This window comes from Sphingomonas sp. NFR04, assembly GCF_900114095.1.
Taxonomy (GTDB): Bacteria; Pseudomonadota; Alphaproteobacteria; order Sphingomonadales; family Sphingomonadaceae; genus Sphingomonas.
Genome location: NZ_FORV01000001.1, coordinates 964,499 through 1,020,249, shown reverse-complemented (window position 1 = coordinate 1,020,249; position 55,751 = coordinate 964,499). Strand labels below are relative to the sequence as shown.

At 67.3% G+C, this 55,751-nt stretch carries 55 protein-coding genes and 1 riboswitch (2 of these 56 running past the window's edge); of the genes, 27 read left to right on the top strand and 28 right to left on the bottom strand.

Features of this window, described 5'->3' with window-relative positions; all coding sequences use genetic code 11:
* The 3 genes in view from accC to aroQ are tightly spaced (at most 44 nt apart) and all read right to left on the bottom strand, a layout consistent with a single transcriptional unit that may run on beyond the window.
* Positions 1-888: the 5' portion of an acetyl-CoA carboxylase biotin carboxylase subunit gene (accC, locus tag BM009_RS04640; RefSeq protein ID WP_093294185.1), read on the bottom strand. Its footprint begins 477 nt before the window's first position; only the first 888 of its 1,365 coding nucleotides appear in the window; its start codon is at positions 886-888; the stop codon falls past the left edge of the window.
* Positions 889-898: 10 nt separating this feature from the next.
* A complete protein-coding gene (accB, locus tag BM009_RS04635) occupies positions 899-1,384 on the bottom strand; it encodes an acetyl-CoA carboxylase biotin carboxyl carrier protein (RefSeq protein WP_093294183.1) in 486 nt (161 codons plus the stop codon).
* Between the two features lie 44 nt (positions 1,385-1,428).
* The gene (aroQ, locus tag BM009_RS04630) at positions 1,429-1,863 is read right to left on the bottom strand and encodes a type II 3-dehydroquinate dehydratase (protein WP_093294182.1); all 435 of its coding nucleotides are present in this window, start codon (positions 1,861-1,863) and stop codon (positions 1,429-1,431) included.
* A gap of 80 nt (positions 1,864-1,943) precedes the next feature.
* Between aroQ and thiS the strand changes: the two genes are divergently transcribed.
* The 3 genes from thiS to BM009_RS04615 all read left to right on the top strand — a co-directional run bounded on the left by thiS (position 1,944) and on the right by BM009_RS04615 (position 3,976).
* On the top strand, positions 1,944-2,948 hold the full coding sequence (thiS, locus tag BM009_RS04625; RefSeq protein ID WP_093294180.1) for a sulfur carrier protein ThiS: 1,005 nt from the start codon (positions 1,944-1,946) through the stop codon (positions 2,946-2,948).
* Entirely contained in the window at positions 2,948-3,715 is a 768-nt protein-coding gene (locus BM009_RS04620) for an alpha/beta hydrolase (RefSeq protein WP_093294179.1), read from the top strand. The genes thiS and BM009_RS04620 overlap by 1 nt, the downstream gene beginning before the upstream one ends.
* 90 nt (positions 3,716-3,805) lie before the next feature.
* Positions 3,806-3,976, top strand: a complete 171-nt coding sequence (locus BM009_RS04615; RefSeq protein WP_093294177.1) for a CsbD family protein — start codon at positions 3,806-3,808, stop codon at positions 3,974-3,976.
* A gap of 189 nt (positions 3,977-4,165) precedes the next feature.
* Here BM009_RS04615 and BM009_RS04610 read toward each other — a convergent pair whose 3' ends face one another.
* The 3 genes from BM009_RS04610 to BM009_RS04600 all read right to left on the bottom strand — a co-directional run bounded on the left by BM009_RS04610 (position 4,166) and on the right by BM009_RS04600 (position 6,934).
* Positions 4,166-4,423, bottom strand: a complete 258-nt coding sequence (locus BM009_RS04610; RefSeq protein ID WP_093294175.1) for a hypothetical protein — start codon at positions 4,421-4,423, stop codon at positions 4,166-4,168.
* A 44-nt stretch (positions 4,424-4,467) separates the two neighbouring features.
* Positions 4,468-6,123, bottom strand: a complete 1,656-nt coding sequence (locus BM009_RS04605) for a thiamine pyrophosphate-binding protein (protein ID WP_093294174.1) — start codon at positions 6,121-6,123, stop codon at positions 4,468-4,470.
* A gap of 280 nt (positions 6,124-6,403) precedes the next feature.
* Positions 6,404-6,934: an outer membrane protein gene (locus tag BM009_RS04600; protein ID WP_093294172.1), complete on the bottom strand. Its 531-nt coding sequence runs from the start codon at positions 6,932-6,934 to the stop codon at positions 6,404-6,406.
* 241 nt (positions 6,935-7,175) lie between these two features.
* On the opposite strand from BM009_RS04600, the gene BM009_RS04595 reads away from it, so the two are divergent.
* From BM009_RS04595 to BM009_RS04585, 3 genes are read left to right on the top strand one after another with little or no spacing between them, the layout of a single operon-like run.
* Positions 7,176-7,883 (top strand): CoA transferase subunit A, encoded by a 708-nt coding sequence (locus BM009_RS04595; RefSeq protein ID WP_093294171.1) that lies wholly within the window; start codon positions 7,176-7,178, stop codon positions 7,881-7,883.
* On the top strand, positions 7,880-8,773 hold the full coding sequence (locus BM009_RS04590; protein ID WP_093294169.1) for a 5'-nucleotidase, lipoprotein e(P4) family: 894 nt from the start codon (positions 7,880-7,882) through the stop codon (positions 8,771-8,773). Before BM009_RS04595 ends, BM009_RS04590 begins: the two co-directional genes overlap by 4 nt.
* Positions 8,773-9,423, top strand: a complete 651-nt coding sequence (locus BM009_RS04585; protein ID WP_093294168.1) for a CoA transferase subunit B — start codon at positions 8,773-8,775, stop codon at positions 9,421-9,423. Before BM009_RS04590 ends, BM009_RS04585 begins: the two co-directional genes overlap by 1 nt.
* A gap of 49 nt (positions 9,424-9,472) precedes the next feature.
* On the opposite strand, the gene BM009_RS04580 is transcribed toward BM009_RS04585, so the two are convergent.
* Positions 9,473-10,099, bottom strand: a complete 627-nt coding sequence (locus BM009_RS04580; RefSeq protein ID WP_093294166.1) for an MSMEG_1061 family FMN-dependent PPOX-type flavoprotein — start codon at positions 10,097-10,099, stop codon at positions 9,473-9,475.
* An 81-nt stretch (positions 10,100-10,180) separates the two neighbouring features.
* On the opposite strand from BM009_RS04580, the gene BM009_RS04575 reads away from it, so the two are divergent.
* On the top strand, positions 10,181-10,954 hold the full coding sequence (locus tag BM009_RS04575) for an AraC family transcriptional regulator (protein WP_093294165.1): 774 nt from the start codon (positions 10,181-10,183) through the stop codon (positions 10,952-10,954).
* A 49-nt stretch (positions 10,955-11,003) separates the two neighbouring features.
* On the opposite strand, the gene BM009_RS04570 is transcribed toward BM009_RS04575, so the two are convergent.
* Positions 11,004-11,468 carry a VOC family protein gene (locus BM009_RS04570; protein WP_093294163.1) on the bottom strand — a complete coding sequence of 155 codons (465 nt, stop codon included), beginning with the start codon at positions 11,466-11,468 and terminating at the stop codon, positions 11,004-11,006.
* A gap of 169 nt (positions 11,469-11,637) precedes the next feature.
* Here BM009_RS04570 and BM009_RS04565 point away from each other — a divergent pair, with 169 nt between their 5' ends.
* Positions 11,638-11,850 (top strand): hypothetical protein, encoded by a 213-nt coding sequence (locus tag BM009_RS04565; protein WP_093294162.1) that lies wholly within the window; start codon positions 11,638-11,640, stop codon positions 11,848-11,850.
* A 45-nt stretch (positions 11,851-11,895) separates the two neighbouring features.
* Here BM009_RS04565 and rnhA read toward each other — a convergent pair whose 3' ends face one another.
* The 3 genes from rnhA to ispH are packed head-to-tail and all read right to left on the bottom strand — an operon-like array spanning position 11,896 to position 14,248.
* A complete protein-coding gene (rnhA, locus tag BM009_RS04560; protein WP_093294160.1) occupies positions 11,896-12,342 on the bottom strand; it encodes a ribonuclease HI in 447 nt (148 codons plus the stop codon).
* Positions 12,339-13,295: a homoserine kinase gene (thrB, locus tag BM009_RS04555; RefSeq protein WP_093294159.1), complete on the bottom strand. Its 957-nt coding sequence runs from the start codon at positions 13,293-13,295 to the stop codon at positions 12,339-12,341. Before thrB ends, rnhA begins: the two co-directional genes overlap by 4 nt.
* Positions 13,295-14,248 carry a 4-hydroxy-3-methylbut-2-enyl diphosphate reductase gene (gene ispH, locus BM009_RS04550; RefSeq protein WP_093294157.1) on the bottom strand — a complete coding sequence of 318 codons (954 nt, stop codon included), beginning with the start codon at positions 14,246-14,248 and terminating at the stop codon, positions 13,295-13,297. The genes thrB and ispH overlap by 1 nt, the downstream gene beginning before the upstream one ends.
* A 121-nt stretch (positions 14,249-14,369) precedes the next feature.
* Here ispH and BM009_RS04545 point away from each other — a divergent pair, with 121 nt between their 5' ends.
* From BM009_RS04545 to BM009_RS04510, 8 genes are all read left to right on the top strand, one after another.
* Positions 14,370-15,008, top strand: a complete 639-nt coding sequence (locus BM009_RS04545; protein WP_093294156.1) for a hypothetical protein — start codon at positions 14,370-14,372, stop codon at positions 15,006-15,008.
* Positions 15,009-15,261: 253 nt separating this feature from the next.
* A riboswitch (glycine riboswitch) is annotated at positions 15,262-15,352 on the top strand.
* 166 nt (positions 15,353-15,518) lie between these two features.
* The gene (gcvT, locus tag BM009_RS04540) at positions 15,519-16,679 is read left to right on the top strand and encodes a glycine cleavage system aminomethyltransferase GcvT (RefSeq protein ID WP_093294154.1); all 1,161 of its coding nucleotides are present in this window, start codon (positions 15,519-15,521) and stop codon (positions 16,677-16,679) included.
* 1 nt (position 16,680) lies between these two features.
* Complete coding sequence (gene gcvH / locus BM009_RS04535) at positions 16,681-17,052, top strand: glycine cleavage system protein GcvH (protein ID WP_093294153.1); 372 nt, start codon at positions 16,681-16,683, stop codon at positions 17,050-17,052.
* A gap of 264 nt (positions 17,053-17,316) precedes the next feature.
* The gene (gene gcvPA, locus BM009_RS04530) at positions 17,317-18,675 is read left to right on the top strand and encodes an aminomethyl-transferring glycine dehydrogenase subunit GcvPA (protein WP_093294151.1); all 1,359 of its coding nucleotides are present in this window, start codon (positions 17,317-17,319) and stop codon (positions 18,673-18,675) included.
* Entirely contained in the window at positions 18,672-20,243 is a 1,572-nt protein-coding gene (gene gcvPB, locus BM009_RS04525; protein ID WP_093294150.1) for an aminomethyl-transferring glycine dehydrogenase subunit GcvPB, read from the top strand. Before gcvPA ends, gcvPB begins: the two co-directional genes overlap by 4 nt.
* A gap of 237 nt (positions 20,244-20,480) precedes the next feature.
* A complete protein-coding gene (locus tag BM009_RS04520; RefSeq protein WP_093294148.1) occupies positions 20,481-22,820 on the top strand; it encodes a S9 family peptidase in 2,340 nt (779 codons plus the stop codon).
* Between the two features lie 117 nt (positions 22,821-22,937).
* Positions 22,938-23,441 carry a CcdC protein domain-containing protein gene (locus BM009_RS04515; protein WP_093294147.1) on the top strand — a complete coding sequence of 168 codons (504 nt, stop codon included), beginning with the start codon at positions 22,938-22,940 and terminating at the stop codon, positions 23,439-23,441.
* Complete coding sequence (locus BM009_RS04510) at positions 23,438-24,067, top strand: DUF938 domain-containing protein (protein WP_093294145.1); 630 nt, start codon at positions 23,438-23,440, stop codon at positions 24,065-24,067. Before BM009_RS04515 ends, BM009_RS04510 begins: the two co-directional genes overlap by 4 nt.
* On the opposite strand, the gene BM009_RS04505 is transcribed toward BM009_RS04510, so the two are convergent.
* The 7 genes from BM009_RS04505 to BM009_RS04475 all read right to left on the bottom strand — a co-directional run bounded on the left by BM009_RS04505 (position 24,042) and on the right by BM009_RS04475 (position 30,563).
* Positions 24,042-24,950 carry a DMT family transporter gene (locus BM009_RS04505; RefSeq protein ID WP_093294144.1) on the bottom strand — a complete coding sequence of 303 codons (909 nt, stop codon included), beginning with the start codon at positions 24,948-24,950 and terminating at the stop codon, positions 24,042-24,044. The genes BM009_RS04510 and BM009_RS04505 overlap by 26 nt on opposite strands.
* 57 nt (positions 24,951-25,007) lie before the next feature.
* Positions 25,008-25,574, bottom strand: a complete 567-nt coding sequence (locus BM009_RS04500) for a hypothetical protein (protein ID WP_093294142.1) — start codon at positions 25,572-25,574, stop codon at positions 25,008-25,010.
* Positions 25,575-25,644: 70 nt separating this feature from the next.
* Entirely contained in the window at positions 25,645-26,526 is an 882-nt protein-coding gene (gene rfbD, locus BM009_RS04495) for a dTDP-4-dehydrorhamnose reductase (RefSeq protein WP_093294141.1), read from the bottom strand.
* A complete protein-coding gene (rfbB, locus tag BM009_RS04490; protein WP_093294139.1) occupies positions 26,526-27,590 on the bottom strand; it encodes a dTDP-glucose 4,6-dehydratase in 1,065 nt (354 codons plus the stop codon). The genes rfbD and rfbB overlap by 1 nt, the downstream gene beginning before the upstream one ends.
* 3 nt (positions 27,591-27,593) lie before the next feature.
* On the bottom strand, positions 27,594-28,160 hold the full coding sequence (gene rfbC / locus BM009_RS04485) for a dTDP-4-dehydrorhamnose 3,5-epimerase (RefSeq protein WP_093294138.1): 567 nt from the start codon (positions 28,158-28,160) through the stop codon (positions 27,594-27,596).
* A complete protein-coding gene (gene rfbA, locus BM009_RS04480; RefSeq protein ID WP_093294136.1) occupies positions 28,157-29,035 on the bottom strand; it encodes a glucose-1-phosphate thymidylyltransferase RfbA in 879 nt (292 codons plus the stop codon). Before rfbA ends, rfbC begins: the two co-directional genes overlap by 4 nt.
* Before the next feature lie 115 nt (positions 29,036-29,150).
* A complete protein-coding gene (locus tag BM009_RS04475; RefSeq protein WP_093294135.1) occupies positions 29,151-30,563 on the bottom strand; it encodes an exopolysaccharide biosynthesis polyprenyl glycosylphosphotransferase in 1,413 nt (470 codons plus the stop codon).
* A gap of 576 nt (positions 30,564-31,139) precedes the next feature.
* Between BM009_RS04475 and BM009_RS04470 the strand changes: the two genes are divergently transcribed.
* The gene (locus BM009_RS04470) at positions 31,140-33,326 is read left to right on the top strand and encodes a type I secretion system permease/ATPase (RefSeq protein WP_093294133.1); all 2,187 of its coding nucleotides are present in this window, start codon (positions 31,140-31,142) and stop codon (positions 33,324-33,326) included.
* Positions 33,323-34,717: an HlyD family type I secretion periplasmic adaptor subunit gene (locus tag BM009_RS04465; protein WP_093294132.1), complete on the top strand. Its 1,395-nt coding sequence runs from the start codon at positions 33,323-33,325 to the stop codon at positions 34,715-34,717. The genes BM009_RS04470 and BM009_RS04465 overlap by 4 nt, the downstream gene beginning before the upstream one ends.
* 29 nt (positions 34,718-34,746) lie before the next feature.
* On the opposite strand, the gene BM009_RS04460 is transcribed toward BM009_RS04465, so the two are convergent.
* Positions 34,747-35,421 carry a TetR/AcrR family transcriptional regulator gene (locus BM009_RS04460; protein ID WP_093294130.1) on the bottom strand — a complete coding sequence of 225 codons (675 nt, stop codon included), beginning with the start codon at positions 35,419-35,421 and terminating at the stop codon, positions 34,747-34,749.
* A gap of 71 nt (positions 35,422-35,492) precedes the next feature.
* Here BM009_RS04460 and BM009_RS04455 point away from each other — a divergent pair, with 71 nt between their 5' ends.
* Positions 35,493-36,383, top strand: coding sequence for an NmrA family NAD(P)-binding protein (locus tag BM009_RS04455; RefSeq protein WP_254772143.1), 891 nt, complete (start codon positions 35,493-35,495; stop codon positions 36,381-36,383).
* Between the two features lie 17 nt (positions 36,384-36,400).
* Entirely contained in the window at positions 36,401-37,555 is a 1,155-nt protein-coding gene (locus BM009_RS04450) for an epoxide hydrolase family protein (protein ID WP_093294127.1), read from the top strand.
* A 64-nt stretch (positions 37,556-37,619) separates the two neighbouring features.
* Here the strand turns inward: BM009_RS04450 and epsI are convergent, their stop codons facing one another.
* Genes epsI through BM009_RS04420 form a run of 6 tightly spaced genes read right to left on the bottom strand, consistent with a single transcriptional unit; the run spans position 37,620 to position 43,488 of the window.
* Positions 37,620-38,330 carry an exosortase-associated protein EpsI, V-type gene (epsI, locus tag BM009_RS04445; RefSeq protein ID WP_093294125.1) on the bottom strand — a complete coding sequence of 237 codons (711 nt, stop codon included), beginning with the start codon at positions 38,328-38,330 and terminating at the stop codon, positions 37,620-37,622.
* Entirely contained in the window at positions 38,314-39,198 is an 885-nt protein-coding gene (gene xrtV / locus BM009_RS04440; RefSeq protein ID WP_093294124.1) for an exosortase V, read from the bottom strand. The genes epsI and xrtV overlap by 17 nt, the downstream gene beginning before the upstream one ends.
* Before the next feature lie 10 nt (positions 39,199-39,208).
* Positions 39,209-39,919, bottom strand: coding sequence for a CpsD/CapB family tyrosine-protein kinase (locus BM009_RS04435; protein WP_093294122.1), 711 nt, complete (start codon positions 39,917-39,919; stop codon positions 39,209-39,211).
* A complete protein-coding gene (locus BM009_RS04430; RefSeq protein WP_093294121.1) occupies positions 39,919-41,259 on the bottom strand; it encodes a Wzz/FepE/Etk N-terminal domain-containing protein in 1,341 nt (446 codons plus the stop codon). The genes BM009_RS04435 and BM009_RS04430 overlap by 1 nt, the downstream gene beginning before the upstream one ends.
* Before the next feature lie 34 nt (positions 41,260-41,293).
* Positions 41,294-42,175 (bottom strand): SLBB domain-containing protein, encoded by an 882-nt coding sequence (locus tag BM009_RS04425; RefSeq protein ID WP_254772142.1) that lies wholly within the window; start codon positions 42,173-42,175, stop codon positions 41,294-41,296.
* Between the two features lie 35 nt (positions 42,176-42,210).
* On the bottom strand, positions 42,211-43,488 hold the full coding sequence (locus BM009_RS04420; protein ID WP_254772141.1) for an outer membrane beta-barrel protein: 1,278 nt from the start codon (positions 43,486-43,488) through the stop codon (positions 42,211-42,213).
* A gap of 285 nt (positions 43,489-43,773) precedes the next feature.
* On the opposite strand from BM009_RS04420, the gene BM009_RS04415 reads away from it, so the two are divergent.
* Positions 43,774-44,025 carry an XrtV sorting system accessory protein gene (locus BM009_RS04415; RefSeq protein ID WP_093294116.1) on the top strand — a complete coding sequence of 84 codons (252 nt, stop codon included), beginning with the start codon at positions 43,774-43,776 and terminating at the stop codon, positions 44,023-44,025.
* 93 nt (positions 44,026-44,118) lie between these two features.
* A complete protein-coding gene (locus BM009_RS04410; RefSeq protein ID WP_093294115.1) occupies positions 44,119-45,510 on the top strand; it encodes an ATP-binding protein in 1,392 nt (463 codons plus the stop codon).
* A gap of 43 nt (positions 45,511-45,553) precedes the next feature.
* Here the strand turns inward: BM009_RS04410 and BM009_RS04405 are convergent, their stop codons facing one another.
* Entirely contained in the window at positions 45,554-46,420 is an 867-nt protein-coding gene (locus BM009_RS04405; protein WP_093294113.1) for a glycosyltransferase family 2 protein, read from the bottom strand.
* A complete protein-coding gene (welK, locus tag BM009_RS04400) occupies positions 46,417-47,466 on the bottom strand; it encodes a beta-1,4-glucuronosyltransferase WelK (protein ID WP_093294111.1) in 1,050 nt (349 codons plus the stop codon). Before welK ends, BM009_RS04405 begins: the two co-directional genes overlap by 4 nt.
* 137 nt (positions 47,467-47,603) lie before the next feature.
* Between welK and BM009_RS04395 the strand changes: the two genes are divergently transcribed.
* Entirely contained in the window at positions 47,604-48,488 is an 885-nt protein-coding gene (locus BM009_RS04395; RefSeq protein WP_175487888.1) for an EpsD family peptidyl-prolyl cis-trans isomerase, read from the top strand.
* Positions 48,489-48,543: 55 nt separating this feature from the next.
* Here the strand turns inward: BM009_RS04395 and BM009_RS04390 are convergent, their stop codons facing one another.
* Entirely contained in the window at positions 48,544-49,497 is a 954-nt protein-coding gene (locus BM009_RS04390) for a glycosyltransferase family 2 protein (RefSeq protein WP_093294647.1), read from the bottom strand.
* Positions 49,498-49,723: 226 nt separating this feature from the next.
* On the opposite strand from BM009_RS04390, the gene BM009_RS04385 reads away from it, so the two are divergent.
* The 4 genes from BM009_RS04385 to BM009_RS04370 all read left to right on the top strand — a co-directional run.
* On the top strand, positions 49,724-51,742 hold the full coding sequence (locus BM009_RS04385; protein ID WP_093294110.1) for a LamG-like jellyroll fold domain-containing protein: 2,019 nt from the start codon (positions 49,724-49,726) through the stop codon (positions 51,740-51,742).
* A 79-nt stretch (positions 51,743-51,821) separates the two neighbouring features.
* Entirely contained in the window at positions 51,822-53,102 is a 1,281-nt protein-coding gene (locus tag BM009_RS04380) for an oligosaccharide flippase family protein (protein ID WP_254772140.1), read from the top strand.
* A gap of 22 nt (positions 53,103-53,124) precedes the next feature.
* The gene (locus BM009_RS04375; protein WP_139216531.1) at positions 53,125-54,774 is read left to right on the top strand and encodes an O-antigen ligase family protein; all 1,650 of its coding nucleotides are present in this window, start codon (positions 53,125-53,127) and stop codon (positions 54,772-54,774) included.
* Positions 54,775-54,804: 30 nt separating this feature from the next.
* Positions 54,805-55,751, top strand: partial view of a hypothetical protein gene (locus BM009_RS04370; RefSeq protein ID WP_139216530.1) — the 5' portion only. Its footprint extends 1,396 nt past the window's final position; 947 of the gene's 2,343 nt are visible here — the first part of the coding sequence; its start codon is at positions 54,805-54,807; its stop codon lies beyond the right edge, outside the window.

The following is a 55,751-nucleotide window of genomic DNA, read 5'->3' as shown; positions in this document are numbered from 1 at the left end:
GACCTGGAGGCGCGTGTTCATCTCGATGAAGTAGAACTCGCCATTTTCCCAGAGGAACTCGATCGTGCCCGCGCCGCGATAGCCCATGTCGGACATCGCCTTGGCGACGATGCCGCCCATATGCGCCCGCTCTTCGGGCGTGATCACCGGCGAAAGCGCCTCTTCGAGCACCTTCTGGTGGCGGCGCTGGAGCGAGCAGTCGCGCTCGCCCAAGTGGATCGCGTTGCCGTTGCCGTCGCCGAACACCTGGAACTCGATGTGGCGCGGATTGCCGAGATACTTTTCGAGGTACACCGTGGCGTCGCCGAACGCGGCCTTCGCTTCCGAGCCCGCCTGCTGCATCAGCGTCTCGAGCTGGTCCTCGCTGGTGCACACCTTCATGCCGCGACCACCGCCGCCCGAGGCTGCCTTGATGATCACCGGATAGCCGGCCTTGGCAGCGATCGCCTTGGCTTCTTCCAAGTCGCTGATCGGGCCGTCCGAGCCCGGCACCAGCGGCAGGCCGAGCGCGCCGGCGGTGCGCTTCGCCTCGATCTTGTCGCCCATGGTGCGGATATGCTCGGGCTTGGGCCCGACGAAGATCAGCCCGTGCGCCTCGACGATCTCGGCGAACTGGGCGTTCTCCGAGAGGAAGCCATAGCCCGGGTGGATCGCATCCGCGCCCGAGATCTCGGCGGCCGAGATGATGTTCGGGATGTTGAGATAGCTCTCCGCCGCGGACGGCGGGCCGATGCAGATCGCCTCGTCCGCCAGGCGCACATGCATCGCGTCGGAATCGGCGGTGGAGTGCACCGCCACCGTCTTGATGCCCATTTCGTGGCACGCGCGGTGGATGCGCAGCGCGATCTCGCCGCGATTGGCGATCAGCAGCTTCTTGATCTCGGGCATGGCCGTTCCGTTACTCGACCACGACGAGCGGCTGGTCGAATTCGACCGGCTGGCCGTTCTCGACCAGGATCGCCTTGACCGTGCCGGCGCTTGGCGCGTGGATCGGGTTCATCACCTTCATCGCCTCGATGATCAGCAGCGTGTCGCCCGCGGCGACCTGCTGACCGACCGTGACGAAGGTCTTCGCCTCGGGGTTCGGCTTGAGGTAGGCGGTGCCGACCATCGGCGACTTGACCGCATTGGCGGCCGGCTGCGGCGCGGCGACGATCTCGGCCGGCGCAGCGGCTGCGGCGGCCGGGGCGGCGAGCATCGGCGCGGGCTGCGCATACTGCATCGGCGCGGCGGGCGCGGCGGTGAGCGTGCGGGCGACGCGGACGCGGCGTTCGCCGTCCTCCACTTCGATCTCGGTCAGCTGGGTGTCATCGAGCACGGTGGCGAGCTGGCGGACCAGCTCAATATCGACCTGCATTGCACCCGACTTGGTTTCTTCGGCCATACGACCCTTCTTTATGAATTCTACAAATGAAACGGCGCCCTCTGTCAGAGACGCGCGGCGGCTTCAAGCGCGAGTATATAGGATTGTGCCCCGAACCCGGCCACCGTGCCCTTCGCGGCACGGCCGACGAAGCTGACATGGCGGAAGGATTCGCGGGCATGGGGATTGGAGAGATGCACCTCGATCACCGGCGTTGTGATGCTCTTGATCGCATCGTGTAGCGCGACCGAGGTGTGCGTGTACCCTCCCGGATTTAGTAGGACGGCGCGCGCGCCATCGGCCTGCGCCTCGTGCAGCCAGTCGATCAGATGGCCCTCATGGTTGGACTGGCGCACCTCGACCTCGAGCCTCAGCTCGCGGGCGCGGTCCTCCAGCATGCCGGCAATGTCGTCCAGCGTGTCCGACCCATAGATTTCCGGCTCGCGCAGGCCCAGCAGGTTGAGGTTGGGGCCATTCAAGACGAAGATCGTATCGGCCAATGCAAAGCGCCTTTCGGTTGCGGGCAGGATGCGGTCCTCCCTATATGAGCCGGCGTCCCCGATCAAATCCAAGGCTCTTCATGCACAGCGACGGCACCGTCTCCATCCGCGTCAACGGCGAACACAAGCGCATCACCGCCGGGCTCAGCCTCGCGCAGCTTGCGACCGAACTGGGGCTGGTGCCCGAGAAGGTGGCGGTGGAACGCAACCTCGAAGTGGTGCCGCGCTCGACGCTGGGGGAGGTGATCGTCGAGGATGGCGACGAGCTGGAGATCGTCCACTTTGTGGGTGGTGGCGACCATGCAGCGCCGCTGGCGGACGACAGCTGGACGGTGGCGGGCAAGACCTTCCGCTCGCGGCTGATCGTCGGGACCGGCAAGTACAAGGATTTCGAGCAGAACGCCGCGGCCGTCGCCGCCTCGGGCGCCGAGATCGTCACCGTGGCGGTGCGCCGGGTGAACGTCAGCGACCCCAAGGCGCCGATGCTCACCGATTATATCGACCCGAAGAAGATCACCTATCTGCCCAACACCGCCGGCTGCTTCGATGCCGATTCGGCGATCCGCACGCTGCGGCTGGCGCGCGAGGCGGGCGGCTGGGAGCTGGTGAAGCTGGAAGTGCTGGGCGAGGCGCGGACGCTCTATCCGGACATGGTCGAGACACTGCGCGCCACCGAAGTGCTGGCCAAGGAAGGCTTTCTGCCGATGGTCTACTGCGTCGACGATCCCATCGCCGCCAAGCGTCTGGAGGATGCCGGCGCGGTCGCGATCATGCCGCTGGGGGCGCCGATCGGTTCGGGACTCGGCATCCAGAACCAGGTGACGATCCGGCTGATCGTCGAAGGCGCCAAGGTGCCGGTGCTGGTCGATGCCGGCGTCGGCTCGGCCTCGGACGCGGCGGTGGCGATGGAGCTGGGCTGCGACGGCGTGCTGATGAACACCGCGATCGCGGAGGCCAAGGATCCGATCCTGATGGCGGCGGCGATGAAGGCGGCGGTGGAGGCCGGGCGGCTTTCCTATCGCGCGGGCCGCATGGCGAAGCGCCGCTATGCCGATCCGTCGAGCCCACTGGCAGGCCTGATCTGATGCGGACGGCGCTGGCGGCGCTGGCGTTGCTCGGGGTCGCGGGCTGCCACCCGCGGCCGCAGGGCGACCCGATGGAGAATCAGGGCCCAATCTCGGCCGAGCCGGTGTCGCTGCGCGCCGCCGACGGGATCAGGATCGCCGGCGTCTATACCCGCGCGGCCAAGCCCAAGGCGCTGCTGCTGCTGTTCCACCAGGCCGAATCGGGCAAGGACGAGTATGCCTTGCTCGCGCCCCAGCTGGCGCAGGCGGGCTATTCGTCGCTCCGGATCGACCAGCGCGCCGGCGGAACGCTGTTCGGGGTGAACGAGACGGTGAAGATGCTTGGCCATTCGGCGAGCTATGCCGAGGCGAAGCAGGATCTGGATGCCGCCTTCGCTTGGGCGCGGCAGCAGAAGTTGCCGATTGTCTTGTGGGGCAGCAGCTATTCCGCCGCGCTGATCTTCCCGCTCGCGGCCGAGCATCCGGGCCAGGTGAAGGCGCTGCTCGCTTTCTCGCCGGGCGAATATCTCGACGACAAGGGCGCGGTGGCGCGCGCGGCCGCCAAGGTGACGGCGCCGATCTTCGTCACCTCGGCGCAGGACGGCAAGGAAGAGGATGCCGCCCGCGCGATCCTCGCCGCCTCGCCGTCGAAGCAGAAGACGCAGTTCGTGCCCAAGCTGGGCGCGGTGCATGGCAGCTCGACGTTGCTGCGGACCAAGAACCCGAACGGCGCGCAGGAAGCCTGGCGCGCGACCAGGGCATTTCTCGATGAGGTGACCCGCAGCTGATCGGGAACGGTCCGGCCGGACAATCGTTATTTCAGGCAAGTCGCAGGTGTCGTGTCGTGTGGCACCCGACCTTAGCCAGGAGTATCGATCATGGGCGAGCTGACCGACAAGATCAAAGGCAATCTCAACGAGCTGGCCGGCAAGGTAAAGCAGCAGAGCGACAATCCCGAGACGCGCGACGAAGGCGCGGCGCAGGAGCTGAAGGGCAAGGGCCAGCAGCTCGGCGGCAAGATCAAGGGCGCGCTCGGCGACGACATCTGAGTCGCTAGCGAAACTGGACAAGAAGCGGGCCGTACCGAAAGGTGCGGCCCGTTCGCTATGTAAGCCCCTCCCCTTTAGGGGAGGGGTTGGGGTGGGGCCTGAACTGAAAGCGAGTCCGTCGCTCGTCGGTCATCCCCCACCCCCACCCCCAACCCCTCCCCTAAAGGGGAGGGGCTTAGAAGCGTTGAATTAATCCGGAACGTAGAACGCCCACATCTCCGGCTCGACCTGCGCCGCGGCGAAGCGCACCGGCGCCGAGGCGGGCCCGACCTCGCAGATCATGAACGAGAAGAGCTGGTCCGTATGCAGCGGGTGCGGCAGGCGGACGGTGTTCTTGTTGATCCAGCGCCATTCGCACTGCCAGATCTGCCGTCCCCCCAGACGCACGCGATCCCCCCGCTTGCCGAGATGCGCCGTCTTCCACCGCTCTTTCGTCTGCTGTCCCATGCGGTGATTCTAGAACGAAGGCAGTTAACGGGTTCCTATCCCTGTCAGCGATTTCGCAGCTTCGAAATCGTCGTCGCGGGGCTGATCACTTCGACATCGGTCTTGCAATGCAACAGCTTGAGCCCCGGCTGTTCCAGCGCGAGCGCGAGCGCCGGTGCGAACGCCTCCGTGGTTTCCACGGTGGTCGCCCAGCCCCCGAACGCGCGGGCGAGCGCCGCGAAGTCCGGGTTGCGCAGCTGCGTGCCGGAAAGGCGAGTCGGGAACTCGCGCTCCTGGTGCATGCGAATCGTGCCATAGGCGCCGTTGTCGACCACGATCACCAGCAGGTCCGCGTCGTGCTGGACGGCGGTGGCGAGTTCCTGGCCGTTCATCAGGAAATCGCCGTCGCCCGCCACCGCCACGACTCGACGGTCGGGGAAGCGCAGCGCCGCGGCGACCGCGGCGGGGACCCCATATCCCATCGCGCCCGCCGTCGGGGCGAGCTGGCTCGGCTGCGCCGCATAGGCCCAGTAGCGGTGCCACCAGCCCGAGAAATTGCCCGCGCCGTTGCAGATGATGGTGTCGGCCGGCAGCGCCGCGCGCATCGCCGCGACGCAGGGGCCGAGATCGAGCGCCACGCCGGCGCGCGGCTTGGGCGTCGACCAGTCGAGCCACTCGGCATGGGCGGCGGCACCGTCGAAGCGGGGGAGGTTGGCCGCCTCCGCCGTCGCCGAGGCGGCCACCGCGAATTCGAACGGCCGTGCGCAGATCGGCAAATCGACTCGGTAGACGCGGTGGAACTCGCTCGGGTCCGGATGGACATGGACGAGCGTCTGCCCCGGATGCTCGGGGGTGATCAGGCTGTAGCCGTCGGTGGTCGCCTCGCCGAGCCGGGCGCCGACCACCAGCAGCAGGTCGGCGGCCTTGATCCGCGCCACCAGCTTGGGGTTGGGGCCATAGCCGAGATTGCCCGCCCAGACCGGCGAGCCATTGTCGATCGCGTCCTGCCGCCGGAAGGCGCAGGCGACCGGCAGGTCGATCGACTCGGCAAAACGGGCGAAATCCTCCGCCGTATCCGAATCCCAGCCGCCGCCACCGACGATCGCAATCGGGCGCTCGGCGGCGCGGAGCAGATCGTAGAGCTGGTCGAGATCGAAGGCGTCGGCGGCCTGGATCGGTTCGGCGATGGCCGGGCGGTCGACCGCCTCCACCACGTCGAGCAGCATGTCCTCGGGCAGCGCGATCACCACGGGGCCGGGGCGGCCCGAGGTGGCGACGTTCCAGGCGCGCGCGACATATTCGGGGATGCGCCGCGCGTCCTCGATCCGCGTCGCCCATTTGGCGAGCGGCGCGAACATCGCCGGCAGGTCGACTTCCTGGAAGCCCTCGCGATCGCGCATGCCGCGATCGACATCGCCGATGAACAGCAGCATCGGCTGCGAGTCCTGCATCGCGACATGCACGCCGATGCTGGCGTTGGTCGCGCCGGGGCCGCGGGTGACGAAACACACGCCCGGTCGCCCGGTCATCGCGCCGTCCGCGCACGCCATGAACGCCGCGCCGCCTTCCTGGCGGCAGGTGACGAGGTCGATGCTGGGCTCGTCATGGAGCGCGTCGAGCACGGCGAGGAAGCTCTCGCCCGGTACGTGGAAGATCCGGTCGCAGCCCTGCGCCACCAGATTGTCGACGAGGATCCTGCCCCCGGTGCGTTTCGTGGTCATGCGCCGATGCTAGGGGGAAAAGTTGTCGCGGCCAATCCTCGGGCACGGCGCTTGCCGGGTCACTCCCGTACCCCCTCGTCATTCCCGCGAATGCGGGGATCCATTCGCCTGTGCATTTGGGGAACGGACCGCGACATCAGCGCCAATGGATCCCCGCCTTCGCGGGGATGACGTGGGTGGCGAGAGGGGAGGGTGCACGAAAAAGCCCCGCATCGTCGCCGATGCGGGGCTTTTCGGGTTCAGCGAGGCGCGGGCGCGCGCCTCACTGCCATTGCTTCGCTCAGAAGCGGTAGCCGACGCCTGCCAGCACCTGGTGACGGATCACGTCCTGCGAGGCGTTGGTGTAGCGATACTCGACCTTGCCGTAATAGTGGCCGAAGCTGTGCTCGATGCCACCGCCGACGCGCACGCCGTCGAGGTTCTCGGCGTCGCGGAGCTGGCCCGAACGCGCGATCACGCGGCTGTTGTCATACCCGACCTTGCCGTACAGCAGGGTTGCCGGGGCGACGACGTAGCCGATGCGGGCGCCGGCGTAGAAGTCGCGGCCGCCCTTCACGGTGCCGAGGTCGAAGGTCTTCTTGGTGGTGGTGCCGGTGATTTCACCGTCAACGCCGACAACCAGGTTGCCGCGCTGCAGGTCATAGCCGGCTGCGCCGCCATAGACGAAGCCCGACGCGCTCACGCCATCCGACTTGACGTTGTCCCAACCGCCGACGGCTTCGATGCGCGGACCCTGGAAGGTCGCGTCCTGTGCCAGGGCGGGGGTTGCGGATGCCATGAGGGCGAGCGCCGTCGCTGCGAAAATACGCATGATTAGATACCTTTGGACTTGTTACTTGTTATAACCGGATGGCCATCCAGACGCCTCAAATAGGCACTGCGTTCGCGGGTGCAATATGACAGATGGATTACATTGGTATGTGTGGCGCACATGCAACAGTCGGCCCTGCCGTAAGGGAAGGTGTAGCCGAGTTGAAAGCCGGTTCAGGTTCGCTTGACCCCGCTGCCCCGGGCGGATTATCGCCGGGCCGAACATTCGGAGGGAATCGTCGATGGACAAGCTCTACCCCAACGCGAGCGCAGCGCTGGAAGGGCTGCTGTTCGACGGGATGATGATCTGCGCGGGCGGTTTCGGCCTGAGCGGCATTCCCGAGCGGCTGATCGACGCGATCCAGGCCGCGGGCGTCAAGGACCTCACCATCGCCTCGAACAATGCCGGCATCGATAACGAGGGCCTAGGCAAGCTGCTGCGCAGCCGCCAGGTCAAGAAGATGATCTCTTCGTATGTCGGCGAGAACAAGGAGTTCGAACGCCAGTACCTCTCCGGCGAGCTGGAGGTGGAATTCTGCCCGCAGGGCACGCTGGCCGAGCGCTGCCGGGCAGGCGGCGCGGGCATTCCCGGCTTCTACACCAAGACCGGCGTCGGCACGAAGGTTGCCGAGGGCAAGGAAGTGAAGGTGTTCGACGGCGAGGAATATATCCTCGAGCGCGGCCTCCGCGCCGACCTGTCGATCATCAAGGGCTGGAAGGCCGACGCGGCGGGCAACCTGATCTTCCGCAAGACCGCGCGCAACTTCAACCAGCCGATGGCGACCGCCAGCCATATGTGCGTGGCCGAGGTGGAGGAAGTGGTGCCGGTCGGCAGCCTCGATCCCGACCAGATCCATCTGCCCGGCATCTATGTGAAGCGGCTGGTACTCGGCGCGCCCTACGACAAGAAGATCGAGTTCCGCACCGTTCGTCCGCGCGAGGCGGCGTGATCCGGGCTGCGCTGCTGCTGGCGGCGTCGGGGCTGGCGCTGTCGGGCTGCGTCTCCACCACCACGGTGATGCAGGCGCCGCCGCCGGCACCCGCGCCGGGCGCCGTGCCGGCGGGGATGCAGTATCTCTATGGCTCGGGCGAGGCGGCGGCGCTGAGCGTGCAGGCCTATACTGCGCTGGTCGACCAGGTCCGCGCGCGCATGGCCAAGGACGATCCCAAGGGCCCGCACCCGCGCACGTCGGTGGTGCTCACGCCCGATGCGACGCTCGCGACCCCGCTCTTCCAGTCCTGCGGCGACAAGCCCGCGGCCGCCGTGTTCGACGTCGACGAGACGCTGCTGCTCAACCTCGGCTATGAGGGTGACGATGCGCAGCGCTCGGGCGGCTGGGATTCGGCGCGCTGGGATCGCTGGGAGAAGACCGGCGCGATGAAGGTCGCCGCCGTCCCCGGCGCGCTCGATGCGGTGCGCGCGCTCCGGGCGATGGGCGTCACAGTGATCTTCAACACCAACCGCGCCGCCGCCAATGCCGAGCAGACCGAAGCCGCGCTGAACTTCGCGGGGCTGGGTCCGGCCAGGCATGGCGAGACGCTGTTCCTCAAGGGCGATGTCGACGGCAAGTCGGGCAAGGACGCGCGTCGCAACCTGATCGCCCAGCGCTGGTGCGTGGTGGCGATGGGCGGCGACCAGCTCGGCGATTTCACCGACCTGTTCGCGGGGCTCACCCCGCCGGAGCGGCGCGCGGCGGCGGCAAGTCCCGTGATCGGCTCGATGTGGGGGCGCGGCTGGTTCGTGCTGCCCAACCCCGTCTACGGAACCGGGCTCGGTTCCACCTATGACCAAACCTTCCCGCCGGCGACGCGCTGGACGGATCCGCAGGAGAAGCATTGATGGCCTGGACCCGCAACGACATGGCGGCGCGCGCTGCGAAGGAGCTGCAGGACGGCTTCTATGTCAATCTGGGCATCGGCATCCCGACCTTGGTGGCGAACCACATTCCTGCGGGGGTGGAGGTGACGCTCCAGTCCGAGAACGGCATGCTCGGCATCGGCCCGTTCCCGCTGGAGGGCGACGAGGATCCGGACCTGATCAACGCCGGCAAGCAGACGATCAGCGAGCTGCCCAGCTCGGTCTATTTCAGCTCTGCGGACAGCTTCGCGATGATCCGCGGCGGGCATATCGACCTGACCGTGCTCGGCGCGATGGAAGTGAGCCAGGGTGGCGACATCGCCAACTGGATGATCCCGGGCAAGATGATCAAGGGCATGGGCGGCGCGATGGACCTGGTCGCGGGCGTAAAGAAGATCATCGTGGTGATGGAGCATACCGCCAAGGATGGCAGCCCCAAGTTCATCCCGGCGTGCACGCTGCCGCTGACGGGGAAGAATGTGGTGGACATGATCATCACTGACCTCGCGGTGTTTTCGCGCGCGGACCATGGCTCGCCGTTCCGGCTGATCGAACTGGCGCCGGGCGTGACCGCGGAAGAGGTCGCGGCGAAGACCACGGCGCAATATGAGGTCGCGCTGGCGACCGCGTGATCTTTGCCTCTCCCCGGCGGCGCCTTTCGCTGTCGGGGCTGAAGGGGGCTTAGCCGTAGAGGTCGTTCCGCATGCCGTGCTCGTACCGGGCATCGATGGCCTCGGCGACGGCGGCATCCTGCCGGGTCATCGCGGCCAGCATCTGCCCGGGCGTGGGGAGGCTCTTGCGGTCCAGCTGCGCGGCGGGATCCCAAAGCCGCCCCCGGTTCACCGCCTTGCCGCAGTGGAACAACACCTGATCCACCAGTACGACGATTGCCGTCCTGGGGATCTTGGTGCCTTCCGCGAGGGCCCCGCACAGCGCTGGATCGTCGATGATGCGCCCGCGCCCGTTGATGCGCAGAAAGATGTCCAGGCCGGGGAACAGGAACAACATGCCCAGGCGATCGTCGACGACGAGATTGCGCATCGATTCGATCCGGTTGTTCCCCGGCCAGTCGGCGAAGGCCACGGTCTTCTCGTCGAGCACATGGACGAAGCCGGGAGGGCCGCCGCGCGGTGAGGCATCCAGGCCGTCCTTTCCGCCCGTCGCCAGGCAGAAGAACGTCGCCTTTGCTAGATATTCGACGTGAAACGCATTCAGCTCGGGCGTGACTGCCTTCTGGATGTGCTCGGCGGGCGGCGCGTACAGTTTTGCGAGATCGGGTGCGGTGCGGGACAGATCGGGCTGGGTCATCGGCGGTCTCCTGGCCGGCCTGTAGCCCGCTGGCATCGGCTGCGCTAAGCGATCGGAGCCAATCAATAGCGAGTTGCCGCCATGATCGAGGAGAAGTTCGCGCTTGCTGCCAGCGATGCGCCCGACCCGCTGATCATCGCGCTGTACGAACCACAGGCCGAACGTCGCGAACTGGGCACCCACAGCCATGCGCGCGGGCAACTTTCGGGATTGCGGCACGGGCTGCTGACCATCGGGACCGACGCGGGCGCCTGGATCGTCCCGGCCGACCACGCCATCTGGCTCCCACCGCACCAGCGGCATTATGGCTGGACGCATGGCGCGGTGGAGGGCTGGAGCTGCTATGTGGCGGAAGCGGCCTGCGCGACCTTGCCCGATCGACCGTGCACGATCCGAACGTCGGGCCTGCTGCGCGAAGCCGTGCTGCGCGCGTCGACCTGGCAGGGGAGCGACCTCTCGCCGGAGCAGTGGCGCCTTGCACAGGTCATCCTGGACGAGGTGCGGGCGGCGCCGGTCGACACCTTCGGGTCGCCGATGCCCCGCGATCCACGCCTCGTGCGTATCGCGCGGGCCTTGCTCGACGATCCGAGCGACGGGCGCAGCATCCAGCAATGGGCGGCATGGGCAGGCATTTCGGAGCGGACCCTCAGCCGTCGCTTCGTGATCGAGACGGGCTTCACCTACACCGTCTGGCGCCAGCGCGCCTGCCTGATGCGGGCGCTGGAGATGCTGGCCGAGGGCCGCGCGGTGACCACCGTGGCGATGGACCTGGGCTATGACAGCGTCAGCGCCTTCATCGCCTTCTTCAAGCGCGCGCTCGGCGTCACGCCATCGGCCTATTTCCGTCGCGGGTGAGTGCAGAATGACAGGCGCACGCCGGACCGCTGCCGATGGCGGCCGGCGCTCACCCCGTCGGCTTGCCCCGGCTGTCCCCCACCTCCAGCCAATAGCCGTCGGGATCCTGCACATAGATCTGGCGCACGCCGTCGAAGCGGAGCTGCATCTTGCGCGGCTCGCCGGTGAAATTGGTCCAGGCGAGATGGTGCGCGTCCAGCCATGCGGTCACCGTGGCGAGATCGTCGACATGGAGCGCCAGATGCTCGTCGCGGTTCGAGGGCTTGGGCGCGGTGCGGCCGTCGAGGATGTGCAGCGCCATGCCATGGCCGAGATCGAGCCAGCGGCGGTTCTTGAGCGGGGTCGGGATGCGCTGCAGCCCGAACGCCTCGTGGTAGAAGGTCGCGCTGCGATCGATGTCCGACGCCTGTATGGCGACATGCTCGGCCTGTGCCGCAGCGGGCGCCGTTTGCGGGGGTGCCGCCACGGCCTGGAGCGGCGCGGCAAGGATCAGCAGGACCGTATATGCGAGCATGGGCACCCCTCCAGACGTTGACCGACCCCTATCGTGCTGCGGAAACGGGGTCCAGCCATGGTCATCATGCACACCTTGCGGTCCTCCCGCCGCGAGGTCAGCCTCCGGCCGGTTGATCCTTCCGCGAACCGATGCGTTCTACGTTCCGCACTCAAAAAGAGGATCGCACATGAAGCCCCAGTTCCTCGCCGCGCTCGCCGCGGCCTGCCTCGTCTCCAGCCCCTCCCTGGCCGCCGGCTGCGTCAAGGGCGCGGCGGTCGGCGGTGTCGCCGGCCACTTCGTCGGCAAGGGCCATGCTGTCGCGGGTGCGGCGGCAGGCTGCCTCGTCGGCCATCACCAGGCGAAGGTCGCCAAGAAGCGCGCGGCGGCCCAGCACGGCTGAACCGGGACCCGGCAAGGGGCGGCATCGCAGCCCCTTGCCGGCCCTTTACCTGGCCGCGACCGCCGCGTCGCTGGCCAGCTTGTCGGCGCGTTCATTGTCCGGGTGACCGGCATGGCCCTTCACCCATTTCCACTCGACCCGGTGCGGCTTGGCGGCGGCGAGCAGTTCCTGCCAGAGATCGGCATTCTTGACCGGCTTCTTGTCCGCGGTGCGCCATCCATTCTTCATCCAGCCATGGATCCACTTGGTCAGGCCGTCCATCACATAGCGGCTGTCGGTGGAGAGCGTCACCCGGCACGGGCGCTTCAAGGCCTTCAACCCCTCGATCGCGGCCATCAGCTCCATGCGGTTGTTGGTGGTGTGCGCCTCGCCGCCGGACATCTCCTTTTCGACATCGCCCATGCGCAGCAGCGCGCCCCAGCCACCGGGCCCGGGATTGCCCTTGCATGCGCCGTCAGTCGCGATCTCGACATGCTGGAGTTCGCCGGTCATGCGAGCGCCGCCAGTGCCGAGGCATAGACGTGCGAGCGCCGCCAGAACGCCATCGGATCCTTGCGCGTCACCAGCGCGTCGGCGGGGGTGTTGAGCCAGTCCCAGGCGCGCGACAGGGTGAAGCGGATGCACGCGCCGGTCGCCAGCAGCGGCAGGATCGCGCGCTCCTTCTCAGAAAGCTTGTAGCTGGCCTGATAGCCGGCGAGCAGCGCCTCGGAGACATAGGGATCGAACCGCTCCCCGGTGGAGTCGAACGCCCAGGCGGCGTGCATCACCGCGAGGTCGTAGAGCCGCAGGTCGGTGGAGGCGAAATAGAAGTCGATCAGCCCGGTCACGCGGTTGCCGAGCATCAGCACATTGTCCGGGAACAGATCGGCATGGATCGCGCAGGTGTCGAAGCCCTCGCGCGGCCATGCCTTGGTCACCCGGTCCAGCGCCTGGCCGAGCTCGTCGTACAGGCCCGGCGCGATCTGGTTGAGGCTGGTGCCGCAGCGCTCGAACAGCGGGCGCCACGTGTCGACGCCCATCGAGTTGGGCCGGTCCTGCGGGAAGTCGGCGACCGCCTTGTGCATCTTGCCCATCGCCTCCGCCGCTGCGCGCGCCTGCGCCGGGGTGGGGTGGGACACGGAAACGCCCGACAGGAACTGGATCAGGCAGGCCGGGCGCCCCTCCAGCGTGTGGATCAGCGTGCCGTCGCGATCGGGCACCGCCGGGGGCACCGGCAGCCCGCGATCGGCGCAGTGATCGAGCAGCGCCATGAAATAGGGCAGGTCGCCCTGGTCGACGCGTTTCTCGTAGAGCGTCAGGATGAAGCGGCTCTTGGTGGTGTCGACGAGGTAGTTGCTGTTCTCCACCCCCTCGGCGATGCCCTTGGCGGAAACCAGTTCGCCGACGTCGAAGCGCTCGAGAAACGCGGACAGCGCCTCGGCCGAAACCTGCGTGTAGACGGCCATTACGCGGCCTCGAGCCCGCGGGGCAGCTTGAACACCACGCTTTCCTCGACCGTCTCGACCTCGCGCTCGGTGATGGCGAACTCGGTGCCGAGCCGCTCGACCACTTCGCGCACCAGCACTTCGGGGGCCGAAGCACCGGCGCTGATGCCGACATGGGTTACCCCATCGAACCAGGCGAAGTCGATTTCGGCGGCGCGCTGGATCAGCACCGCGCGGGCGCCGCCACGCTTGGCAACCTCGACCAGCCGCAGCGAGTTGGACGAATTGGGCGCGCCGATCACCAGCACCAGCTCGGCCTGCTCGGCGATCGCCTTCACCGCGCCCTGGCGGTTCGAGGTGGCATAGCAGATATCGTCGGCGCCGGGCGCGAGCATCGTCGGGAAGCGGCGCTTGAGGATGCCGAGGACGGCCGCGGTATCGTCCACCGACAGCGTCGTCTGGGTGAGGAAGGCGAGGTTCTCGGGATCGGGCACGATCACCGATTCGGCATCCGCCTCGGTCTCGACCAGGGTTATCGACCCTTCCGGCACCTGGCCGAAGGTGCCGATCACTTCCGGATGGCCTTCATGGCCGACGAACAGGATGTGGCGTCCGGCGGCGACATGGCGTTCGGCCTGACGGTGCACCTTGGAAACCAGCGGGCAGGTGGCGTCGAGATAGGAAAGCCCGCGCTGCTCGGCCTTGTGCGGCACCGCCTTGGGCACGCCATGCGCGGAGAAGACCACCGGCACGCCGTCCGGCACATGGTCCAGCGTCTCGACGAACACGGCGCCCTTCGCACGCAGATTCTCGACGACGAACTTGTTGTGGACGATCTCGTGCCGGACATAGACCGGCGCGCCATATTTCTCGATCGCGAGTTCGACGATGCGGATCGCGCGGTCGACGCCGGCGCAGAAGCCGCGGGGCGCTGCGATCAGCAGCTCCAGGGGACGCTTTTCGGTGTTTGCCATCGGGTGGAGCCTCTACGCGATTGCTTGCGCGGGCGGAAGGCGGTTCCTATGGTGCGCGCCGTTCCGGCCCCGGTCCGTGTGAGATGGGGGGCGGCTGTTCGGTTCGAAAGGTTGCCCACCCTTGTCTGTCGCGAAGTTCACCGTTCCCGCCCTGATCCTGCTCGCCGCCGGCGGCTGCGCCCGCACCGGCGAAATCACCGAGGGCGGCATCAGCGCGGTCCGCACCGCCTGCCCGACGGTGGCGATTCCGGCCGGCACCGGCGACGTGACCCTGTTCGATCCGGCGACCAGCCGCGAGGCAAGCGCGATCGACGTGGTGGCGACGATCACCAACATGCAGTCGACCTGCGACGATGCCGGCGCGCAGGTGGTGACCAACGTCAAGTTCGACGTGCTGGCGCGCCGCCGCGATGCCGGCCCCGCGCGAGACGTGGTGCTGCCATACTTCCTCACCGTGGTGCGCGGCGGCACCAATGTCGAGGCGAAGCGCATCGCCAACGTCACGCTGCATTTCGATGCGGGCCAGCTCCGTGCGAGCGCGGTGGGCCAGGCGACCAGCAGCGTCTCGCACGCCGCCGCGACACTGCCCGACGAGGTCCGCCGCCGCCTGACCGAGAAGCGCAAGGCGGGCGAGCAATCGGCCGCGACCGATCCGCTGTCCGATCCGAATGTCCGCCGCGCGGTGCTGTCGGCGACGTTCGAGGCGCTGGTCGGCTTCCAGCTGACCGACGACCAGCTGAAGTACAACGCGACGCGGTGACCTTCTGAACCCCCTCCCGCGTGCGGGAGGGGGCAGGGGGTGGGCGCTCGCTCGCCTCCTGGCGGTGGCCTCGCAGACAAGAGCGCGCCACCCTCTCCTTGTCACGGGGTGCTCGCGGACGGCGGGCGCCCAGCCCCAGCCCCTCCCGCAAGCGGGAGGGGAGCACGCTCTGACCAGATTTACCCGCAATCCCGATTGACTCGCGCCAGCCCTGCCGCCAAGGCTCGCCCTTGTCGATGTCGGGCAACCGGCATGGGCATGCGCGGGAGAGAATCCGGTTCGCCGGATCGCCGAAGGAGCAACCGCCCCGGAATCTCTCAGGCACCGAGGACCGCGCAGGCCACGACACTCTGGAAAGCGAGCCGGCCTTCAAGGCTGGGCTCCACCGAAGGGGTAAGCCGGGCCCAAACCCGTGCGAAAGCTCTCAGGTTCCGTGACAGAGGGGGCGATGGTGGTGCGGGGGCCTTGGCTTCCTGCGCGCCGTTGAACCCTTGATGCCCGGAGTGCCCGATGAGCGAAGCCGCCGAAGACACCGCCACCGACCTGCCGATCGAGACGCTGCCGCTCGACGCCTGGCACCGCGCACGCGGCGGCCGGATGGTGCCGTTCGCGGGTTACGCCATGCCCGTCCAGTATGAAGGCATCATGGCCGAGCATCTCTGGACGCGCGAGCATGCCGGGCTGTTCGACGTCAGCCATATGGGCCAGCTGCTCTTCTCGGGCGTCGAGTTCGACACAGGGCTGGAAAAGCTGCTGCCGGGCGACGTGAAGGGCCTGGGCGAGGGCCGGATGCGCTATTCGCTGCTGCTCAGCGAAGAGGGCGGCATCCATGACGACCTGATGATGACCCGCCTGCCCGCCGACAACGCCTTCGAGATCGACGGCGGCACGATCTACATGGTCGTCAACGGCGCGACCAAGTGGGACGATCTCGGCGTGTTCCGCGAATTCCTGCCCGACGAAGTGACGATCAACCATCTCGAAGACCAGGCGCTGCTGGCGCTGCAGGGGCCAGAGGCGGTCACCGCGCTGGCCCGCGTGCTGCCGGGCGTCGAGAAGCTGGTGTTCATGACCGCCGCCGCGTTCGAATGGAACGGCAACCCGCTCTGGGTGAGCCGCTCCGGCTATACCGGCGAGGACGGCTACGAGATTTCGCTGCCGGGCGAAGCGGCGGAAGCCTTTGCCGATGCGCTCACCGCGCAACCCGAAGTCAAGCCGATCGGCCTGGGCGCGCGCGACTCGCTGCGCCTCGAAGCCGGCCTGCCGCTCTACGGCCATGACCTCGACCTGGAGACCACGCCGGTCGCCGCCGATCTCGGCTTCGCGCTGTCCAAGCGCCGCCGCGAAGAGGGCGGGTTCGCCGGTGCCGAGCGCATCCTCGCCGAGCGCGAGCAGGGCAGCGCCATGAAGCGCGTCGGCCTGATCGTCGAGGGCCGCCAGCCGGTGCGCGAGGGCGCAGGCGTCGTCGATGCCTCGGGCGCCGAAGTCGGCAAGGTCACCTCGGGCGGGTTCGCGCCGAGCGCGCAGAAGCCGATCGCGATGGCTTATGTGCCGTCGGCGCTTGCAGCGCCCGGCACCAAGATTACGCTTGTCCAGCGGGGCAAGCAGCATTCCGCGGAGGTCGTTGCGATGCCCTTCGTACCCCACCGCTATGTCCGAAAGGGAGCGTGACATGAGCCGTTATTTTACCGAAGACCATGAGTGGATCGAAGTCGACGGCGATGTCGCGACGGTCGGCATCACCGAATATGCCCAGAGCCAGCTCGGCGACATCGTGTTCGTCGAAGTGCCCGACGAGGGCAAGGAACTGAGCAAGGGCGACGATGCCGCGGTCGTCGAGAGCGTCAAGGCGGCGTCGGACGTGTATGCGCCGGTGTCGGGCACCATCGTCGAGGGCAACAGCGACCTCGCCGACAACCCCGCGCTGGTGAACGAGGATCCGGAAGGCGAAGGCTGGTTCTTCAAGATGACGCTGAGCGACGATAGCGAGCTGGAAGGCCTGATGAACGAGGCCAACTACCAGGCGTTCGTGAGCAAGCTGTGATGTGACTTAGCCCCTCCCGCGTGCGGGAGGGGGCAGGGGGTGGGCCCACGCTCTCCTCCTGACGGGGCGCCCGAGGATAGCGGGCGCCCACCCCCGGCCCCTCCCGCACGCGGGAGGGGAGAAGCAGGGGGGCACCGAATTGCTCCTCCTTATGCGGGAGGAATGCTGGGGCGGGCCAAATCCGCCCCAAAACCGAAAGGCCCGCGGATGGCGGGCGCCCACCCCCAACCCCTCCCGCCCGCGGGAGGGGGAGTAGGACAGTCCATGCGCTACCTGCCCCTTACCCCGGCCGACCGTCAGGCGATGCTTGGCACGATCGGCGCCCAGTCGATCGACGATCTGTTCGTCGACGTGCCCGAAAGCGCCCGCCTTAGCGGGCCGATCGCCGGCCTGCCGATGCATGCGTCGGAGCTCGCGGTCGAACGCCACATGACTGCGCTCGCGCGCAAGAACCTGGCGGCCGGCGAAGCGCCGTTCTTCCTCGGGGCAGGGGCCTATCGCCACCATGTGCCGGCCTCGGTCGATCACCTCATCCAGCGCGGCGAGTTCCTTACCGCCTACACGCCCTACCAGCCGGAAATCGCGCAGGGCACGCTGCAGATGATGTTCGAGTTCCAGAGCCAGATCGCCCGGCTGCTCGGCTGCGACGTCGCCAATGCCTCGATGTACGACGGCTCGACCGCGTGCTGGGAAGCGATCTCGATGGCGCGCCGCGTCACCAAGCGCGGCAAGGCGATCCTCTCGGGCGGCCTGCACCCGCATTATGTCTCGGTCGCCAAGACGATGGCGCGCTTCACCGGCGACCAGCTCGTCACCGGTGTGCCGACGTTCAGCCCCGAGCCCGACACGCTCGACCTGATCAACGCGATCGACGCCGATACCTCGTGCGTCGTCGTCCAGTATCCGGACATTCTCGGCCGCATCGAGGACATGTCGGCGCTGGCCGAGGCCTGCCATGCCAAGAAGGCGCTGCTGATCGCCGTCGTCACCGAGCCGGTGGCGCTGGGCGCGATTCGGGCACCGGGCGAAATGGGCGCGGACATCGTCGTCGGCGAGGGCCAGTCGCTCGGCGTCGGCCTGCAGTTCGGCGGTCCTTATGTCGGCCTGTTCGCCTGCTCGGAAAAGCTGGTCCGCCAGATGCCGGGCCGCCTCTGCGGTGAGACCGTGGACGCCAGCGGCAAGCGCGGCTTCGTGCTGACGCTCTCCACCCGCGAGCAACATATCCGCCGCGAAAAGGCGACGTCGAACATCTGCACCAGCTCGGTGCTGTGCGCGCTCGCCATGTCGGTGCACATGACGCTGCTGGGCGAGAAGGGCCTGCGCCAGCTCGCCGAGCTCAACCATGTCGGCGCCAGCGCGGCCGCCGATCGCCTGGCCGAAGTGGACGGGGTGGAACTGGTCACCGACCGGTTCTTCAACGAGTTCACGCTGAAGCTTTCCAAGGAAGCGCGCCCGGTCGTCCGCCAGCTGGCCGACAAGGGCATCCTGGCCGGCGTGTCGCTCGGCCGCCTCTATCCGGGCGTCGAGGAACTCCAGAACGGCCTCGTCGTCGCGGTCACCGAAACCACCACGGAGGAGGACGTCGAGACGCTTGCCTCCGCACTCGAGGAGGTGCTGGCATGAGCACGATCAACCAGTCGGGCTGGCGCCCCACCACGCCGCAGGCCGGCGAAAGCGACGCCGCCACCTTCACCGGCAACCGCGCGCTGATGCTGGAAGAGGCGCTGATCTTCGAGATCGGTTCGGCCGACACCACCGGGGTCGATTTCGGTGAGGCCCCTGCAGGCAAGTCGCGCCTCGCCGGCATGGAGCGGAGCAAGCCGATCGGCCTGCCGGGCCTGTCCGAGCCGGAGACGGTGCGCCACTATACCCGCCTCAGCCGCCAGAACTATGCGATCGACCTCGGCCTATTCCCGCTGGGCAGCTGCACGATGAAGCACAATCCGCGGCTGAACGAGCGGATGGCGCGCCTGCCGGGCTTCGCCGACATCCATCCGCTCCAGCCGGTCGATACCGTGCAGGGCGCGCTGGAGGCGATCGACCAGCTCGCGCACTGGCTGATCACGCTCACCGGCATGCAGGCGGTGGCGATGAGCCCCAAGGCCGGCGCGCACGGCGAACTCTGCGGCGTGCTGGCGATCCGCGCCGCGCTCGATGCCAAGGGCGAGACCGCGCGCCGCATCATGCTGGTGCCGGAATCGGCGCACGGCACCAACCCGGCGACGGCGGCCTTTGCCGGCTTCGCGGTGGAGGACATCCCCGCGACGCCGGAAGGCCGGGTCGACGTGGCGGCGCTCAAGGCGCGGCTGGGGCCGGACATCGCCGGCGTGATGATCACCAACCCGAACACCTGCGGGCTGTTCGAGCCGGACCTCAAGGACATTTCCGACGCGGTCCATGCCGCCGGCGGCTATGTCTATTGCGACGGCGCCAACTTCAACGCGATCGTCGGCCGGGTCCGTCCGGGTGACCTCGGCGTCGATGCGATGCACATCAACCTGCACAAGACCTTCTCCACCCCGCATGGCGGCGGCGGCCCGGGTTCGGGTCCGGTGGTGCTGTCGGCGGCGCTCGCGCCCTATGCGCCGCTGCCGTTCGTCGAGAAGACGGGTGAAGGCTATCGCATCGTCGAGGAAGAGAATGCCGAGGAGCATCATGCCGGCACCTTCGGCCGCATGACTGCCTTCCACGGCCAGATGGGCATGTTCACCCGCGCGCTGACCTATATCCTCAGCCACGGCGCCGACGGCCTGCGCCAGGTCGCCGAGGATTCGGTGCTCAACGCCAATTATGTGCTGCGCTCGATGGAGGACGTGCTCGACGCGCCCTTCGCCAAGACCGGCCCGTGCATGCATGAGGCGATCTTCAGCGACAAGGGCCTGCCCGAGGGCTTCTCGACCATCGACATCGCCAAGGGGCTGATCGACGAGGGCTATCACCCGATGACGGTGTATTTCCCGCTGGTCGTCCACGGCGCGATGCTGGTCGAGCCGACCGAGACCGAGAGCAAGGCGGCGCTCGACCAGTTCATCGGCGCGTTCCGCAACGTCGCGACCAAGGCCAAGCAGGGCGAGGCGGCGCTGAAGAGCGCTCCCCATTTCGCCCCCCGCCGCCGCCTCGACGAGACGCTCGCCGCGCGCAAGCCGGTGCTCGCCTACAAGGACGCGGCCCCGGCCGAAGCGGCCGAGTAAGCTCCCGACCCGTTACCCCCCCGAGAGAGGGTCGCACACGCCGGCTGGAAGCCCCCGCTTCCAGCCGGCGTTTTGCGTCTGGGGACGGCGCTGGGACTCTTGCGGTAGCGGTGCCTGCTCTGCATACAGGTCGCGCCCGTCCACACTGCGCGGGTCCGCATGGGGGAAGCGGCGGGTGATGGACATTCGGCCCTCCTTCCTGCGGCTGGCCGACTCCTCTCCTCGGAAAGTCTCTCGATGCGCCTGATCGCCTGCTGTCTTCTGGCTTCCCTGACCGCCGGCACGGCGACCGCGCAGCAACCCCCGGTACTGACCGACGCCGACTATAGCCGCGCCGCGCACCAGCTGGCGCCGTGGACCGCACCGCTGGTCGACCGTGCGGTGCGCTCGGCGCATTGGATCGATGCAAGCCGCTTCTGGTATGTCGACACCGATCACGGCGTGCCGACCATCATGCTGGTCGACGCCGCCAAGCGCACCAAGAAAGCCGCCTTCGAGACCACGGCACTGCTCACGTCGCTGAACGCTGCCGGCCTGAAGGAACAGGACCCGGCCAAGCTCTACATCAGCGATTTCGCGCCGGACCTCGCAAAGAACAGCGCGGTGCTCAGCGTCGACGGCAAGCGCTATGCGTGCGCGATGGTGCAGCCCTATGGCTGCAAGGAGTCAGCCGCGCCCAGCGCCGGGCAGATCGCCGGTTATCTGGCGCAGCAGGGCCCGGCCGACGCGGTGCTCTCGCCGGACGGCAAGCGCGCCGCCTTCGTGCGCGACTGGAACCTGTGGGTCCGCGATATGGCGACGGGCGCGGAGCGGCAGCTGACCACCGACGGCGTCAAGGATTTCGGCTACGCGACGGACAATGCCGGCTGGAAGCATTCGGACCAGGCGATTGTGATCTGGTCGCCGGATTCGAAGAAGCTGGCGACCTTCCAGCATGACCAGCGCGCGGTGGCGGACTTCTCCACCACCACCACCCAGGTCGGCCATTCGCAGGTCGAAACGTGGAAATACCCGTTCGTCGGCGACAAGGAGATCATTCAGATCCAGCGGGTCATCGTCGACGTCGATGCGGCGCAGGTCATCCGCCTCAAGATGCCGGCGGAGCCGCACCGCTCCTCGCTGTGCGACGACGTGGTGTGCGGCGAGGGGCCGCAGGACATGCAATGGGCGAAGGACGCGAAGACGCTCGCCTTCGTCTCCACCTCGCGCGATCACAAGGTGGAAACCGTGCGCATCGCTGATGCGGCCAACGGCGCGGTGCGCGACCTGTTCACCGAGACCGTGCCGACCTGGTTCGACAGCGGCTATAACGACGAAGGGATCAACTGGCGCTACCTGTCCGAGCGCGGCGAGATCCTGTGGTGGTCGCAGCGCGACGACTGGGGCCATTATTATCTGTACAGCGCCGCCACCGGCAAGCTGATCCGCCAGGTGACCCAGGGCCCGTGGAATGTCGACCACCCGGTCTATATCGACGAGCGCAGCGGCAAGATGCTGGTGGCGGGTGTCGGGCGCGAACCGGGCACCGATCTCTATTATCGTAGCATCTATGCGATCGACCTGAAGAGCGGGGCGCCGAAGCTGCTGACCCCGGAGAAGCAGGATCATATCGCGTTCCCGTCCAGCGACGGGCGCTATTTCGTCGACATCTATTCGACCCCGCAAGCGCCGCAGACCGCCGTGCTGCGCCGCGCCGACGGTTCGGTCGTCCAGCAGCTGGCGAAGGGCGACGTGACGCGGCTGCAGGCGGCGGGCTGGCAGGCGCCGGAGAGCATCGCCGTCCAGTGCAGCGACGGCAAGACCGTGTGCCACGGCCTGTTGTTCAAGCCGGCGGGCCTCGATCCGCAGCGCAAATATCCGGTGATCGACTATATCTATCCGGGCCCGTTCATGGGGACCATCCCCTCGCGGCAGTTCGCCGCGGCGCAGGGGGATGCGGGGGCGCTGGCGCAGCTGGGCTTCGCCGTGGTCGAGATCGACGCGCTGGGCACGCCGCGCCGGTCCAAGGCCTTCCAGGACTATTACTACCGCGACATGGGCAAGCAGGCGGTGCCCGACCAGAAGAGCGGCATTGAGGATCTGGCCAAGCGCTACGCCTGGCTCGACCTCGATCGCGTCGGCATCTGGGGCCATTCGGGCGGCGGCAATGCGACCGCGGCGGCGATGTTCCTCTATCCCGATTTCTTCAAGGTCGGCATCGCCGAGAGCGGCAACCACGACAACCGCAATTATGAGGACGATTTCTACGAGAAATATCTCGGCCTGCTCGAGCGCCAAGGCGACAAGAGCAACTATGACCTGCAGGCCAACCAGGACATTGCGAAGAACCTGAAGGGCAAGCTGCTGCTGGCGCATGGCATGCTCGACGACAATGTGCCGGTGTCGTCGACGCTGCTGGTGGTCGATGCGCTGGAAAAGGCCAACAAGGACTTCGACCTGGTGCTCTTTCCGCGCGCGCACCACGGCTATGGCGACCAGTCCTATTACATGATGCGCCGCCGCTGGGACTATTTCGTCACGAACCTGATGGGCGCGACGCCCCCGAAGGAATACCGGATCGAGCGCCCGGGCAACTGACGTCCTGTGCCCGGGCCGCGACAGGCGTCGCGGTCCGGGACAGCGCCTGCAAACCGGGTTTTGACGCGGCCGCGCTTCCCCCTATGCTGCATCGCATCGATCCGGGGGGACTCCGCCATGCAGCTCGATACACCGCACCTCATCCAATATGGCATCACCGCGCTCGTCGTGGGGCTGATCCTCGCGCTGCGCATCCGCCGCATGTCGAAGGCGCGGCCGCTCACCCTCGAGCGACTTTGGATCGTGCCGGCGCTCTATGCGGTGCTGGTGGGGGCGTTGCTCCTGCAGGCGCCGCCGAGCCTCGGCGGCTGGGCGCTGTGTGCCGCCGCGCTGGTGGTCGGCGCGGGGCTGGGGTGGCAGCGGGGCAGGATGATGCACCTCTCGGTCGATCCCGCCACGCACCAGCTCAACCAGAAGGCGTCGCTCGGCGGGCTGCTGTTCATCGTCGCGCTGATCGCGATCAAGCTGGTCGGCCAGGCCGAGGGTTCGGCGCTACACCTCGACGTGATGCTGCTGACCCAGGCGTTCGGCACGATGGCGCTGGGGCTGTTCAGCGCGATGCGGGTGGAGATGTACCTGCGGGGCAAGCGCTTGCTCGAACAGGCGCGCGCCGCCGCATGAGCGATCGCGACCGCAGCTGGCTGGCGCCCCCTGAAGGCGTGCGGCGCCATGCCCCCGCGACACTGCGCAACCGCGCGGCGATCGCGACGATGCTCGGCGAACTGCTCCCCGCATCCGGTCGCGTGCTTGAAGTGGCGAGCGGCAGCGGCGAGCATTGCGCCTATTTCGCCGAGCATTTCCCCAAGCTCGAATGGCATCCGACCGACCCGGATCCCGATGCGCTCGCCTCGATCGCCGCATGGTGCGCGGGGCTGGCCAATGTCCGCCCGCCGCTCGCGCTCGATGCGGCGGCGGCGGCGTGGCCGGTCGCCCATGCCGATGCGGTCCTGTGCATCAACATGGTCCATATCAGCCCGTGGGCGGCGACGCTGGGGCTGATGGCCGGGGCGGGGCGGCTGCTGCCGCCGGGCGGCCCGCTGATCCTCTACGGGCCCTATCGCGAGGCGGGGGTGCCCACCGCGCCGTCGAACGAGGAATTCGACCAGTCGCTGCGCGCGCGCAATGCCGAATGGGGGCTGCGGTTGCTAAACGATGTGGTCGCAGCGGCGGCGGCGCAAGGCCTGGCGTTCGACCGGCGGGTGGCGATGCCCGCCAACAACCTCATAGTGGCGTTTCGGCGTAGCTAGCGCGTCCCCGCGCCAGCTTCTGCTCGCGATAGACGATGTAGAGCCCGCTGGCGATGATCACCGGTGCGCCGAGCCAGGTCGAGAAGGTCGGGAATACGTCGAACAGCAGCCAGCCGTACAGCGTCGCCCAGATCAGCCCCGAATAGTCCATCGGCACCACGGCCGAGACGGGGGCGAAGCGCATCGCGCCGGTCAGCGCCAGCTGGCCGACGCCGCCCACCAGCCCGGTGGCGATCAGGATCGCCCAGGTCTCGGCATCGTGCGGTCGGTAGTTGAAGGCGTAGATCGCGCCGAGCACCGGCACCGAGAGCAGCGAGAACCAGAACACCGTCGTGCCGGCGGTTTCGGTCTTGCCGATCTGGCGGAGCGTGATCGCCACGATGGCGACGAACAGCGCCGCCATCAGTCCCACGAACGCGCCGAACAGCGGAATCGTCTCCTGCCCCGGCTGCACCACGATCAGCACGCCGACAAAGCCCAGGATCACCGCGCCCCAGCGGTGCCAGCCGGTCGGCTCGCCGAGGATCAGCGCGCCGAGCAGCGTGGCGAAGATCGGCACGGTGAACTGGAAGGTCTGCGCTTCGGCCAGCGGCAGCAGGATCACCGCGCCGAAGGTGAAGATCATGCCGGTAAGCCCCACCGCGGTGCGCCAGACATGCGCGCCGAAGCGCTGCGTCTTGAGCGACTTGAGACCGGGGCCCATCGCTACCCATAGCGTGACCAGCGGCACCGCCCATAGCTGGCGATGGAACATCGTCTCGATCAGCGAGGCGCCGCGCAGTTCCGACATCTTGATGAGCGCCGACATCGTCGACATGCAGGCAATGGCGAAGAGGCGGAGCGCCAGGCCGGTGGCGATGCGATCGGGACGGGCTTCGGACACCGGGCGAGGGTTAGGGGCGGGGGACACAAGCGGCAACCCTAATTGCGGGATTTCCTGTCAATCCCGGCGCTTCCCGAAGTCGAGCGGCGCCGCGCCGACCAGCCGCAGCACGGTGTTGGCCGCGTTGCGCCACGCCTCCATGCGGCGGCCTATTGCGTCGCGGCCCTCCCTGGTTTCCATCTGCGCGACGATGTCGGACGAGAAGCGCAGGAATTTCCGGATGGTGCGGGAATCCTCGAAGCCCAGGCCCACCCTGAGCTGGAACAGGTAATCGCTCATCCTGTCGTAGCATTCCTCGCGCGGGCCCACGTCCCAGCTGCGATAGAAGAGGTCAATCTCCTCGCGGACGCCGTCCAGCGTGGCCTGCCGGGCGAGGCGTTGCCGTTCTGCCGCCTGCCGCACTTCCTCCTGCGCGAGATGCTCCTGCAGCTTCCACTGCGCGCGGTTGACGAAATAGAGCGCCAGCGCGATGCCGACCTGCCCGATCGCGCCAATTGCCGCGAGGAAGGTGGTGATCGGATCGGCCGATTCCACCGTCAGGATCAGCGTGAGCAGCACGCCAAACATCGCGCCGCCGAACAACCAGCGGCGCTCCGTCTCGGACAGCGTGTGAATCTGATGCACCCTTATCCCCCAGTATCTTGGAACATGTCCTTGATACCCGGGGGCGGTAGTTTCCGAAACTATCGAAGGGTTAAGCCGGGCGGCCTGCGGCGAACAGCCGGTCCACTACCACCGCCAGCGACTCCTGCCATGCCGGCGCGCGGTAGCCGAAGGTTTCGGCGAAGCGGGTGCAGTCGAGGCGGGAATTGGCCGGGCGCTTGGCGGGCGTTGGATAGCCCGAGGTGGGGATGCCGGACACCTCGGCGGTCGGGCCGTCATGCTTTGCACTCTCCGCGAAGATCGCGCGGGCGAAATCGGCCCAGTTGGTCTCGCCGGAGCCGGTGAAGTGATAGAGACCGCTGGTCGTGCCTTCGCGTTGCCAGTGATCGACCACCGTCAGGATCGCCGTCGCGATGTCGAGCGCCGAGCTCGGGCAGCCGCGCTGGTCCTCGACGACGTTGAGCGTATCGCGCGTCTCGGCGAGGCGCAGCATCGTCTTGACGAAGTTGGCGCCGAACGGGCTGTAGACCCAGGCGAGCCGCAGCACGGCATGGTCTGCGCCCGAGGCCTGCACCGCCTGCTCGCCGGCCAGCTTGGTCGCGCCATAGACGCCGAGCGGGCCGGTGGGGTCGTCCTCGCGCCAGGGGCGATCGAGGCTGCCGTCGAACACATAATCGGTCGACAGATGGATGATCGGGGCACCGATCTTCGCGCCCGCGCGCGCCAGCACGCCGGGGCCGTCGCCGTTGATCGCCATCGCCAGCTCGGGCTCGCTCTCGGCCTTGTCCACGGCGGTATAGGCGGCCGCCGAGACGATCAGCTCGGGCTGGATCCGCGCCACTGCGGCTTCGATCGTCTCCGGCTTGGAGAGGTCGAAGTCGGGATAGGTGGTGAAGACCAGCTCATGGCCCTGCGCCTGCTCGGCCAGCGCCTGGGCGACCTGGCCGTCATGCCCGGTGACGAGGATGCGCATCAGGCGGTCTGGCCCAGGCGCTCGCCAGCGTACTTGCCGGAGCGGATCGGGCCCCACCACCACTCGTTCGCGAGATACCAGTCGATCGTCGCGGCGATGCCGGTGTCGAAATTCTCCTCGGCCTTCCAGCCCAGTTCGGTCTCGAGCTTGGTCGCGTCGATCGCATAGCGGCGATCATGGCCGGGGCGATCGGTGACGAAGGTGATCAGCTCGCGGCGCTTGCGGCCGTCGGCCAGCGGAATGCGCTGGTCGAGCAGGTCGCAGATCGTCTCGACCACCTGGAGGTTGGTCCGCTCGTTGCGGCCGCCGACATTGTAGCTCTGGCCGACCTTGCCGGTGGTGGCGATGGTCGCCAGCGCCTTGGCGTGATCGTCGACATAGAGCCAGTCGCGGATATTCTCGCCCTTGCCGTAGACGGGCAGGGGTTTGCCCTCGAGTGCGTTGAGGATGGTCAGCGGGATCAGCTTCTCGGGGAAGTGGAACGGCCCGTAATTGTTCGAGCAGTTCGACAGCACCACCGGCAGGCCATAGGTGTGGCCCCAGGCGCGGACGAGATGGTCGCTCGCCGCCTTCGACGCCGAATAGGGCGAGGAGGGATCATAGGGCGTGTCTTCGGTGAAGATGCCGCTGTCGAACGGCAGGTCGCCGAACACTTCGTCGGTGGAGATGTGGTGGAAGCGGAAGCCGTCGCGCTTCTCGCCTTCCAGCTCGCGCCAATATTGCAGCGCCGACTGGAGCAGCTTGAAGGTGCCGACGACATTGGTCTCGATGAACTCGCCCGGACCGTCGATCGAGCGATCGACATGGCTCTCGGCGGCGAGGTGCATCACCACGTCGACCTGCTCCTCGCGCAGCAGCGGCAGGATCGTCGCGGTGTCGGCGATGTCGGCATGGACGAAGCGGTAGTTGGGCGCGTTCTCGATCGCGGTCAGCGAGGCCGGGTTGCCGGCATAGGTGAGCTTGTCGAGATTGATGACGCGCGCGCCCTGGCGGACCAGGTGGCGCACCACTGCCGAGCCGATGAAGCCGGCACCACCGGTGACGAGGAAGGTCTGCTGCTGCATGGCTCAGCCCTGATAGAAGAAGGGGGTATTGAACTCGGCGAAGGACGGCGCGACCGCGTCCTTGCCCGAGAGCACGGGCTCGGTGCCGATATCCGGCCAGGCGATGGCGAGATCGGGATCGTCCCAGCGGATCGCCATTTCCTCGCCGGGCGCATAGCGCGCGCTGACCTTGTAGAGGATCTCGCAATCGGGAACGAGCGTCATGAAGCCGTGGGCATAGCCGACGGGCACCAGCAGCTGGTTCCACTTCTCCGCCGACAGCTCGACGCCGGCCCACTGGCCATAGGTGGGCGAACCGCGCCGGATATCCACCGCGACGTCGAAGATCGCGCCGCGCAGCACGCGGATCAGCTTGGCCTGGGCGAAGGGCGGCGCCTGCAAATGCAGGCCGCGCACGGTGCCCGGCTGGGCCGAGAAGCTCTGATTGTCCTGCACCCAGCGCGCCTCGACGCCCTCGGCATCGAGCACCGACTGCTTGAACACCTCGGAGAAGAAGCCGCGATGGTCGCCGGATTTGGGCGGCGTGAACTCGATGACGCCGGAGAGCGCGTGGTGATGGACCTGGGTCATGCCGCCGCCACCAGCTTGCGCAGATAGGTGGCATAGCCGGTCTTGCCGAGCCCGGCGGCACGCTTCAGCAGGTCCTCGGCGCCGAGCCAGCCCGCGTCGAAAGCGACTTCCTCGGGGCATGCGATCTTCACGCCGGTCCGGTGCTCCAAGGTGCGGACGAACGAGCCGGCGTCGTGCAGGCTGTCATGCGTGCCGGTATCGAGCCAGGCATAGCCGCGGCCCAGGCGGGTAATGTGGAGGTCGCCGCGTTCCAGATAGGTGCGGTTGACGTCGGTGATCTCGAGCTCGCCGCGCGCCGAGGGCTGGATCGACTTGGCGATCTCCACCACGTCCTTGTCATAGAAATAGAGGCCGGTGATCGCCCAGTTGGACTTGGGCTCGGCGGGCTTTTCCTCGACGCTGGTGGCGACGCCGGTCTCCGGATCGAAGGCGACCACGCCGTAGCGCTCGGGATCGTCGACATGATAGGCGAACACATTGGCGCCGCCCTGCGACGCCTGCTCGGCGGCGGCCTTGCAGCGCTCGCCCATCTTTTCGCCGTGATAGATATTGTCCCCCAGGATCAGCGCGCTGGGATTGTTGCCGACGAAATCGGCGCCGATCACGAACGCTTCGGCCAGGCCGTTGGGCGAAGGCTGCTCGGCATAGCTGAGGTTGATGCCGAACGCCGATCCGTCGCCGAGCAGCGCCTGGAACATCGGCAGATCGCGGGGCGTGGAGATGATCAGGATGTCGCGGATGCCGGTGAGCATCAGCACGGACAGCGGGTAGAAGATCATCGGCTTGTCATAGACGGGAAGCAGCTGCTTCGAGATCGACAGCGTTGCGGGGTAGAGGCGCGTGCCACTCCCACCCGCAAGGATGATTCCCTTCATTCGATAATCCCCCATGGTGCGGACCCGGCCGCAACGACAACGAAACGAGAAACGGAAGCCGGGCCGCTGTCAATCCATTGGCGGATCGATCGCGCGGCCCGGCGACGTGCGTGGATCAGAACGCGTTGGAGTGGACGATCACCCGCAGCGTCTTGAACAGGATGGTGATGTCGCGCCAGATGTCCCAGCCGTCGATATATTCCATGTCCGCCTGGAGGCGGTTGGTCAGGTCGACGCGGCGATCGGTGGCGCCGCGGAAGCCGCGGACCTGGGCGAGGCCGGTCATGCCGGGCTTGAGCGTGTGGCGGTGCCAGTAGCGCTCGTCGATTTCCCAGAACAGATGGTCGGCGGCGCGCGAGCCGAGCGCGTGCGGGCGCGGGCCCACCACGCTCATGTCGCCGCGCAGGACGTTGAGCAGCTGCGGCAACTCGTCGATGCTGGTCTTGCGGATGAAGCGGCCGACCTTGGTGATGCGATCGTCGTCGCGGCTGGCCGAGACGTTGCCATTGGCATCGCACAGCGTGACGCGCATCGAGCGGAACTTGAGGATCTTGAACAGCCGGTTGCCGCGGCCGACGCGGTCCTGCGCGAACAGCACCGGGCCGGGGCTCTCCAGCTTGATCAGGATCGCGACGATGATCATCAGCGGTGCCAGCGCCATCACCGCGGGCACGGTGATCGCCAGATCGAGCGCGCGCTTCTTGGCGCGGTTCGGCATGCTGAGCGGCCCCTGCGAGACGATCAGCGTATCCTTGCCGTCATAGGAGTCGACGCCGATCGCGCCGAGCGCGTTGAACTGGGGGACAAGGATCTCCCCCTTGATGTTCATGCCCTTGAGCAGCAGCGCCCAGACCGCGCGATGCTCCTCGGTGCAGGCGACGACCACCCGATCGAACCCGATCACGGTGGTGCCGAGACGGTGAAGCATCTGCGGGTCGCGCGGGTTCGGCGACAGGTTGATGATGCGCGCATCGAGCGCGACCGCATCGCCGGCGACATCGAGCGCCACGCCGTCGACGATCACCAGCTCGTCGAGCAGCCGCCCGCCGGTCGCCGCGCGGACGTGGCGGCGGAACACCAGCCGGCCGGTGATGAGGAAGAACAGCGACAGCAGCGCGCCCTCGGCCAGCTGCACGCGTGACAGCGGCAGCTCGGCGGTGAGCAGATAGCTGCCGAGCAGCACGACGAAGACCGAGAAGAAGAACGCCGAGAAGATGTTCTTCACCCCGCTCACCGGATGGCGCAGGCACGCCAGCGAATAGGTGCCGCTGGCCAGTGCGGTGCCCAGCGTGATCGGGAGCAGGAAAACGCCGACATTGATGCCGGCGAGCGACAGCCAGTTGCCGTCGCGGGTGCAGGCGGCGAGATAGAAGGCGGCCAGGATCGCGATGCTGTCGAGCAGCAGGAGCTCGGTATAGAGCACCATCCGCAGCGTCGACCGCCGCCATACGGGGGCAACCGATCGGTCGATCCGGGCATGCGCCCGAAGTTGCTCCTCAAAGGCGCGCTGTGCTTCGAAAGCGTTCATGGCCTCACTGGGCTCCCTCAACGGAATTTGCACGCTGACAGCGGCCGAGTCGGCCTGTTGCACTGCATTATAATGGGACGCGTTGCGATGCGATAGTCTCGGTATCGATCAAATGGTCTGATTTCGGGACCGGGATTCAACAAGATCGCACCCTGGATTGTTGGTCGTGACGTGAGCCTAACCCGCATGAACGCGCGAGGCCCGTGCAAATATCCTCCGAAATCGACACTATTTGCCGTATTTTCGGAGCGGAGCGACCGAACGCGGCTTATCCCCAGGATTGTCTGTCGATCAAGGGCATGCGGGGTCGCCAAGCGGGGGATGGCGCCGGTTTGTTCGCGGTTGCAGCGCAGATTCCTTCTAAATTTGCTGCGGTGCACCTCAAAATCCTCTCGGCTCGTCGCTGTGGTCTCGGGTGATACCGTAGCCGGAGGCGCTTAAGGATGGTCTAACCGGACCGGCGCGTCGCGCCGGCCCCTACGCATAAACCACAGAAACATTTGAATTAATCGAGTCTTTACCAGCCTTCTTCATCATGGCGTCGACGAGTAGCGCCATGGAGGCAGAGTTCCGGAAATGACACGCGACGAAATGCAGGCCAGCCTGCACAGCGCTTTTGCGGGCCCCTCGGCCGCCGAGCGCGAGGCCGAATTGCGCGAATCCGGGCTGGTGGCGCTGTCGCTGCTGCTCGGCGTCCACAATATCGCGATCACCCCCGAACAGCTCCGCCACGCGCTGGGGCATGGCGAGTCGCCGACGATCGACGACCTGATCCTGCTCGCCAAGCGCCAGCAGGGCGTGCGCGCCAAGGCGGTGGACGTGCCGCGCGGCGGCCTCGCCCGCCAGCCGCTGCCCGCGATCGCCGACGGTCCGGAGGGTTGGTTCGTGATCGGCGGCCTTACCGAACATGGCGTGATCATCCAGCGCCCCGGCCATGCGCCCGAGCAGGTCGATCGCGAGGGGCTTGATTCGCTCTGGTCGGGCACGCTGGTGCTGCTCACCACCCGCGCGGTGGCGGGGCGGCCGCTGCGCTTCGGCTTCTCCTGGTTCACTGCGCAGTTCAAGCGCTATCGCAAGCTGTTCCTCGAAGTGCTGGGGATCACCTTCGCGCTCAACCTGCTCGGCCTCGCCTCGCCGCTGCTGTTCCAGAGCGTGATCGACAAGGTGCTGATCCACAACAGCATGAGCACGCTGAGCGTGCTCGCCTTCGCCTTCCTGATCGTCTCGGTCTGGGAAGTGGCGCTGGGCTGGATCCGCACCCGGCTGTTCACCGAGACGACGCAGAAGATCGACGTCGAGCTCGGCGCGCGGCTGTTCCACCATCTGCTGGCACTGCCGCTCAGCTATTTCGAGAAGCGCCGGGTGGGCGACACCGTCACCCGCGTCCGCCAGCTCGAGACCATTCGCGAGTTCCTCACCAACGCCTCGCTCACCGTGATGGTCGATCCGCTGTTCACGATCGTGTTCCTCGCGGCGATGCTGTTCTATTCGCCGATGCTCTCGGCGATCGTGCTGGCGTCGCTGGTGCTGTACGCGATCGTCTCGTTCGGCATTGCGGGCCCGCTGCGTGGCCTCGTCGAGGATAAGTTCGAGAAGAGCTCGGCCAGCAACGCGCTGCTGGTCGAGAGCGTCTCGGGCATCCACACGATCAAGGCCACCGCAGTCGAGCCGCACTGGCAGAATGGCTGGGAGCGTCAGCTCGCCGCCTATACCGGCGCCTCGCAGCGGCTGATCAACACCGCCAATACCGGCAGCCAGGCGATCGAGATGATCTCCAAGCTGAGCTTCGCCGCGATCCTGTTCTTCGGGGCGCAGGCGGTGATCGGCGGCGCGATGAGCGTCGGCGCGCTGGTCGCGTTCAACATGTTCGCGCAGCGCGTCTCGGGCCCGGTGATCCGCATGGCGCAGCTGTGGCAGGACTTCCAGCAGGTCCGCATCGCGATCGAGCGCCTCGGCGACGTGCTCAACCATCCGGTCGAGCCGCGCCCCGCTTCGGCGGCGACGCTGCCCGTGCTGCACGGCGCGATCCGCTTCGAGAATGTCAGCTTCCGCTACGCCGAGGACCAGCCGCCGGTGCTGAGCGACATCACGCTCGACATCCCCGCGGGCAGCTCGCTCGGCATCGTCGGCTCCTCGGGCTCGGGCAAGTCGACCCTCGCCAAGCTGCTCCAGCGGCTCAACCTGCCGAGCAACGGGCGCGTGCTGGTCGACGAGGTCGATGTCGCGCAGCTCGACGCCGCCTGGCTCCGCCGTCAGATCGGCGTGGTGCTGCAGGAGAACCTGCTGTTCAGCCGCACGATCCGCGAGAATATCGCGCTGTCCAACCCGGCCATGCCGTTCGAGCATGTCGTCGCGGCGGCGCAGCTCGCGGGCGCGCACGACTTCATCCTGCGCCAGCCGCGCGGCTATGACACCGAGATCGTCGAGCGTGGCGTGAACCTCTCCGGCGGCCAGCGCCAGCGGCTCGCCATCGCCCGCGCGCTGGTCGGCAATCCGCGCATCCTGGTGTTCGACGAGGCGACCTCGGCGCTCGACGCCGAGAGCGAGGAGCTGATCCAGAACAACCTGCGCGCGATCTCCGCCGGCCGTACCCTCGTCATCATCGCCCATCGCCTCTCGGCGGTGCGCGCCTGCGACCGGATCATCACGCTCGAACAGGGCCGCATCGTCGAGAGCGGCCGCCATGAAGAACTGCTGCGCCTGGGCGGCCGCTATGCCGACCTGCACCGCCGCCAAAGCGGCTTCGGGGAGATTGCCGCATGAACGCCGTCGTCACCATGGGGCCCCGCGGCCCACTCGCCCGGATCCGCGGCACGGTGCTGCCCGCGCGGACCGTCGATTATGACACCACCTTCCTGCCTGCCGCGCTCGAGATCATCGAGCGGCCGGTGTCGCCCACCGCGCGGCTCACCGCCAAGGTGATGGTGGCCGGGCTGGCGATCACCACCGCTTGGCTGGCGATCGGCAACGTCGAGGTCGTCGCACCGACGCAAGGCAGGATCGCGCCGATCGGCGAGGCCAAGGTCGTCCAGTCGCCCGAATCGGGCATCGTCCGCCGCATCCTGGTGGGCGAGGGGCAGACGGTGACCAAAGGCCAGGTGCTGGTCACGCTCGATCCGACCATGTCGGCGGCGGAGGCGACGCAGGCCAGGGTCGCGCTGCTCAGCGCGCAGCTCGACGTCGCGCGCAACCAGGCGATCGTCGATGCGCTCGACGGCAAGGGCTTCCACTTCGTCGCCCCGGCCGGGGCCAGCCCGGCCGAGGCGGCGACCCACCGCGATCTTGCCCGGGCCCGGCTCGGCCAGATCGAGGCGGCCACTGCCGGCGGCCGGTCGGACAGCGGCGCTGCCGTCTCCGCTGCCGCCGAGGCACAGGCGCAGGTGCAGAAGCTCGAACAGTCGCTGCCGCTGCTCGAACAGCAGGTCGCCGCCAACGAAGCGATGGCGGCCAAGGGCTATGTCTCCAAGCTGCGCGTGGTCGAACTCCGCCGCCAGCTGATCTCCGAGCGCCAGGACCTTGCCGCCGCGCGCGCCGGCGTCGCCAAGCTCGGCCAGCAGTCGCACAGCGCGAGCAGCCTTTCGGCCAAGACGCGGGAGGAAGCCCGCGCGCAGGTGCTGCAGGATCTGGTCAAGGCTGAAGGCGAAGTGCGCGGGCGCAGCGAGGATGTCGCCAAGGCGAGCCTGCGCAGCAGCTTCCGCGAACTTCGCGCGCCGGTGAGCGGCACCGTCTCGCAGCTCCAGGTGCATACCGAAGGAGGCGTCGTCGAAGGCGTGAAGCCGCTCCTCTCGATCGTGCCGGACAAGGCGCGGCTCGAGGCCGAGGTGATGATCGACAACAGCGACATCGGCTTCGTCCGCACCGGCATGCCGGTGAAGGTGAAGCTGCAGGCCTTCCCCTATACCCGCTACGGCATGATCCCGGGCACCGTGGTGGGCATCAGCCCCGAGGCGGTGCAGGTCAAGGAAGGCCAGCCGCCGGTCTACAAGGCGCGGATCGCGCTCGATCGCAATCATGTCAACGCGCACGGCGCGCAGGTGCCGCTGCGGCCGGGCATGATCGCCAGCGCCGACATCGTCACCGGCAAGCGGACGCTGCTCAGCTATCTGGTCGGCCCGGTGCTGGAAACGGGGAGCGACGCGCTGCACGAGCGGTGAGGTGAGGAGCAGGGCGGTAGCACGCGCCGCTACCGCCAGGGCTCCAGCCGACCGGAGCGGCTGAGCAGGTCCAGCACCTCCGCGACCTGTACCGGCGCGGCGGCTTCCAGCGCTGCCGCGTCGTCTCCCATCAGCGCCCGCATCTGCGGGCGTGCGAACACCAGGTCGATGAACGTCGCCGCCAGCGGCAGCGCGCGTGCCATGGCCTCCGGCGCCGGATCGGGATGGCCGAGCATCGCCGTCGCGACCCGCGCGATGGCGACCTCGCGCCCCCTGCGATCGGCGAGCCGTGCCAGTTCGGGCATGCGGTGCGCGGTGGTGAGTACCACCCGCATCAGCGCGACCACCTCTGGCCGCAGCGAGTGCGCGAGGATCGATCGCGCCGTCTCCGCCAGCCTGGCTTCGAGCGGCAGGTGCCACGGGATGTCGATCGAGGGCGCGAGCGCGGCCGCGACATGCTGCTGCACCACTGCCGTGAACAGCGCCTCCTTGTTGGCATAACGCGCATAGATGCTCGCCTTGCCCGCGCCCGCCAGCGCGGCGACCTGGTCGCAGCTGGTCGTATCGAACCCCTGGCGCAGGAAAAGGCTGGTGGCTGCTTCGAGGATGCGGCGATCGACGTCGCCGGCCTTATCCGCAGGCGGGCGGCCGCCGCGGCGTCGTAGCCCGGCATCCTGAACGGAGGGGGAGGGGTTCGCAGGCATCCCTCCCCGATAATCGCTTCCTGCTCGAAAGTGAACTAGACGGTACCGTTCAGTTTATGTACGAGCGGGGCATGACCAACATCGTTCTTGCCGGCGCGACCGGCGATCTGGGCCATCGTATCGCCACCGCCCTGACTCGGCGGGGGGCGAGCGTGCATGCGCTGCTCCGCAAGGGCACGCCGGAGGCGCGACGGCAGGCTGTCCGCGCGACCGGCGCGGTGCCGGTGGAAGTCGACTTCGATGATCGCTCCGCACTGGCAGACGCCTGTGCCGGTGCCGCCTGCGTCGTTTCCGCGCTCAACGGGCTGGCGCCGACGATCCTCGACGTGCAGGGCCGCCTGCTCGATGCCGCGGTGGCGGCGGGCGTGTCGCGGTTCATGCCCTCCGACTTCTCGCTCGACTTCACGCGGACGCGGCCGGGCGACAACCGCAACATGGACCTGCGGCGCGCCTTCATGGTGCGGGTCGATGCCGCGCCGATCCGCGCGACCTCGATCCTCAACGGCGCCTTTGGCGAGCTGCTGACCGGCGAGGCGCCGATCGTGCTCCACAAGCCGCGCCGCATCCTGTGCTGGGGCGATCCCGGCCAGTTGCTCGATTTCACCACCAAGGACGATGTGGCGGACTATGCCGCCGCTGCCGCGCTCGATGCCGATGCGCCGCGCTTCCTGCGGATCGCCGGCGACGTGGTCAGCCCGCGTGATCTTGCCGCGCTGATGACGGAGCTCGAAGGGCGGCGCTGGCGGACCTTGCGGGCCGGCGGGCTGGGCCTGCTCGGCGCGCTAATCAAGGTCACGCGCGCGCTGTCCCCGGCGAGCGACGCGCCGTTCACGCCCTGGCAGGGGATGCAATATATCCGCGACATGTCGAGCGGGCGCGGCAAGCTGATCGGGCTCGACAATGGTCGCTACGGCAAGACCGAGTGGATCCGGGCCCGCGACATCCTCGCGCCGACCGTCTGATCTCTAGGAAACGCGACATGACCGATTCGATCGAACCCTTCCATCTGGCGGTGCCGCAATCCGATCTGGACGATCTCGCCCGCCGCCTTGCCGCGATCCGCTGGCCCGATCGCGAGACGGTGGACGACACCAGCCAGGGGCCGCCGGTCGCCAAGCTCCAGGCGCTGGTCGCGCGTTGGCGGGAGGGCTATGACTGGCGCGCCTGCGAGGCGATGCTCAACGGCTGGGGCCAGCATCGCACCACGATCGACGGCCTCGGCATCCATTTCCTGCACATCCGCTCGCCCGAGCCGGACGCGTTGCCGCTGCTGATGACGCATGGCTGGCCGGGGTCGGTCCTGGAGTTTCGCGACGTCATCGGGCCGCTGACCGATCCGGTCGCGCATGGCGGCGAGGCATCCGACGCCTTTCACCTCGTGTTGCCGACGCTGCCGGGTTTCGGCTTTTCGGACAAGCCGATGGGGCCGGGCTGCGACATCGGCCGGATCGCCGCTGCCTGGGCGGTGCTGATGCAGCGGCTCGGCTATGATCGCTGGGCTGCGCAGGGCGGCGACTGGGGTGCGGGCGTGACCACGACACTGGGGCATATGGCGCCGCCGGGCCTGATCGGCATCCACCTCAACATGGTGCTGTTCCAGCCGACCGAGGCGGAGCGCGCACACGCGGACGCGGACGAACGGCAGATGCTGGCGGATGCGGCGCGCTACGACGAGCAGTTCGCCGGCTATTTCAAGGTCCAGTCGACCCGGCCGCAATCGGTGGCCTTTGCGCTGGCGGACTCGCCGGTGGGACTGGCCGCCTGGATCTACGCGCTGTTCCAGGACGTGTCGGACAGCGGCGGCGATCCCGAGCAGGTCCTCGCGCTCGACGCGATGCTCGACGACATCATGCTCTACTGGCTGCCCAATGCCGGGCCGAGTTCGGCGCGGCTATACTGGGAGGCCGCACAGGCAATGCGGCGCGGGGGCTTTCCCCTATCGCCGCTAGAGATCCCGGCCGGCATCAGCATGTTCCCCGGCGAACAGCTGCGGCTCTCGCGGCGCTGGGCGGAGGCGCGGTTCGCCAAGCTCGTCCATTTCGGCGAACCCGAGCGCGGCGGGCATTTCGCGGCGCTGGAGCAGCCCGCGCTCTTTGCGGAGGAGGTCCGCGGGGCCTTCCGCAGTCTGCGCTGATCGGAATTGCCACTTTGGAAGCGCTACGACAGGAGCGGCAGTAGTGCCGCCCCCGCTTGTACGTTCAGGCGCCCGCCCGGTGGTGCGGTTCGATCGCTGCGGTCATCTGCGTGCCGAGCAGCGGGCGCAGCACCCGCGGGTCGAGCACCTTGACCAGCTCGCGCGCGAAATCGAGGTTCGCCGCCAGCCCTTCCGCCGCTTCGCTGGTGACGGTGGAGATGCGGACCAGCACGCCGTCGACGATCCAGCCGGCCATCTGGCTCTTCAGCCGTGCCATCAGCTGCTCGTTGCCCGACTGGGGCAGATATTCGCCGACGCGCGCCCAGTAGAGGATCTGCTCGGTGCGGTTGTAGTTGGTCGCGGTCAGCGCCCGGCCGGGGATCGCCACCTTGTCGGCGACCGGGATCATCTCCGGATGGCTCTCCAGCACGGTGAAGCCGAAGAAGGGGTAGCAGACCTCGGGCCGGTGCAGCTGGAGCAGATCGGTCTGGGCGTTGCCATAGGCGATCAGCAGCATCACCGTGGTGCCGTCCGGCCGCGAGAAGGCGCGGCTGACCACCTGGTTGTACAGCTTGTCTTCCAGGCTGCCCTCGCGCGGCGGCGCGATCAGCGCGCCGGTATCCTCGGCCTTCCACTGGCCGAACGCCTTGGGCATCAGCGTGTCGAGCTTGGTCGCGCCGAGCAGGTCCATGCGGCGGCGCGGCTTGAGGCCGAGCGAGGCGCCGGCCGCGGCGAAGCAGCCGCCGCCGATCAACAGGTCACGCCGGTTGAACATGGGACCTCCGACGCAGGAACAGCTGGGCCTGCTCGACCGCCCAGTCGATGGCGAAGATGCCGAGCAGCGCCACCACGAACATCACCATGCCGGTGGAGACGTGGAGGAAGCTCTGCGCCGCCTCGTCGCCCACATGGTAGGTGATGAGCACCAGGATGACGATGCGCAGGATGTTGGTGAGCACCGCCACCGGAATCACCAGCGCGGCGATGAACAGCGCATAGCGCCAGGACGGCTTGTTCTTGATGTAGATGTACAGCAGCGTCACCACGACCAGACTGGAGAGCGAGCGCAAGCCGGAGCAGGCATCCTCGACCAGCAACTGGTAGGGGCCGACGAACAGCGTCACGCCCTGGCGCAGGATCGGATAGTCGAGCCACGAGAGGAAGCTGGTCGCCGCATAGGAGACGAACTCCTTGAGCGGCGCAGTGACGCGGTCGACCGCCCAGCCCGGCGGCGGGACCAGGAAGAACAGCCACAGCACCGGGAACCAGGCGGCGCGCAGGGCACGGCCACCGAAATAGAGATAGCCCGCGCTGATCACCGCGCCGACCAGCCCGAACGTCTCGATGCTGACGAAGTCGAAGACCCGGCCGAGCGCATAGATCGCCAGCGCCGCGAGCAGCGCCAGTCCACCGATCGCCAGATTGCCCGGCGCGCGCAGCGCCTCGATCGAGCTGCGCTGGCGCGCAAGCATCCAGGCACCGGTGGCGAGCACGATCGGCCCGTGCACGCCGCCCTCGGCGCTCCACACCTGGCGGCCCAGGGTGATGAAGGTAGGAATAGCCAGCGCCAGCAGACCGGCGACGGCAAACCAATAGCCGCCCCCCGTCCTGCCTTGCTGCCGCTCGAGAGCGGTCGCGGTCATATGGTCCAAATCAGTATCCGTTCAGCACGCAACCGACGACGTTGGTACGGTCCGCGCGCAGCGTACGGGTCAGCGTGTTTACATCGCGTATATAGCTGTTGTCCTTGCGGGCGACGATCATCGCATAGCCGGCGACGTTGGCGACGCGCTGCGCATCCGCGCAGGTGTTGGCCGCGGTCGTATCGAAGATGGTGATGTCGAACTCGCGGAGCAGCTGCGTCGTTACGTCGCGGAACTGTTCGGAGGAGAGCAGCTCCTGCGGGCTGTGCTCGACATGGCCGGCGGGAATGATCGACAGCTGGTCGAGTCCCGTCGGATGGATGATCGAGGCGAGCTCGACTTCGCCCGACGACAGATAGTCGGCGAGGCCCGGCTTGGCCGGATCGATCCCGAAGGCGGGGCCGACGGCGGGCGCGCGGAGATTGGCGTCGACCAGCGCGGTCTTGATGCCGATCTGCGCGAGCGCGGTCGCCAGGTTGATCGCGACGAAGCTGCAGCCGGCGCCTTCGGCGGCGGCGCAGAGCGCCAGCGCACGACGCCCCTCACGCAGGTGCTGCGCGATGATTCGGGTGCGCAGCGCGCGGATCGCTTCCGCCTCGATCCCCGTCGGGTCAGACAGGACGAGCTGATATTCCAGCGCGGCGGTGGTGTCCGGCGTCGTCGGAACGGCGCTCGGACGATCGCCTTCGGGCAGCGGTTCGGGCGTGGTCATCGCGTCCATCAGTTTACTGCAGCTCCGTGCGATTCGGCGGTTTCGCCGAGAGTTTCATGGGCGCGGCGAAGGCGGGCGGCGAGCGCGGCGCGGCTCTGCACCACACCCAGCACCGGCGCGTCGACGGCGGTCTCGAGATCCTCGGGGCTGCGCACGCGGCGGCCGAGCAGCTCGACGAGCAGCGCGATCAGCAGGCCCAAGCCCAGGCCGAAGGCCGCGGCGCCGCCGATGATCATCGGCACCTTAGGGTAATAGGGGCTGTCCGGCGCGCTGGCTTCGCTCAGCGTCGACATGCCGGTGTCGTTGCTGCTCGCCTCGAGGCGGAGATCCGCGACGCGCTGGGCCGCCTTCATATACTGGTCCTGCTTCAGCGTTACGTCGCGCTGCAGCTGGTTCAGCTGGTCCACGTCCTGGCGGTTGCCGAGCACGCGGGCGCGCTGGGCGTTGGCCGCGCTCTGCAGCTGGCTCGCCGCGGAGCCCGCGCCGCCGCCGGCCTGGGCGCGTTCCTGCGCCGCCGCCCTGGCATAGACCTCGCGCTGGCGCTGCAGCGCCTGGAAGGCCGGGTGGTTCGGGCCGAGATTGGTCGCGGCCTGCTGGATCTGCTGGTCGATCTGGGCGAGCTGGAGCTGCGCCGGGCCCATGCCGCCGCCCGCCACCGGCGCCACCGGCACTGCCGACTGGCCGCTCAGCTGGGTGAGCTTCTGGGTATCGATGTCGGTGCCGGTGTCGGTGAGGACGATGCCCGACTTCTTGACGAAGGCGGTGCGCGCCTCGACCGCCGCGAGCAGCGCCTGGCGAGCCGATTCGGCCTGCTGGGCATACCAGTCCGCCGACTTGGCAGCGGCGGAACGCTTGTTCGCCAGCGACTGGGCCAGAAAGGCCGTGCGGATCATGTTGGCGATCCGCTCCGCGCGATCCGGCGAGGTGTCCGAATAGGAGATCTCGAGGATGTTGCTCCCCTCGATCACGCTGGCATTGGTGTTCTCGATGATCTGCTTGGCCAGCCAGCGACGGATGTCGCCGGTCGACGCTGCGGGCGAGGCGTTGAACGCGGCGATGTTCGCCGGATCATTGGCCCAGCCGAGCTCGTCGACGACGCGGCCGGCGGTCCCGTAATCCTCGATCAGCTCGGTCTGGGTCTGCACATAGGCACGCATGAACTGCGAGTTCATCACCTGCCCGGTGACCGGATCCGGCTTGAAGGTGTCGAGCACCAGCCGGGTGGTGGCCTTGTACCGCTCCGGCAGGAACTGCACCACGAGCGTGGCGGTGGTGACGCAGACGAGGAACGCCGGGAGGATGATCCACCGGCGCGCCCAGAGAATGCGGAAGAATTGAATGATATTCACTGATGCGCCTCGTCCGCTGCCAACATTGCCTGGATCAGAACAACCGCTCGCCGATGACGATCGTGTCGCCCGGCTTGATCGGATCGTCCATCTTCAACTTGATCTCCTGGCCATCGCGCGTGACCTTGATCCGCTTGATCGAGCCGGCCGGTCCGAGACCGCCACCCTGCGCGACCGCACGGCGGAGAGTCATGTCCGCCCGAATCGGATATACCCCAGGCGCGTTGACTTGGCCATAAATGTAGAAACGCTCCACTTCGGGCACGAAAACCTTGTCGCCCGCCGTTACGGTCGGGTCGTCCTGGGGTCCGCCCTGGGCGAGCTTCTTGTAGTCGAGCTTGAGGTTGGTGCCGTCGGCGCGGGTCAGCATCACGAAGTCGGCGGCGTCGGCCTTGAGGCCGCCGGCGCGCGCGATGATTTCCGAGACGTGGTAGCCGCGGTCGACCGGCTGCAGCCCCGCGGTGCCGACCTGGCCGAGCACCGTTACATAATTGCTGACGAAGGTGACGATGTCGACGCTGACGATCGGCTTGGCGTAATAGCCGCCGGCCTTCAGCAGGTCCTGCACCTTCTTGACCAGGGTGATCGCGGTCTCGCCCTTGGCCTGCACCGCGCCCAGATAGGGCAGGGTGATCGTGCCGTCCGACTGGACGCGGGCGCGGGTCTTGAAGTCGCTCTGGCCGAGCACGTCGACCTCGAGCACGTCATCGACGCCGATGAGATAGCCAACCGGCGCCGATCCGGAGGAGATCGGCGCGGCCGGGGTGGCCGTCTGCGCCGGCGTCGCCGGTGCCTGCTGCTGCGGCTGGGCAGCGGCAGGACGCGAACGTGCCGGGGCGGCGGGACGGGTCGTGGCAATTTGCGCCGCGGCAGGCACCGCCAGCGCGGTCATGCCGGCGAGCGCCGAGACAAACATAAACCTACCCTTGTCGTACATGTATACGGCCCTTGTCAGAGCGCCAGCGAGGCCGTGAGATTGACCCGCTTGGCGTGGTATTTGAAAAGCCTGAGATTCGACGTCCGTTCGTCATAGCCCGCCCCCAGCACGAAGCGGATACGCCGAGTCGCGTCGTAGGACGCATTCGCACCCAGTGACAACATGTTGTCGTTGCCCGAAATTGGGGCACCTACGAACCGCGTCGACGACGCATAGTCGCGCCACGTCTTGTTCGCGAGGAGCGAAACCTTGGTGCGCGGCGTGAGGTCGTGCGTGATCGTCGCCGAAAGGTTGGTCATGATCTCGTAGCTGACGAAGTAGAGCACCGAGGGCTGCGCAGCGCGCGATCCGGCGATCTGCACCGTGAACAGGTCCGCGTTGTACAGCGCCGACAGATCGAAGCCCACGCCGGAGAAGCTGTCGGTGCCCGGCAGCTTCGGATCGACCTTGGTGTAGTTCACCGAGCCGCGGAAGTTGAAGCGGCTGGAGACGTTGCGTTCGAGCTGGACGCCCGCCGCATAGTTCTTGATGCCGTCCTCACCGCCGCCGACGGGCGCCGGCCGGTGGACGTAGACGCTGTCCGAATAGCGGCCGAACACCGAGATCGTCCCCAGCGAGGGCGACTGCAAGCCTAGCTGCGCGGTGAAGGTATCCGTATCCGAATCGGCGTATTTGCGGGACACTTGGCTGTTGCGCACTTCGGTGCGCGAATAGCCGAGCGTCGGTCGCAGTCCATAGGGGCCGCCGCAACCGATATCGGCGCTGTAGCGCCGCGATTCCTCGGTGTTGTTGAAACTGTCCGCCCCGTCCAGAACGTAGAGGCTCGACAGGTCGCTGAGCCGGCTCTGATAGCCGATCTCGCCATGGACCAGGCACGAGGCGAGCCGCTGGTCGGCGCCCCCGGTGAGCGAGATGTTCTCGCGGTTCAGGTTGGTGTATTTGCTGTAGAAGCGATAGCCGATCGAGCCGGCCAGATAGGTGGTGCCGGTTGCCCGCGGCAGCACGATGTTGAGGTCGAGCGACGGTGCCGCGAGCACGTCGTCCGTGCCGTCGCCCCTGCCGCTGATGCGCGGATCGCTCACCACGACGTTGTCGTTATATTCGATCATCGCGCTCGCCCGCACGTCGATCTGCCGCCCGCTGGTGTTCGGACGCGGCGTGAACGCGGTGCGCTGTGCCAATGCGGGATCGGTCCATGCTGCAGTCGCGAACAGCGCGACCAGGCCGCAGGATCGGGTGAAACGGCCAGTAAGGCGCGCTTTTTCAGCCTTTTGAGTGTCGTGTTCTTGCACGATGGTCCCCCCGGGTGCTCGCTTCATTATCAATGGCCTCCAATACAAGCAACCGGATCAACGCCTTGGCAAAGGCGCCGGAACCTGCCCTGGCTCTGTCCCCCGACCGTTTTTCCTTCCGGAAAAACGTCGAACCAGGCGCAAACTCCCATTTCGAGGCGGTGGTTGCTTAACGGCCTGTTATCACATTCGCGAGCATCTAGCGAGTTGCCGCGCGCACTGCTAGTGCAGGTGCGAACGCCACGGGAAGTCCTTCGATTCCTGCGGCGAATGGAAAGGACATGCATGCAGACGCCATATGATTGGGTCACAATCGCGATATTCGCCGGCCTGATCGTTATCTTCCTGCAACGTTCTCAGGCCGATTCGGTTGTCCGCGACACCATGATCAGCTATTTACCGCCGGCGATAGGCTGCGCCGTCGCGAACTATTTGGGGAACGAGAACTATCACGTGTTCGCGATTCTCACGATTGTTCTGGTGCTTGCGTATATCGCGTTCGTGATCAAGCCGTACGAATTCATCAAGCGCCGCTGAAAAAGTGGACGGCGATTCGCGAAGAGGATGTCCTGAGGCGCGAGCCCAGGTTCGCCCCGGCTTGCCGGCGGCATTTTTTAAAGAGGTGGTCGAGTGGCTTTAGGTTCCGCGCTGAAGTTCTTGTGGCCCTTCGGGCGCCGCGAATTGCCTGAGGACGATGGCTATCTCCCGGTCGCCGCGACGGTGGTACCGCATCGGGACGCGCATGGTGCCAGCCGGCTGCGCCCCGACTTTCCGACCTTTCGTGCCTCGGCGCTGGACCGGCCGCTGGATCGCCGCCGCGAGGAACGGCGCGAGATCACCCGCGCCCGCTTCGCCCTGGCGACCTATTTCACGCCGACCCAGCCGGTCGCCGATCGCTCGAGCTTCGCCGGGCGCCTGGGCGTCCTCGCCCGGCTGATCTCGGCGATCGAGAGCCAGCGCAGCCATGTCGTCCTCTATGGTGAGCGCGGCATCGGTAAGACTTCGCTGCTGCACGTGCTCGCCGATGTCGCCCGCGAATCGAGCTATATCGTCAGCTACGCCACCTGCGGATCGAACGCGAACTTCTCGGACCTCTTCCGCGCGGTGCTGCACGACGTGCCGCTGCTGTTCCACCGTGAGGTTGCGCCGAACGCCGGTGAGGCGGAAAGCGGCGGCAGCCTTGCCGACCGCCTGCCCGCGGGCAATTTCGGCGCGGGCGAACTCGCCGACCTGTGTGCCGACATCACCGGCACCCGCGTGCTGATCATCCTCGACGAATATGATCGCGTCGAGGACACCGCCTTCCGCCAGCAGGTCGCCGAGCTGATCAAGAACCTGTCGGACCGCGCCGCGCGGGTCCAGCTGGTGATCGCAGGTGTCGCCTCCAACCTCCAGGAATTGATCGGCTATGTGCCGTCGATCCGCCGCAACGTCATCGGCCTGCCGATGCCGCGGCTGGAGGAGAGCGAGGTCCAGGAGATGATCGCGCTGGGCGAAACCGCCTCGGGCGTGCGATTTGATCCGAACCTGACCAGAATCATCCATCTGCTCGCATTGGGCTCGCCCTATTTCGCGCGGCTGCTCTGCCATCATGCCGCCGCCGAGGCGCTCGACCAGGGCCGCCTCACCGTCGACCAAGGCCATCTGCGCCGTGCGCTCGATGCCGCGATCGTCGAGATGGAAGGGCGGATGGCGCCGCGCACCGTGCTCGACATGCGCAAGTTCGTCGGCGGCCGCTACGATCCGCTGCTCGCCGCACTGGGTGAAGCGTCGCGCTCGATCGACGGCTGGTTCGGCGGTCGTGCGGTGGTGGAGCTGCTCCCCGGCGCGCCGATCACCGCGCAGCAGGTCGAGCAGGAACTGGCCGGCCTCACGACCCAGCTGGGTCTCGAGACCGAGATCCAGGACGGCGAGCGCCGCTTCCGCTTCACCGACGACACGCTGCCGATCTATCTATGGTTGATGGTCGGACGCCTGCGGCTCGATAGCGGCACGCTCGAGGACGTGCTCGCGACGGTGTGATCTTGCCCGGCGAGGGGGTGGGTGCCCCCTCGCCGGAACGCGCTCAAATCGGCAGGCCGATCGCCTGGAGCAGCCCTGCGCCACCGCGCCAGAAGCGGAGCGCGATCAGCGTGCCCAGTGCCTGGGCGCGCGCGCCCTGAGTTTCGGGGGTGCGCAGGATCCGCGCATAGTCGGAGGGGATGAAGGCGGGCTGCATCGCCGAGCGCGCCACCCAGCGCAGCCGGCCGCGCGGCTGCTCGAGGCTGAGCAGGAACAGCTCGCGCTGGATGCGGCGCGTCTTCTTGAGCATCGCGTTCCAGTCGGGCCGCGGCGGATGGCCGACCGAGGCATCGCCGCAATAGTCGATCTTCATGCCCATGCGGATCGCGCGATTGCACCATTCGATGTCTTCGGACACGCCGGTGCGGAAGCCGCCGATCCTCTCGAAATCCGCGCGCATCACGAACAGGTTCGCGGTGACGGTGAACTGCGACTTGCGGACATAGCTTTCATTGTCGAACGCCAGTGCCAGCTCTACCGCGGCGCTGCCGGTTAGCTTGCCCTCGGGCGGCAGCACGAACATGTGCCCGCCGAGGAAGGTGCCGGGCTGCACCATCGCCGCCCCCGCCGCCAGCCAGCCCGGCTGGGCGATGCAGTCGCTGTCGATAAAGGCGAGGATCTCGCCGCGGGCCTGTGCCGCCGCGCCGTTGCGGGCGGGACCGGCGCCCTTCTCGGTGACCGACACCACCCGCGCCCGGCCCGAGACCACGGCCTCGACGGCTTCGATGCCGCAGGGGGAGGCGTTGTCGCCGACGATGATCTCATAGGCATCGCGGTCGATCGTCTGGCGGTCGATCGAATCGAGGCAGAGCGCGAGCCCGTGGAGATCGTTGTAATGGGGCAGGATGACGCTGATCCGGGGCGTGCTCATTTCTTCTTCGCTCCCCAGCCTGCGAACAGCTCGCGCAGCCGATTGGCCAGCGCGGTCTGGTCGGTGGTCGCCAGCTTGGGCTCGGCCGCCTTGGCGGCAGCGACCGCCTCGCCGAGCTTGCTCTCGTCGCGGACGCTCTGGAGCAGGCCGCGATCGGCGAAGGTCTGCGAGATCTCCTCCTGGTGGTCGTCATAATGCTCGCCCAGGTCGAAGCGGCGCGGGAAGGAGATGACGCGGCAGCCGGCGCGCAGCGCGGTCACCAGCGAGCCGCTGCCGCCATGGCAGATCACCATGTCGGCGTCGCGCAGCAGCAGCTGCAGGTCGTCGAACGGGATGGTGCGGCAGATCTCGACGCCGGGGATGCCCGGGTCTTCGAGATCCTGGTCGCCGTGCTGCAGCACCAGCCGCCCCGGCAGGCCGCCGGCACGCTTCAGATCGAGCACCGCCTGCACCAGCCGCGGGAAGGGCAGGGTGGCGCCGACCGTGGCGAAGGTGAGTTCCTGCTTGGGCGGGCGCGGCGTGTCGAGCATCCGGAACGGATCGAACAGCTCCGCATCGGGCCAGATTTTCTTGAGCGCGGGCGACTGGACGAAGCTGATCGTCGCGACGGGCTTGGCCATCTTGCCGAAGGCGGAGGGGTGATGGAAGCGCGCGAAGCTCTCGATATGGACGAACTTGGCGCCCGACAGCTTGGCGATCAGCGCGGTGAAGAACACCGCGCCCGCGCCGGTCGAGATCACCACATCGGGCTTCTGCCGGCGGACGATCGCGAGGCTCTGGCGGAAGTTGCGCCAGGCGCCGGCGGCCATGTGCAGCGGGTGGCCCAGCCGCGCCTGGCCGAGCGCGTAATGCTCGACGAGTTCGACGGGGTGCTTCTCGCCCAGGCTGCGGCCCAGCGCGGTATCTTCGGTCACGAAGAAGTAATCATGCTCCTTCCACACCGATTCCAGATCGAGGATCTGGCGAAGATGGCCGCCGCCCGAGGCGGCAAGGCACATCTTGAGCGGCCTGACCCCATTTTGTTCCGTCGCGGTCGCGTCTGCCATGTCATCCCCTTCGTACCATCTGTCTCCCGGCGGGAGTCATGCTGCACTGCCAACACTATTGCGGATGCCCGCCCGCCCGAATAGGTTCAAGTAGAAGTTTGTGCCGTGCGCAATTCCGTGCCGGCGGGGAGGTTTTCATGAAGAAATGGTTCCTGGTGACGGCGGTGGCTGCGGCCGCGCTGGCCGTATCCGGATGCGGCGGCAAGGACGGCAAGCTCGACAAGGGCCAGGTCGTCGCCAGCGTCGACGGCGACGAGATCACCATCTTCGAGCTCAATGCCGAAGTGCAGGCCGCGCAGACGCCGGCCGGGACCGATCGCAAGCTGGCCGAGCAGCTTGCGCTGCAGCGCATCATCGAGCGCAAGATTCTCGCCAAGGTCGCGCGCGAGCAGAAGCTCGACAAGACCCCGGCGTTCCTGATCCAGCAGCGCCGCGCCGACGAGCTGATCCTGACGACGATGCTGCGCGACAAGATCGCCGGCGGCGTCGCCCAGCCGACCGAGGCCGAGATCACCCAGTATCAGGCCGCGCATCCCGATCGGTTCGCGCAGCGCAAGATCTACAGCATCGAGCAGATCGTCTTCCCGCCGCCCAGCTCGGCCGACAAGTTCAAGCAGTTCGCGCCGCTGAAGACGCTCGACCAGCTCGCCGCCAAGCTGACCGCCGACGGCACCCAGTTCCGCCGCGCGCCGACCCAGCTCGACACCGCGGCGCTGCCGCCGGAGATCGCCGGCAAGATCGCGGCGCTGCCGGCGGCCGAGATGTTCATCCTGCCGACCCAGCAGGGGCTGACCGCCAATGTGATCACCGCGACGACGGTGCAGCCGCTGCCGGCGGACCAGGCGCACGAGCTGGCGCTGAACGCGCTGCGCAACGAGCGCTTCAGCAAGGCGGCCGACGCGCAGCTCAACGAGCGGCTGAAGAAGGCGCGCGCGACGGTGAAGTACCAGCCGGGCTACCAGGCGCCGCCGCAGGCGCAGGGCAGCGCGCCCTCGCCGGCGGCGAGCCCCGCCGCGCAGTAAGCAATGAGAAGGGGTGGGGCCATGTGGCCTCACCCCATTTCGCATCGGCCCTGGCTCAGCTGCGGCCTTCGTTCCCGGTGCGATAGCCGTACCACCAGCGCCGGCGCTCGCGGACGATCGGTGTCCAGGCGCGGCTCACCGTCGTGAAGCGCTCGCGCTTGCCCGGAACCACCCCCGCCAGCAGCTTGCCCAGCACGGAATATTTGAGCGCGGCCAGCCAGATTCCCCAGCCCGCGACGATCGCGCCGGTGGGGCTGTAATGCTTGCGGGCGTAGTGCATGCGCCCGATCGTCATGAACATGATCCGCCCGGCCGAAAGCGAATGGCCGCTGCCGGCGTCGTGCATCACCTTGACCTCGGGATCGACCAGCACGGTATAGCCCTTGTCGCGGATGCGTTTGAACAGATCTACCTCCTCCGAATAGAGGAAGAAGCTCTCGTCGAAGCCGCCGATCTCGCGCCAGACATCGGCGCGGACCATCATGAAGCCGCCGTTGAGCACGTCGACCGGCCCGTGCGCCGTCGCCTCGGCGGGCAGGCCGCCGCGACGCAACCGGCCGGCCGAGACGACCGACAGGACGAAGTCGCCGGGAGTTGGCAGCGCGAGGAAGTTGGCGGCGTCGAGATTGCCGGCCGGATCGTAGGAGCGGCCGCCCCAGGCGGCAGCCTCGGGCGTCGCCTTGGCGAAGGCAACCAGCCGGTCGATCGCGCCCGGCTGCGGCACGGCGTCCGGGTTGACCAGCAGGAGCAGCGGCGCGCGCGCATGTGCGGCGCAGCGATTGTTGCCGGCGCCGAAGCCGATATTGCCTTCGGAAGGCACGATCCGCACCTGGGGCAGTTCGGCGCGCACCAGCGCTTCGGTATCCCCGCCGCCATTGTCGATCATCAGGATCTCGTGCGGCGTGGTCGGCGCAGCGGCGGCGATGCCGGCCACGCACTGCCGAATGAAATCGGTCGAGTGATAGGCGACCACCAAGACGGAGACGTGCGGCGTTGCTTCGGTGCTCATGCGCATAGCTCTATCGGGAAAGCGTTGCAGCGTCGAGACGCCATGGCCGCCGAAACATCTCGGCAGGGCCGCGGGCCGCATGCACCGAACAAGTGCGGGCAAAGGCCTATTAAGTATTTTTACACCAAGCAATTACACCACTTATTTCATGGCCTTGTGGCAATTCTGACAGCGAGGGAATCATGCGTCGATTTGGGGTCGACGAGTAACGTAAGGGTAGCTCAACATGCCGGTTGTCAATAATCAGGCCGCGCTCGATGCGGCGATCAAGAACGCCAAGAGCGGCGATGTCATCCTGCTCGCGCCGGGAACGTACAGCTCGATCACGATGACCGCCATCAATCCGGCGTCGAACATCACGATCCAGTCGCTCGACACGAACAACAAGGCGACGGTGGGCACGGTGTGGCTCACCAGCTCGAGCAACATCACCCTCAAGGATTTCAACGTGGTCCGCCCGACGCGGCCGACGGACGAGTTCGCGACCGCGAACCGCGTCCTGTCGTCGAGCAACATCACCATCGACGGCGTGCATTTCAGCGGCGGCACCGGGGATCCCAGCGACGCGCTGGGGAACGGCCTCGCCATTCGCGGCGGCACCAACAACAAGCTGATCAATTCGACGATCGACCATTTCGTCATCGGCCTCGACGTGCGCGGTGTCGACACGATGCTCGTGCGCGGCAACAACTTCCTCGACAACCGGCGCGATCACAGCAACTATTCGGAGATGACGAACGTCGTCATCGACGACAACCGGTATGAGGGTCTTTACCCGATCAACGGCGAGCACCCCGACGCCATTCAGTTCATGACGATGGGCCGCGCCTATGGCAGCAGCAACATCTCGATCACGAACAACGTCGTCCTCCAGGGAGATGGCCGTGGTACGCAGGGCTTCTACATGCAGGACGAAGTCGGCACCATGCCGTTCAAGAACGTCACGATCGACAACAACCTGATCTACCTGAGCGGCATGTATCACGGCATCAATCTGGAGAACACCCAGGGTGCCAAGATCACCAACAACACGATCACGTCTGTGTCCGATGAGAAGTCGACCTGGATCCGCGTGGAGAATGTTACCGGCACGGTATCGAACAATCTGACCGACCAGATCATCATGGAAGGTACCAACAATCTCACGACCAATCAAAATATCGAGCTGGTCAAAAACCCGGAGATCATGCGGCAGATCACCGACCTCAACAAGGGCAGCAAGGCGACCATCGCCGGCCTGACCTACAACAATGCTGCCTTCTCGGTCGGCTACCACACCGGCAAGAATCTCGTCGGGGCCGCCAGCCAGTTCACCAAGGAGGTCGCAGCGCAGCTTGCTGCGCCGAAGCCGGCGGTGGTGCCGCGGCTGCTGCTCGATCTTTCCTTTAGCGCCAAGGGCGTGGTCGACAGCTCGGAGTGGAGCGCCGACGAGACGGTGAACCCGCTGGGCACCGGCGCGATCAACAACGGTATGCTCAGCGTCAAGACTGGGTCGGGCATGGAATTGTCGCGCGGCACGTCGCGGCAGCTCTACGGCCTTTCTGCCTTCACGCTGAATTTCGACATGAAGCGCGATGGCCAGACCGCCCCGGCGGGCCAGATCCTCGGCATCTACAAGAGCTGGAACATCGCGCTGCGCGCCGATGGCGAACTGACCTTCACCATGACCAACGATGCCGGCGTCACCTCGACCATGACGACGAGCGGCGCCAAGATCACCGATACTTCGGTGCACAAGATCGCGCTGAGCTATCAGAGCGGCGGCATCTCGACGCTGTATGTCGACGGCAAGGCGGTGGGCTCCGCCAAGATGTCCGGCAGCACCCGCCAGCAGGAATATTGGGGCCTCTATGTCGGCAGCCCGTTCACGGCAGCGTTCAGCGGCGGCGTCGGCGATGTCGAGATGCGCGAGACGGCGTTCAGCCAGGCGCAGATCCTCGCGCTCAACGCGGGCAGCACGGTCAGCAAGCCGGCAACTGCGGCGGATACGCTGAAGGTGATGGTAGCCAAGGGCGTGGCGGATACCGCCGCGACGCTGGCCGGCAGCACCGCCTGGGGCGGCGCGATGGCCTCGCCGGCGACGCTCAGCCTCACCAGCGCCTTCGGCACGACCGGATCCTCGCCCTCGCCGCTGGCCACCGCGCTCGCTACCGCAAGTGCGAACGGTTCGCTCTACCAGGCCACCTCGGCCTTCTCGATGCTGACCACGCCGCGGCTGGCATCGCTCGACCTGTACCACGGCTAACATTCGGGCCGTCTCTGGGTGGGTTGCCCCGCGCGATAGCTTGTCTTAAGCGCGGGGCAGTTTCTTGGGGGCGCTCGCTTTGAAGTTAGAAAACTTTCATCTGCGCGGCGTGCGCGGCCAAATGGTGGTGGGCTTCGGGGTCAAGGGCCTCGGCGCCGCCACCAGTTTTCTGTTCACCTGGCTGCTGGCCCGTATCGCAGGTGCAGCAGGCGTCGGCACGTTCGGGACCTCGCTGACCACCGTGCAGCTGTGCGTCACGCTGTCGCTGCTCGGCCTTGATGCGATCCTGGTGCGTTCCGTTTCGGTCCATCTCGCCCTCGACCAGACCGGGCGGGCGCGTGCTGCGGCGCGGCATGCGCTGCTGATGGGCACGTCCGCGGGGCTTGCGCTGACGACGATCATCGTCCTCTTCCACTGGCAGATCGCGGTCGATCTGATCGGCAGCCCTGCGATCGCGAAGAGCCTGATGGTGCTTTCGCTGATCATCCCGATCATGGTCTATTGCCGCCTGCTCTCCACCGTGCTGCGTGGGGTGAAGTGGATCGGACTGTCGCAGTTCATCGACGGGCCGCTGACGACGTCGTTCGGCAGTCTGGTGCTCGCCGTCGTGCTGGTGATGGGCGTGCCGGTGAGCGCGGTGTTCCCCTCGCAGCTCTACCTGATCGGCTGGCTGATCACCGCGGCGCTGGCGACCTTCCTCTATGCGCGGGCCGTGCGCTCGTGGCAGCCGCGCGTGCCGCTTGAAGAGTCGCTGCTCAAGCCCGGCTTCCTGATTCTCGTCGCCAATCTCAACAACGTGTTCACCGACTGGTTCGCGACGATCCTGCTCGCGGCGACGCATGGTCCGGCCGAAGCCGGGCTGTTTCGCGTCGGCTACCAAATCGCGGCCACGCTGAAGCTGTTTTCGGCTACGTCGGAAACGATTTTGCAGCCGGTGTTCGCCGTTGCCTATCGGCAGGGCGACCTGCGGCGAATCGGCCGCATCCTCCGGCTGACCATTCTTGGCCTGGTCCTCCTCTCGGCGCCGCTCGCGCTCGCCGTTCTGGTCGTGCCACAATGGATCATGCGGATCTTCGGCGCGCAGTTCACCGCCGGCGCCACCGCGATGCAGATCATGGTGCTCGGCCAGGTGTTCAGCCTGGTCTTCGCCGCCAGCGGCAGCGTGCTGATGATGGCGAGCCGCGAACGCCTCACCGTCGTGTTGACGACCATTTCGGCGGTTATTGGTACCGTTCTCTCGTTGATTTTCATTCCGCCTTATGGTGCGCTGGGTGCGGCGATTGCGATCCTGGGCCCGTTGCTGTTCTTGCGGCTCGCGTCCATGATAGCAGTCCGGCGCCTTGGCGTTCCGATTTTCTGAGGAGGCTTGGTTGGCAGGGGCCGTGCGACGTTCGAAGTTGATACTGGGCGGCGGCGCTCTGCGCCTCGACGCGCCGTTCCGGGCGCTGCTGCGCCCGGGGCGTGACGTGCTGCCCGTCTATCATCCGGAGCGGGCCGGCTGGTCGGTTGCGCTGCGCAAGCTGGCGCTGTTCACCGGCATCGTCCTGCTCGCGATCGTCTACGGCTTCCTGGTCGCGATCCTGCCGCCCTCGCTGCTGGTTGGCGCGGCCGCGCCGCTCGCGCTGCTCGCAATGCTGGTGGTGTGGGCGCTGCCCGAAGCGAGGACTGCGCCGACGCGCGCACTGGGCCGTGTCTACACCACGTTCGTGATCGTCTTCATCGCTTGGCCCAATTATCTGGCGGTCGCGGTCGGCGGGTTGCCCTGGATCTCGATGCGCCGCCTGGTCGGCTTCGTGCTGACCGGCATCCTGATGATCTGCCTGTCGATCTCCAAGCCTTTCCGCCAGCAGATGGCGGAGGTGTTGCGCACCTCGCCCTGGCTGGCGCGGCTGCTGATCAGCTTTTTCATCATCCAGTTCCTGGCCACGATCTTCTCGGTCGCGCCCGGGGATACGATCGGGCGATGGGTCCACATCACCTTCACTTCGACCGCGGCATGCTTTGCCACGATCTGGCTGTTCGGGCCCGGTGGCAAGAGCGTGCCCTGGTTTGTCAACCGGCTCGCCCTGGTGGTGTTCTTGCTGATGGTGGTCGGCGTGTTCGAGGCACGCACGCAGCACGTGCTGTGGCTGGGGCACATCCCCAGCTTCTTGCGGATCGACGATGCGGTGCTGCAGGACTTGATCCAGCCGCACATCCGCGGCGGATACCGGGTTGTCACCACCTACACGACGCCGCTGGCCTATGGCGAATTGCTCGCGCTGACGACGCCCTTCATCCTGTTTCGGATCGTCAATGCGAAGACCTGGCCGATGCGGCTGATGTGGGCGGGGTTCGATGCCTTCATCCTCTACTCGGCGGTGCTGTCGACGGCGCGGCTGTCGCTCGTCGGGTTCATCGCGGCGCACGCGCTGTTCGGGCTGTGCTGGGGCATCCACCGCTGGCGCAACGCGCGCGGGGACATGATCGGCATTTCCGCGACGATGATCTACCCGGCGCTGATGGTTGCGCTGATGCTGGCGGTGCTCTTCGTGCCGGCGATCCACATCCGCGTGTTGGGCGGCGGCGCGGCACAGGCGAGCACCGACGCGCGCAGCGCGCAGTTCCACATGGCGGTGCCGGTGATCGCCCGCCGGCCGCTGCTGGGCTACGGCCTGGGGCAGGGCGGGCGCGCGATCAACTGGCGCACCCCGGACGGCACGCTGACGATCGATCTGGGCCTCGTCGCGCTGTGCGCCGATGTCGGCGTCTTCGGCTTCCTCGCCTGGATGGGAACGTTGCTGCTGTCGGTCGTCAGCCTGTTCCGCGCGGGCTTGCGTGACGTAGCATCCCCCTTTCCCGCCGAGTTCGCGATTGCGATATCGCTGGCGGTGCTGATTTCGACCCGGCTGGTGCTGGCACAGGGCGACAATGATCCGTTGTTCGTGATCCTGTTCGGCCTGTCACTGGCGATGCTCTACAGGGCGCGCCTGCGGGATCGGGGAGATCCTGTCCCAGGGGGAATGAAGACAGTTGGTGCCGGCGAGCACTGACCGTTTCTGCCCAACCATAGGGAGAAGCTAGTGATCGACGTGACGCGTAGGTCCGCCGTCGGCGGGCTGTTGATCGGCTCATTTGCGCCTGCCGCCTGTTCGGGCGCGGCAAGTTCCGCAGATCGGGGCGCTCCCGGCGGCCGCGGCAACGGGCTGCGGCCCGGGCGGAACTGGAACGGCACGGCGGGCAGCGGCGGCACCGCGCGGGCGCAGAGCGACGTACCGCGCGGGACATTGGTACCCGATGAGCGCTTCATCGGGGGCTTCTCGGCGGCGCCCGGCCAGTGGGTCCATGGCGAAGGCATGCGCATCACGGCGCTGGGCCTGCCGCCCCAGTCCGCCAACAGCAGCGAGATCAACTATTTCAAGGAAGCCGTGTTCTACCTGGAGGGGAACACGGTCACCGTCACCGACTGGAGCGTCAACCAGACGCCGGTGCGGATGTACGACGGGCGCATGGCGCCGCAGGGGTCGATCGGCTTCGCGGTGGAGATCGGGGCCGGCGAAGGACCGGTGACGGCGGGCGACGCGATCCTCTATTGCTATCTGCGCGGCGAGCACGGGCTGGAGCGGCGGATCGAATTGCCGCTGGTGATCAATGTCGATCGCAGCCTCGATGCGAAGCGGCCGACGCGGTACGTCGACCCGGTCGACGGCGACGACAGCGCTGCCGGCACGCAGGCGGCACCCTGGAAGACGATTGCCCGCGGGCTTGCCAACCGTGGCGTCGGCGATGGCGGGCTGCTCATTCTCGCCCGCGCCGGCCGCTATGTGGAAGACCTCAACCGGGTCCCCGGCATGGGCCCGATCGACAATGCGCGCGTCATCGAAGTCAAGCCTGCCGATGGGCTGCGCCCGGACCAGATGGTGATCACGCGCACCAACCGCTATCTGCCCGATGCACGCTGGAGCATCTCGGCGCGGAGGGTGCATTTCCACGGCGTGACCGTCGACATGTCGAAATTCCCCAGGATCAT

Bases quoted from the DNA above. Each gene is read 5' to 3' on its own strand.
- BM009_RS04600 (WP_093294172.1), bottom strand. From the start codon at position 6,934: ATGCGTATTTTCGCAGCGACGGCGCTCGCCCTCATGGCATCCGCAACC.
- gcvPA (WP_093294151.1), top strand. From the start codon at position 17,317: ATGCGCTACCTGCCCCTTACCCCGGCCGACCGTCAGGCGATGCTTGGC.
- rfbC (WP_093294138.1), bottom strand. From the start codon at position 28,160: ATGACCCAGGTCCATCACCACGCGCTCTCCGGCGTCATCGAGTTCACG.
- BM009_RS04405 (WP_093294113.1), bottom strand. From the start codon at position 46,420: ATGAGCACGCCCCGGATCAGCGTCATCCTGCCCCATTACAACGATCTC.
- BM009_RS04595 (WP_093294171.1), top strand. From the start codon at position 7,176: ATGGACAAGCTCTACCCCAACGCGAGCGCAGCGCTGGAAGGGCTGCTG.
- BM009_RS04455 (WP_254772143.1), top strand. From the start codon at position 35,493: ATGACCAACATCGTTCTTGCCGGCGCGACCGGCGATCTGGGCCATCGT.
- BM009_RS04395 (WP_175487888.1), top strand. From the start codon at position 47,604: ATGAAGAAATGGTTCCTGGTGACGGCGGTGGCTGCGGCCGCGCTGGCC.
- BM009_RS04605 (WP_093294174.1), bottom strand. From the start codon at position 6,123: ATGACCACGAAACGCACCGGGGGCAGGATCCTCGTCGACAATCTGGTG.
- gcvH (WP_093294153.1), top strand. From the start codon at position 16,681: ATGAGCCGTTATTTTACCGAAGACCATGAGTGGATCGAAGTCGACGGC.
- BM009_RS04570 (WP_093294163.1), bottom strand. From the start codon at position 11,468: ATGCTCGCATATACGGTCCTGCTGATCCTTGCCGCGCCGCTCCAGGCC.
- welK (WP_093294111.1), bottom strand. From the start codon at position 47,466: ATGGCAGACGCGACCGCGACGGAACAAAATGGGGTCAGGCCGCTCAAG.
- BM009_RS04470 (WP_093294133.1), top strand. From the start codon at position 31,140: ATGACACGCGACGAAATGCAGGCCAGCCTGCACAGCGCTTTTGCGGGC.
- BM009_RS04390 (WP_093294647.1), bottom strand. From the start codon at position 49,497: ATGAGCACCGAAGCAACGCCGCACGTCTCCGTCTTGGTGGTCGCCTAT.
- ispH (WP_093294157.1), bottom strand. From the start codon at position 14,248: ATGGCAAACACCGAAAAGCGTCCCCTGGAGCTGCTGATCGCAGCGCCC.
- gcvPB (WP_093294150.1), top strand. From the start codon at position 18,672: ATGAGCACGATCAACCAGTCGGGCTGGCGCCCCACCACGCCGCAGGCC.
- BM009_RS04610 (WP_093294175.1), bottom strand. From the start codon at position 4,423: ATGGGACAGCAGACGAAAGAGCGGTGGAAGACGGCGCATCTCGGCAAG.
- BM009_RS04620 (WP_093294179.1), top strand. From the start codon at position 2,948: ATGCGGACGGCGCTGGCGGCGCTGGCGTTGCTCGGGGTCGCGGGCTGC.
- rfbB (WP_093294139.1), bottom strand. From the start codon at position 27,590: ATGCAGCAGCAGACCTTCCTCGTCACCGGTGGTGCCGGCTTCATCGGC.
- BM009_RS04385 (WP_093294110.1), top strand. From the start codon at position 49,724: ATGCCGGTTGTCAATAATCAGGCCGCGCTCGATGCGGCGATCAAGAAC.
- BM009_RS04450 (WP_093294127.1), top strand. From the start codon at position 36,401: ATGACCGATTCGATCGAACCCTTCCATCTGGCGGTGCCGCAATCCGAT.
- xrtV (WP_093294124.1), bottom strand. From the start codon at position 39,198: ATGACCGCGACCGCTCTCGAGCGGCAGCAAGGCAGGACGGGGGGCGGC.
- BM009_RS04615 (WP_093294177.1), top strand. From the start codon at position 3,806: ATGGGCGAGCTGACCGACAAGATCAAAGGCAATCTCAACGAGCTGGCC.
- thiS (WP_093294180.1), top strand. From the start codon at position 1,944: ATGCACAGCGACGGCACCGTCTCCATCCGCGTCAACGGCGAACACAAG.
- rnhA (WP_093294160.1), bottom strand. From the start codon at position 12,342: ATGACCGGCGAACTCCAGCATGTCGAGATCGCGACTGACGGCGCATGC.
- BM009_RS04565 (WP_093294162.1), top strand. From the start codon at position 11,638: ATGAAGCCCCAGTTCCTCGCCGCGCTCGCCGCGGCCTGCCTCGTCTCC.
- BM009_RS04435 (WP_093294122.1), bottom strand. From the start codon at position 39,919: ATGGACGCGATGACCACGCCCGAACCGCTGCCCGAAGGCGATCGTCCG.
- BM009_RS04465 (WP_093294132.1), top strand. From the start codon at position 33,323: ATGAACGCCGTCGTCACCATGGGGCCCCGCGGCCCACTCGCCCGGATC.
- accB (WP_093294183.1), bottom strand. From the start codon at position 1,384: ATGGCCGAAGAAACCAAGTCGGGTGCAATGCAGGTCGATATTGAGCTG.
- BM009_RS04585 (WP_093294168.1), top strand. From the start codon at position 8,773: ATGGCCTGGACCCGCAACGACATGGCGGCGCGCGCTGCGAAGGAGCTG.
- BM009_RS04520 (WP_093294148.1), top strand. From the start codon at position 20,481: ATGCGCCTGATCGCCTGCTGTCTTCTGGCTTCCCTGACCGCCGGCACG.
- BM009_RS04475 (WP_093294135.1), bottom strand. From the start codon at position 30,563: ATGAACGCTTTCGAAGCACAGCGCGCCTTTGAGGAGCAACTTCGGGCG.
- BM009_RS04580 (WP_093294166.1), bottom strand. From the start codon at position 10,099: ATGACCCAGCCCGATCTGTCCCGCACCGCACCCGATCTCGCAAAACTG.
- BM009_RS04510 (WP_093294145.1), top strand. From the start codon at position 23,438: ATGAGCGATCGCGACCGCAGCTGGCTGGCGCCCCCTGAAGGCGTGCGG.
- thrB (WP_093294159.1), bottom strand. From the start codon at position 13,295: ATGGCCGTCTACACGCAGGTTTCGGCCGAGGCGCTGTCCGCGTTTCTC.
- rfbA (WP_093294136.1), bottom strand. From the start codon at position 29,035: ATGAAGGGAATCATCCTTGCGGGTGGGAGTGGCACGCGCCTCTACCCC.
- BM009_RS04460 (WP_093294130.1), bottom strand. From the start codon at position 35,421: ATGCCTGCGAACCCCTCCCCCTCCGTTCAGGATGCCGGGCTACGACGC.
- BM009_RS04415 (WP_093294116.1), top strand. From the start codon at position 43,774: ATGCAGACGCCATATGATTGGGTCACAATCGCGATATTCGCCGGCCTG.
- epsI (WP_093294125.1), bottom strand. From the start codon at position 38,330: ATGTTCAACCGGCGTGACCTGTTGATCGGCGGCGGCTGCTTCGCCGCG.
- BM009_RS04515 (WP_093294147.1), top strand. From the start codon at position 22,938: ATGCAGCTCGATACACCGCACCTCATCCAATATGGCATCACCGCGCTC.
- BM009_RS04425 (WP_254772142.1), bottom strand. From the start codon at position 42,175: ATGTTTGTCTCGGCGCTCGCCGGCATGACCGCGCTGGCGGTGCCTGCC.
- rfbD (WP_093294141.1), bottom strand. From the start codon at position 26,526: ATGCGCATCCTCGTCACCGGGCATGACGGCCAGGTCGCCCAGGCGCTG.
- gcvT (WP_093294154.1), top strand. From the start codon at position 15,519: ATGAGCGAAGCCGCCGAAGACACCGCCACCGACCTGCCGATCGAGACG.
- BM009_RS04575 (WP_093294165.1), top strand. From the start codon at position 10,181: ATGATCGAGGAGAAGTTCGCGCTTGCTGCCAGCGATGCGCCCGACCCG.